This window comes from Streptomyces sp. NPDC090127 (genome assembly GCF_044746945.1).
Lineage (GTDB): Bacteria > Actinomycetota > Actinomycetes > Streptomycetales > Streptomycetaceae > Streptomyces.
Genome location: NZ_JBIVDE010000004.1, coordinates 400,123 through 457,291, shown reverse-complemented (window position 1 = coordinate 457,291; position 57,169 = coordinate 400,123). Strand labels below are relative to the sequence as shown.

50 protein-coding genes and 1 riboswitch (1 of these 51 cut by a window edge) are annotated in these 57,169 nt (G+C 71.8%); of the genes, 31 read left to right on the top strand and 19 right to left on the bottom strand.

Features of this window, described 5'->3' with window-relative positions; translation table 11 throughout:
- Together lpdA and ACIPPS_RS17645 are read right to left on the bottom strand one after the other, a co-directional pair.
- A protein-coding gene (gene lpdA, locus ACIPPS_RS17650) for a dihydrolipoyl dehydrogenase (protein ID WP_401432443.1) crosses the window boundary here: on the bottom strand, positions 1-1,037 show its 5' portion. The gene continues 352 nt to the left of window position 1, outside the view; 1,037 of the gene's 1,389 nt are visible here — the first part of the coding sequence; the start codon lies at positions 1,035-1,037; its stop codon lies beyond the left edge, outside the window.
- A 282-nt stretch (positions 1,038-1,319) separates the two neighbouring features.
- Positions 1,320-2,834: a leucyl aminopeptidase gene (locus ACIPPS_RS17645; protein ID WP_401432440.1), complete on the bottom strand. Its 1,515-nt coding sequence runs from the start codon at positions 2,832-2,834 to the stop codon at positions 1,320-1,322.
- Between the two features lie 326 nt (positions 2,835-3,160).
- Here ACIPPS_RS17645 and ACIPPS_RS17640 point away from each other — a divergent pair, with 326 nt between their 5' ends.
- From ACIPPS_RS17640 to ACIPPS_RS17625, 4 genes are read left to right on the top strand one after another with little or no spacing between them, the layout of a single operon-like run.
- A complete protein-coding gene (locus ACIPPS_RS17640; protein ID WP_401432437.1) occupies positions 3,161-5,188 on the top strand; it encodes a hypothetical protein in 2,028 nt (675 codons plus the stop codon).
- 35 nt (positions 5,189-5,223) lie between these two features.
- Positions 5,224-6,738, top strand: coding sequence for a GT4 family glycosyltransferase PelF (gene pelF, locus ACIPPS_RS17635; RefSeq protein WP_401432435.1), 1,515 nt, complete (start codon positions 5,224-5,226; stop codon positions 6,736-6,738).
- Positions 6,735-8,213, top strand: a complete 1,479-nt coding sequence (locus ACIPPS_RS17630; RefSeq protein WP_401432432.1) for a hypothetical protein — start codon at positions 6,735-6,737, stop codon at positions 8,211-8,213. Before pelF ends, ACIPPS_RS17630 begins: the two co-directional genes overlap by 4 nt.
- 9 nt (positions 8,214-8,222) lie before the next feature.
- Positions 8,223-8,852, top strand: coding sequence for a spherulation-specific family 4 protein (locus tag ACIPPS_RS17625; protein ID WP_401432430.1), 630 nt, complete (start codon positions 8,223-8,225; stop codon positions 8,850-8,852).
- A gap of 64 nt (positions 8,853-8,916) precedes the next feature.
- Here ACIPPS_RS17625 and ACIPPS_RS17620 read toward each other — a convergent pair whose 3' ends face one another.
- A complete protein-coding gene (locus tag ACIPPS_RS17620; protein WP_401433120.1) occupies positions 8,917-9,735 on the bottom strand; it encodes an adenosylcobinamide-GDP ribazoletransferase in 819 nt (272 codons plus the stop codon).
- Positions 9,736-9,760: 25 nt separating this feature from the next.
- Between ACIPPS_RS17620 and ACIPPS_RS17615 the strand changes: the two genes are divergently transcribed.
- The gene (locus tag ACIPPS_RS17615) at positions 9,761-10,570 is read left to right on the top strand and encodes a hypothetical protein (protein WP_401432427.1); all 810 of its coding nucleotides are present in this window, start codon (positions 9,761-9,763) and stop codon (positions 10,568-10,570) included.
- On the opposite strand, the gene ACIPPS_RS17610 is transcribed toward ACIPPS_RS17615, so the two are convergent.
- From ACIPPS_RS17610 to ACIPPS_RS17595, 4 genes are all read right to left on the bottom strand, one after another.
- Positions 10,468-11,220 (bottom strand): hypothetical protein, encoded by a 753-nt coding sequence (locus tag ACIPPS_RS17610; protein ID WP_401432424.1) that lies wholly within the window; start codon positions 11,218-11,220, stop codon positions 10,468-10,470. The two genes, ACIPPS_RS17615 and ACIPPS_RS17610, sit on opposite strands and share 103 nt — an antisense overlap.
- Positions 11,217-12,977 (bottom strand): phosphatidylglycerol lysyltransferase domain-containing protein, encoded by a 1,761-nt coding sequence (locus ACIPPS_RS17605; protein ID WP_401432421.1) that lies wholly within the window; start codon positions 12,975-12,977, stop codon positions 11,217-11,219. The genes ACIPPS_RS17610 and ACIPPS_RS17605 overlap by 4 nt, the downstream gene beginning before the upstream one ends.
- A 92-nt stretch (positions 12,978-13,069) precedes the next feature.
- Entirely contained in the window at positions 13,070-14,146 is a 1,077-nt protein-coding gene (cobT, locus tag ACIPPS_RS17600) for a nicotinate-nucleotide--dimethylbenzimidazole phosphoribosyltransferase (RefSeq protein ID WP_401432419.1), read from the bottom strand.
- Positions 14,147-14,191: 45 nt separating this feature from the next.
- On the bottom strand, positions 14,192-15,394 hold the full coding sequence (locus tag ACIPPS_RS17595; RefSeq protein ID WP_401432417.1) for a bifunctional adenosylcobinamide kinase/adenosylcobinamide-phosphate guanylyltransferase: 1,203 nt from the start codon (positions 15,392-15,394) through the stop codon (positions 14,192-14,194).
- A gap of 91 nt (positions 15,395-15,485) precedes the next feature.
- On the opposite strand from ACIPPS_RS17595, the gene ACIPPS_RS17590 reads away from it, so the two are divergent.
- Positions 15,486-15,695 (top strand): hypothetical protein, encoded by a 210-nt coding sequence (locus ACIPPS_RS17590; protein ID WP_362013438.1) that lies wholly within the window; start codon positions 15,486-15,488, stop codon positions 15,693-15,695.
- Positions 15,696-16,014: 319 nt separating this feature from the next.
- Here the strand turns inward: ACIPPS_RS17590 and ACIPPS_RS17585 are convergent, their stop codons facing one another.
- From ACIPPS_RS17585 to ACIPPS_RS17575, 3 genes are all read right to left on the bottom strand, one after another.
- Complete coding sequence (locus ACIPPS_RS17585; protein ID WP_401432414.1) at positions 16,015-17,073, bottom strand: S1C family serine protease; 1,059 nt, start codon at positions 17,071-17,073, stop codon at positions 16,015-16,017.
- Between the two features lie 77 nt (positions 17,074-17,150).
- Positions 17,151-17,885 (bottom strand): class I SAM-dependent methyltransferase, encoded by a 735-nt coding sequence (locus tag ACIPPS_RS17580; protein WP_401433118.1) that lies wholly within the window; start codon positions 17,883-17,885, stop codon positions 17,151-17,153.
- A gap of 80 nt (positions 17,886-17,965) precedes the next feature.
- Complete coding sequence (locus ACIPPS_RS17575) at positions 17,966-18,562, bottom strand: DUF3043 domain-containing protein (protein WP_401432412.1); 597 nt, start codon at positions 18,560-18,562, stop codon at positions 17,966-17,968.
- Between the two features lie 268 nt (positions 18,563-18,830).
- On the opposite strand from ACIPPS_RS17575, the gene ACIPPS_RS17570 reads away from it, so the two are divergent.
- The 5 genes from ACIPPS_RS17570 to ACIPPS_RS17550 all read left to right on the top strand — a co-directional run bounded on the left by ACIPPS_RS17570 (position 18,831) and on the right by ACIPPS_RS17550 (position 25,230).
- A complete protein-coding gene (locus tag ACIPPS_RS17570) occupies positions 18,831-19,628 on the top strand; it encodes a PspA/IM30 family protein (RefSeq protein WP_401432410.1) in 798 nt (265 codons plus the stop codon).
- A gap of 19 nt (positions 19,629-19,647) precedes the next feature.
- Positions 19,648-19,926 (top strand): hypothetical protein, encoded by a 279-nt coding sequence (locus ACIPPS_RS17565; protein WP_401432407.1) that lies wholly within the window; start codon positions 19,648-19,650, stop codon positions 19,924-19,926.
- Positions 19,927-20,016: 90 nt separating this feature from the next.
- Entirely contained in the window at positions 20,017-21,243 is a 1,227-nt protein-coding gene (locus ACIPPS_RS17560; RefSeq protein ID WP_401432404.1) for a sensor histidine kinase, read from the top strand.
- Positions 21,240-21,932, top strand: a complete 693-nt coding sequence (locus tag ACIPPS_RS17555; RefSeq protein WP_401432402.1) for a response regulator — start codon at positions 21,240-21,242, stop codon at positions 21,930-21,932. The genes ACIPPS_RS17560 and ACIPPS_RS17555 overlap by 4 nt, the downstream gene beginning before the upstream one ends.
- 148 nt (positions 21,933-22,080) lie before the next feature.
- Complete coding sequence (locus ACIPPS_RS17550) at positions 22,081-25,230, top strand: efflux RND transporter permease subunit (RefSeq protein WP_401432399.1); 3,150 nt, start codon at positions 22,081-22,083, stop codon at positions 25,228-25,230.
- 175 nt (positions 25,231-25,405) lie between these two features.
- On the opposite strand, the gene nadA is transcribed toward ACIPPS_RS17550, so the two are convergent.
- Positions 25,406-26,587, bottom strand: coding sequence for a quinolinate synthase NadA (gene nadA / locus ACIPPS_RS17545; protein ID WP_401432397.1), 1,182 nt, complete (start codon positions 26,585-26,587; stop codon positions 25,406-25,408).
- 281 nt (positions 26,588-26,868) lie between these two features.
- On the opposite strand from nadA, the gene ACIPPS_RS17540 reads away from it, so the two are divergent.
- Positions 26,869-27,225, top strand: a complete 357-nt coding sequence (locus ACIPPS_RS17540) for an iron-sulfur cluster assembly accessory protein (protein WP_362477333.1) — start codon at positions 26,869-26,871, stop codon at positions 27,223-27,225.
- 75 nt (positions 27,226-27,300) lie between these two features.
- Here the strand turns inward: ACIPPS_RS17540 and ACIPPS_RS17535 are convergent, their stop codons facing one another.
- Together ACIPPS_RS17535 and ACIPPS_RS17530 are read right to left on the bottom strand one after the other, a co-directional pair.
- Positions 27,301-28,866, bottom strand: a complete 1,566-nt coding sequence (locus ACIPPS_RS17535) for a hypothetical protein (protein WP_401432394.1) — start codon at positions 28,864-28,866, stop codon at positions 27,301-27,303.
- An 85-nt stretch (positions 28,867-28,951) separates the two neighbouring features.
- On the bottom strand, positions 28,952-29,158 hold the full coding sequence (locus ACIPPS_RS17530; protein ID WP_401432391.1) for a hypothetical protein: 207 nt from the start codon (positions 29,156-29,158) through the stop codon (positions 28,952-28,954).
- 177 nt (positions 29,159-29,335) lie between these two features.
- Here ACIPPS_RS17530 and ACIPPS_RS17525 point away from each other — a divergent pair, with 177 nt between their 5' ends.
- Positions 29,336-30,310, top strand: coding sequence for a carbohydrate kinase family protein (locus ACIPPS_RS17525; RefSeq protein ID WP_401432389.1), 975 nt, complete (start codon positions 29,336-29,338; stop codon positions 30,308-30,310).
- Between the two features lie 127 nt (positions 30,311-30,437).
- Here ACIPPS_RS17525 and ACIPPS_RS17520 read toward each other — a convergent pair whose 3' ends face one another.
- Complete coding sequence (locus tag ACIPPS_RS17520) at positions 30,438-31,826, bottom strand: cysteine desulfurase/sulfurtransferase TusA family protein (RefSeq protein WP_401432386.1); 1,389 nt, start codon at positions 31,824-31,826, stop codon at positions 30,438-30,440.
- A gap of 289 nt (positions 31,827-32,115) precedes the next feature.
- Here ACIPPS_RS17520 and coxB point away from each other — a divergent pair, with 289 nt between their 5' ends.
- The 4 genes from coxB to ACIPPS_RS17500 all read left to right on the top strand — a co-directional run bounded on the left by coxB (position 32,116) and on the right by ACIPPS_RS17500 (position 36,617).
- Entirely contained in the window at positions 32,116-33,111 is a 996-nt protein-coding gene (coxB, locus tag ACIPPS_RS17515; RefSeq protein WP_401432384.1) for a cytochrome c oxidase subunit II, read from the top strand.
- Entirely contained in the window at positions 33,108-34,844 is a 1,737-nt protein-coding gene (gene ctaD / locus ACIPPS_RS17510) for a cytochrome c oxidase subunit I (RefSeq protein WP_401432381.1), read from the top strand. The genes coxB and ctaD overlap by 4 nt, the downstream gene beginning before the upstream one ends.
- Positions 34,841-35,239 carry a cytochrome c oxidase subunit 4 gene (locus ACIPPS_RS17505; protein ID WP_401432379.1) on the top strand — a complete coding sequence of 133 codons (399 nt, stop codon included), beginning with the start codon at positions 34,841-34,843 and terminating at the stop codon, positions 35,237-35,239. The genes ctaD and ACIPPS_RS17505 overlap by 4 nt, the downstream gene beginning before the upstream one ends.
- Before the next feature lie 124 nt (positions 35,240-35,363).
- The gene (locus ACIPPS_RS17500; RefSeq protein ID WP_401432376.1) at positions 35,364-36,617 is read left to right on the top strand and encodes an Ig-like domain-containing protein; all 1,254 of its coding nucleotides are present in this window, start codon (positions 35,364-35,366) and stop codon (positions 36,615-36,617) included.
- 3 nt (positions 36,618-36,620) lie between these two features.
- Here ACIPPS_RS17500 and ACIPPS_RS17495 read toward each other — a convergent pair whose 3' ends face one another.
- Positions 36,621-37,022 (bottom strand): hypothetical protein, encoded by a 402-nt coding sequence (locus ACIPPS_RS17495; protein WP_401432373.1) that lies wholly within the window; start codon positions 37,020-37,022, stop codon positions 36,621-36,623.
- A gap of 177 nt (positions 37,023-37,199) precedes the next feature.
- On the opposite strand from ACIPPS_RS17495, the gene ACIPPS_RS17490 reads away from it, so the two are divergent.
- The 6 genes from ACIPPS_RS17490 to ACIPPS_RS17465 all read left to right on the top strand — a co-directional run bounded on the left by ACIPPS_RS17490 (position 37,200) and on the right by ACIPPS_RS17465 (position 44,342).
- A complete protein-coding gene (locus tag ACIPPS_RS17490) occupies positions 37,200-37,820 on the top strand; it encodes a heme-copper oxidase subunit III (protein ID WP_401432371.1) in 621 nt (206 codons plus the stop codon).
- Positions 37,821-37,887: 67 nt separating this feature from the next.
- Entirely contained in the window at positions 37,888-38,697 is an 810-nt protein-coding gene (locus ACIPPS_RS17485) for a c-type cytochrome (protein ID WP_401432368.1), read from the top strand.
- The gene (locus tag ACIPPS_RS17480; RefSeq protein ID WP_401432365.1) at positions 38,694-39,746 is read left to right on the top strand and encodes a Rieske 2Fe-2S domain-containing protein; all 1,053 of its coding nucleotides are present in this window, start codon (positions 38,694-38,696) and stop codon (positions 39,744-39,746) included. Before ACIPPS_RS17485 ends, ACIPPS_RS17480 begins: the two co-directional genes overlap by 4 nt.
- Positions 39,743-41,368 carry a cytochrome bc complex cytochrome b subunit gene (locus ACIPPS_RS17475; RefSeq protein ID WP_401432362.1) on the top strand — a complete coding sequence of 542 codons (1,626 nt, stop codon included), beginning with the start codon at positions 39,743-39,745 and terminating at the stop codon, positions 41,366-41,368. The genes ACIPPS_RS17480 and ACIPPS_RS17475 overlap by 4 nt, the downstream gene beginning before the upstream one ends.
- Before the next feature lie 119 nt (positions 41,369-41,487).
- The gene (gene trpD, locus ACIPPS_RS17470) at positions 41,488-42,552 is read left to right on the top strand and encodes an anthranilate phosphoribosyltransferase (protein WP_401432359.1); all 1,065 of its coding nucleotides are present in this window, start codon (positions 41,488-41,490) and stop codon (positions 42,550-42,552) included.
- Positions 42,553-42,628: 76 nt separating this feature from the next.
- A riboswitch (SAM riboswitch) is annotated at positions 42,629-42,745 on the top strand.
- 196 nt (positions 42,746-42,941) lie between these two features.
- Entirely contained in the window at positions 42,942-44,342 is a 1,401-nt protein-coding gene (locus ACIPPS_RS17465; protein WP_401432356.1) for an aminotransferase class V-fold PLP-dependent enzyme, read from the top strand.
- A 48-nt stretch (positions 44,343-44,390) separates the two neighbouring features.
- Here the strand turns inward: ACIPPS_RS17465 and ACIPPS_RS17460 are convergent, their stop codons facing one another.
- Together ACIPPS_RS17460 and ACIPPS_RS17455 are read right to left on the bottom strand one after the other, a co-directional pair.
- Positions 44,391-44,672, bottom strand: coding sequence for an Lrp/AsnC family transcriptional regulator (locus tag ACIPPS_RS17460; RefSeq protein ID WP_017238849.1), 282 nt, complete (start codon positions 44,670-44,672; stop codon positions 44,391-44,393).
- A complete protein-coding gene (locus ACIPPS_RS17455; RefSeq protein WP_401432353.1) occupies positions 44,669-45,421 on the bottom strand; it encodes a rhomboid family intramembrane serine protease in 753 nt (250 codons plus the stop codon). The genes ACIPPS_RS17460 and ACIPPS_RS17455 overlap by 4 nt, the downstream gene beginning before the upstream one ends.
- Before the next feature lie 155 nt (positions 45,422-45,576).
- Here ACIPPS_RS17455 and ACIPPS_RS17450 point away from each other — a divergent pair, with 155 nt between their 5' ends.
- The 5 genes from ACIPPS_RS17450 to ACIPPS_RS17430 all read left to right on the top strand — a co-directional run bounded on the left by ACIPPS_RS17450 (position 45,577) and on the right by ACIPPS_RS17430 (position 50,977).
- Positions 45,577-45,819 carry a hypothetical protein gene (locus ACIPPS_RS17450; RefSeq protein WP_260228851.1) on the top strand — a complete coding sequence of 81 codons (243 nt, stop codon included), beginning with the start codon at positions 45,577-45,579 and terminating at the stop codon, positions 45,817-45,819.
- 35 nt (positions 45,820-45,854) lie between these two features.
- The gene (locus ACIPPS_RS17445) at positions 45,855-47,219 is read left to right on the top strand and encodes an NYN domain-containing protein (protein ID WP_401432350.1); all 1,365 of its coding nucleotides are present in this window, start codon (positions 45,855-45,857) and stop codon (positions 47,217-47,219) included.
- Between the two features lie 256 nt (positions 47,220-47,475).
- A complete protein-coding gene (locus tag ACIPPS_RS17440) occupies positions 47,476-48,504 on the top strand; it encodes an NlpC/P60 family protein (RefSeq protein ID WP_401432347.1) in 1,029 nt (342 codons plus the stop codon).
- A gap of 195 nt (positions 48,505-48,699) precedes the next feature.
- A complete protein-coding gene (locus ACIPPS_RS17435; RefSeq protein ID WP_401432345.1) occupies positions 48,700-49,719 on the top strand; it encodes an NlpC/P60 family protein in 1,020 nt (339 codons plus the stop codon).
- 40 nt (positions 49,720-49,759) lie between these two features.
- A complete protein-coding gene (locus ACIPPS_RS17430) occupies positions 49,760-50,977 on the top strand; it encodes a hypothetical protein (RefSeq protein ID WP_401432342.1) in 1,218 nt (405 codons plus the stop codon).
- Between the two features lie 136 nt (positions 50,978-51,113).
- On the opposite strand, the gene ACIPPS_RS17425 is transcribed toward ACIPPS_RS17430, so the two are convergent.
- Positions 51,114-52,379 (bottom strand): glycosyltransferase 87 family protein, encoded by a 1,266-nt coding sequence (locus tag ACIPPS_RS17425; protein WP_401432339.1) that lies wholly within the window; start codon positions 52,377-52,379, stop codon positions 51,114-51,116.
- A gap of 96 nt (positions 52,380-52,475) precedes the next feature.
- Between ACIPPS_RS17425 and ACIPPS_RS17420 the strand changes: the two genes are divergently transcribed.
- On the top strand, positions 52,476-53,618 hold the full coding sequence (locus tag ACIPPS_RS17420; protein WP_401432337.1) for a glycosyltransferase family 4 protein: 1,143 nt from the start codon (positions 52,476-52,478) through the stop codon (positions 53,616-53,618).
- A 78-nt stretch (positions 53,619-53,696) separates the two neighbouring features.
- Here ACIPPS_RS17420 and ACIPPS_RS17415 read toward each other — a convergent pair whose 3' ends face one another.
- The gene (locus ACIPPS_RS17415) at positions 53,697-55,493 is read right to left on the bottom strand and encodes an AMP-dependent synthetase/ligase (protein WP_401432336.1); all 1,797 of its coding nucleotides are present in this window, start codon (positions 55,491-55,493) and stop codon (positions 53,697-53,699) included.
- 254 nt (positions 55,494-55,747) lie between these two features.
- Here ACIPPS_RS17415 and ACIPPS_RS17410 point away from each other — a divergent pair, with 254 nt between their 5' ends.
- The gene (locus ACIPPS_RS17410; protein ID WP_401432333.1) at positions 55,748-56,515 is read left to right on the top strand and encodes a metallophosphoesterase; all 768 of its coding nucleotides are present in this window, start codon (positions 55,748-55,750) and stop codon (positions 56,513-56,515) included.
- 91 nt (positions 56,516-56,606) lie between these two features.
- A complete protein-coding gene (locus ACIPPS_RS17405; protein WP_401432330.1) occupies positions 56,607-57,050 on the top strand; it encodes an SRPBCC family protein in 444 nt (147 codons plus the stop codon).
- The last annotated feature ends 119 nt before the right edge of the window (positions 57,051-57,169 follow it).

Genomic DNA, 57,169 nt, shown 5'->3' with positions numbered 1-57,169 from the left:
TACGTCACCCGGGGCACGCCGTCGTAGTCGATCGGAACGGTCTTCAGACCGGCCAGCCGCTCCGCGACCAGGATGCCCTCGGCGAATCCCACGTGCGCCAGCTGGAGGGTCGGGACCAGGTCGCCGACCGCCGAGATCGTCTCCACGTTGGTGCGCATGTACTCGTCGACGAGGACGTAGCCGCGGTCCATCGCGACGCCCTGCTCCTCGTAGCCGAGACCGGCCGAGACCGGGCCGCGGCCGATGGCGACGAGCAGGACCTCCGCCTCGAAGGTCTTGCCGTCGGCCAGCGTGACCTTGACACCGTTCTGGGTGTACTCGGCGGACTGGAAGAAGGTGCCGAGGTTGAACTTGATGCCGCGCTTGCGGAAGGCGCGCTCAAGAAGCTTGGAGCTGTTCTCGTCCTCGACCGGGACCAGGTGCTTCAGGCCCTCGATCACCGTCACGTCGGTGCCGAAGGACTTCCACGCGGAGGCGAACTCGACGCCGATGACACCGCCGCCGAGGATGATCGCCGACTCCGGGACGCGGTCCAGGGTCAGGGCGTGGTCCGAGGAGATGATCCGGTTGCCGTCGATCTCCAGACCGGGCAGCGACTTCGGCACGGAACCGGTGGCGAGGAGGACGTGACGACCCTCGACGCGACGGCCGTCCACGTCGACGGAGGTCGGGGAGGAGAGCCGGCCGTGGCCCTCGATGTACGTCACCTTGCGGGAGGCGACGAGACCCTGGAGACCCTTGTACAGGCCCGAGATCACGTCGTCCTTGTACTTGTGCACGGCCTTGATGTCGATGCCCTCGAAGGAGGCCTTGACACCGAACTGCTCCGCCTCGCGGGTCTGGTCGGCGACCTCGCCGGCGTGGAGCAGGGCCTTCGTGGGGATGCAGCCGTTGTGCAGGCAGGTGCCGCCGAGCTTGTTCTTCTCGATCAGTGCGACGTCCAGGCCCAGCTGCGCTCCGCGCAGCGCCGCGGCGTAACCGCCGCTACCGCCGCCGAGGATCACTAGGTCGAAAACGGTGCTGGCGTCGTTCGCCACGTCACGTCCTCCATGCATGTGCGCCGGTCGCCGGTCTCCGATGACCGGGCGGCGGCTGGTGTTCGGCCGCTTTATTTCGGCCCTGTGGTGGGGGCCCTGTCCTGCCGAGAACCCATCTTCGCACTTGTTGCCGGGAGGCGGGACGCGGGGCCGGTGTGTGAGACCGGGGGATCGCCCGTACGGACAGGTAACCGGGGCGTACGCACGTACGGATTTCGTTGCGGGCGAACGGCGGCGGCCCCGGGGATCCCGTCCCCGGGGCCGCCGCCGTTCACGCGACGGTCAGAGCTCGCCGTCGGCGGTCTTCTCCGCCAGCCTCACCAGCGTGCGGACCGCGGAGCCGGTGCCGCCCTTGGGGGTGTAGCCGTACGGCGCGCCCTCGTGGAAGGCCGGGCCGGCGATGTCGAGGTGGGCCCAGGTGATGCCCTCGCCGACGAACTCCTGGAGGAAGAGACCGGCGACCAGGCCGCCGCCCATCCGCTCGCCCATGTTGGCGATGTCGGCGGTCGGGGAGTCCATGCCCTTGCGCAGGTCCGCCGGGAGCGGCATCGGCCAGGACTGCTCGCCGACCTCCTCGGCGGTCTCGTGGATCGCCGTGCGGTAGTCGTCGTCGTTGGCCATGATGCCGAAGGTCCGGTTGCCCAGGGCGAGCACCATCGCGCCGGTCAGGGTCGCCACGTCGACGATCGCGTCCGGGTTCTCCTCCGAGGCCCGGGTCAGCGCGTCCGCCAGGACCAGCCGGCCCTCGGCGTCGGTGTTGAGGACCTCGACGGTCTTGCCGCTGTACATGCGCAGCACGTCGCCGGGGCGGGTGGCCGAGCCCGACGGCATGTTCTCGGCGAGCGCCAGCCAGCCGGTGACGTTGACGGCCAGACCGATCCGGGCGGCGGCGACGACGGCGGCGAACACGGCGGCCGCGCCGCTCATGTCGCACTTCATCGTCTCGTTGTGCCCGGCCGGCTTCAGGGAGATGCCGCCCGAGTCGTAGGTGATGCCCTTGCCGACCAGGGCGAGGGTCTTCTCCGCCTTCGGGTGCGTGTAGGCGACCCGGACCAGGCGGGGGCCGCGGACGGCGCCCTTGCCGACGCCGAGGATGCCGCCGTAGCCGCCCTTCTCCAGCGCCTTCTCGTCGAGCACCTGGACCTTGAGGCCGTGCTCCTTGCCGGCGGCGGTGACCACGGCGGCGAACGTCTCGGGGTAGAGGTCGTTCGGCGGCATGTTGATCAGGTCGCGCGCGCGGTTCATCTCCTCGGTGAGCGCCAGGGCGCGCTCGGCGGCGGCCTTGTGGGCCTTGTCGCGCGGCTTGGCGCCGAGCAGGACCACCTCGGCCAGCGGCTTCTTGGCGTCCTTGCCGTTCTTGGAGTCCTGGTACGCGGTGTAGGCGTACGCGCCGAGCAGCGCGCCCTCCGCGATCGCCTCGGCGTCCTCGGCGGAGGAGACGGGCAGCGCGAAGGCGGCCTTCTTGGCGCCGTGCAGGGTGCGGGCGGCGGTACCGGCGGCGCGGCGGAGCGTCTCGGCACGGTACGTCACACCGTCCTCGGGGGCGGAGCCCAGGCCGACGGCGAGCACGACGGGGGTCTTCAGGCCCGCGGGGGAGGGCAGCTTGGTGGCCTCACCCTCGGCACCCGCCGCACCCAGGGTCTCCAGGACGGCGGCCAGCCTGCCGTCGAACGCCTTGTCCACGGCCTCGGCGCCCGGGGCGACGACCAGGCCCTTGCCGGACTTCGCGACGCCGACGACGAGGGCGTCGGCACGCAGCGTCGCGGCTCCGGCTGTGCTGAGAGTGAGAGCAGTCACGGTGGTGAAATCTCGCTTCCATTGAGTTCTGTGGCGGTCGAGGGTTGGGCCGACCGTGCCCGCCGCATCGTATTTCGGCCCGGAGAGCGCCGAGAACGAGCCTACGCTCGCTGTTCGTGTTCGCTCACGGCGACGGTGATTCACTCATCCGTGGTGTCTCTTTCACGTTTACCCCTCAAGGTCGGAGAGTTCGTCCACACTCGGCCTCATTCGCGCAAGGGCGGCACCCGCCCCTTTGCATCATCCGCATCATCTCCACAGGTCCTCCGCATCGGGCGGGCCTGTCGAGGGGGGACACCACTCCGATGGACTCTGCCGGATCCCGCATGCCCCGAAACGCCAGGACCGCCGCCCTCGTCGCGGCCGCGCTCCTCGCCACCGTCGTCCCGTCGGCGGGAGCGAGCGCCGCCGCCCCGCCGGACCCGCGGGTCGACCTCACCGTCCTCGTCGTCGACGACGGCGGCAGCGCCGTGGAGGCGATCATCGCCGAGCTGCGCTCCACCGGCGTTCCGTACCGCCGGGTCGATCTGGCCGATTCGGGCCGGCCGGTCATCGACGCCGGCTTCCTCAGCGACACGGTCTCGGGCCGCCCCCGGGCCAAGTACCAGGGCGTCGTGCTGCCCCACGAGTCGGCCTTCGGACCGGACTCCGCCGAGCAGGCCGCGCTCACGGCGTACGAGCAGACCTTCCGGATCCCGCAGGTCGACGCCTACACCTGGGCCCACCCCGGCGTCGGGCTCGACTACACCAGTGAGGGCGGCTGGTCCGGCTCCCTCGACGGCTCCACCGCCACCGTCACCACGGCCGGCAAGGCCGGGCCCTTCCGCTACCTCGACGGGGCCGTGACCTTCGAGGACAACGACCCGACGATCTCCGAGAGCTACGGCTACGCGGGCCGCCCCCGGGAGGGCTTCACCAGCCTCCTCGACGTGCCCGCCGCGGGCGGCGGACGGGCCAGCCTGATCGGCGAGTACGCCCACGACGGGCGCCGGGAGCTCGTCGTCACCTTCGCCTACAACACGTACCAGCGGCAGTTCCGGGTGCTGGCGCGCGGCATCGTCGAGTGGCTCACCGAGGGCGTCCACCTCGGCCAGAGCCGCAACTACTTCTCCGTCCACGTCGACGACGTCTTCGCCCCCGACGCCCGCTGGGACGCCGCGCGCAACTGCACCCCCGGCGACTTCGACTGCCCCGGCGGCGACGGGGAGGCCGAGAACCCGATCCGGATGACCGCCGCCGACGCCACGTACGCCGCCACCTGGCAGAAGTCCGCCGGCTTCACCCTCGACATGGTCTACAACGGCGGTCAGGGCGAGCAGTGGAAGACCGAGAACGGCGGCACGGACCCGCTCGCCGCCCGGCTGATCGCCGACCGCGCCCAGTACCGCTGGATCAACCACACCTACACGCACCCCTTCCTCGGCTGCGTCCAGGACAACAGCACCGTCCCCTGGCAGTGCGCGAAGACGGCCGCCGGCGCGACCCTGTGGACCAGCCGGAGCACCATCTCCGGGCAGATCCGCGACAACCACAACTGGGCGATCGCCAAGGGCATCTCCGTCGACCGCACCGAACTCGTCACCGGCGAGCACTCCGGCCTCAGGACCGCGCCGCAGCAGCCGGCCGACAACCCCCATCTCTCCGGCGCGCTGGCGGACAACGGCGTCAAGTGGATCGCCAGCGACAACTCCCGCGAGCCCCAGCAGCGTGCCGTCGGCGCCGCGAAGACCGTCCCGCGCCACCCCATGAACGTGTACTACAACGTGGGCACCGCCGCCGAGATGGCCGACGAGTACAACTGGATCTACACCTCACGGGCCGACGGCGGCAGCGGGATCTGCGAGTCCAACCCGGCCTCCACCTGCCTGCCCGCCCCGCTCGACACCGCCACCGGGTACGCCGGCCACATCGTCCCCCAGGAGGCCCGCACGGCCCTCTCCCACGTGGTCGCCAACGACCCGCGGCCGCACTACGTGCACCAGTCCAACCTCGCCGAGGACCGCCTCCTCTACCCCGTCCTCGACCGGGTCCTCGCCGACTACCGGGGCCTGTACGCCGACAACGCCCCGCTGGTGAACCCCCGTCAGCGCGACGTCGGCGTCGAGCTGGAGCGCCGAGCCGCCTGGGACCGGGCGCTCGCGGCCGGCCAGGTCACCGCGTACCGCATCGGCACCGCGGTCACCGTCAAGGCGCCGTCCGGAGTGACCGCCCCGATCACCGCCCCCGAGGGCACGCGCAAGCAACTCCTGCTCGGTACGGCGGTGTTCGGCACGGCCTACGCGGGAGCCCGCTCGTCCTGGACCACCCCCGAGGTGCTCCAGTCCACGACCACGCTCAAGCTTCCGACGGCCTGACCCGACCACACCGTACGTTCTGGGGGGAAACGCACATGCCGAGCTGTGGCCGTCACGTCACCATGCTCACCGAAGGCACCTATCCGCACGTCCACGGGGGAGTCAGCACCTGGTGCGACCAACTCGTCCGGGGCATGCCCGAGGTCGACTTCCAGATCCTCGCCCTCACCGGCAACGGCCGCGAACCCGTGACCTGGGAGCTGCCGCCGAACATCTCCCGCCACACCGCCTTCCCGCTCTGGGGCTCCGCCCCGGAGCGGGGGCGGGCCCCACGGGGCCGGGAGCGCCGCCGCTTCACCGACACCTACGAGCGCTTCCTGCTCTCCATCCTCGACCCCGAGGCCGGCTGCGACTTCGGCGAGGGGCTCTACGCCCTCGCCGCCCTCGCCCGGCGCGGCGGGCTCACCGCCGCGCTGCGCTCCGAGGCCGTGCTGCGCTCCCTGATGTGGATCTGGACCATGCCGCATCTCCCGACCGCCGCCGCCCGGCCCACGATCCACGACGCGCTCACCGCCACCGACCTGCTCGAACACGCGCTGCGCCCGCTCGCCGCCCGGATAGCCGGCGACGGCGTCGCGCACGCCGTCTCCAGCGGCCTCGCGACGCTGCCGGCGCTCGCCGCCCAGCACTTCGAAGGGGTGCCCTTCCTGCTCACCGAACACGGCATCTACCTCCGCGAGCGCTACCTCGGCTACCGCACCGAGGCCCAGCGCCGGCCCGTCAAGGCCCTGATGCTCGGCTTCTACCGCGAGCTCAACACCCTCGGCTACCGCAAGGCCGACCTCATCACCCCGTGCAACCAGTACAACCGGCGTTGGGAGGAGCGCGGCGGCGCGCCCGCCGCCCGCATCCGGACGGTCTACAACGGGGTCGACCCGCAGGCCTTCCCCTACGCCGGACCGGAGCCGGAGGTGCCCACCCTCAGCTGGTGCGGCCGGGTCGACCCCATCAAGGACCTGGAGACGCTGATCCGGGCGTACGCCATCTCCCGCGCCGAACTCCCGGAGCTGAGGCTTCGGTTGTTCGGCCCGGTCCCGGCCGGCAACGAGGACTACCGGACCCGACTGGAGAAGCTCGCCGCCGAGCTCGGCGTGGCCGACGGCCTCACCTTCGAGGGGAGGATCTCCGACGTCGCCCGGGCCTACGCGGCCGGCAGCGTGGTGATGCTCTCCTCGATCAGCGAAGGGTTCCCGTTCTCCCTGATCGAGGCCATGTCGTGCGGCCGTGCCACGGTCTCCACCGACGTGGGCGGGGTGCGGGAGGCCGTCGGGGACACCGGGCTCGTCGTCCCGCCCCGCGAGCCCGCGGTGATGGCCGCGGCCGTCACCGCCCTCCTGCGGGACGGCGAGCGGCGGGCCGAACTGGGGCGCCGGGCCCGGCAGCGGGTCGTCGACCGGTTCACCCTGCACCGCTCGGTGGACGGCTTCCGCCGGATCTACCGGGAACTGGACGGCGGGCCCGTCCCGGCCGCGCCGGAGCCGGAGGACTGGACGGTGCTCCTCACCGACCCGTGGCGCCCGGAACTCGTGGGCGGAGGCTCCCTGTCATGAGCGGCTCCCTCTGGCTGAGGAACGGCACGATGCGGGACACCCTGCCGGTGATCCCGCGCCAGCGGGTGGCGGCCGGGTCCGCGGCCCTGGCCGTCGATCCGATCGACGAACTCGCCCACCGGATGGCCGGGTTGGCCGCCGACGCCGTGCATCCGGACGAGATCGCCGCGATCCTGGAGTCCGACGGGATGACGGACGACCACATCCGGCTCACCTACGGACGCGCCGACTCCTTCTCCCTCGCCGAGGACCTCTACGCGCGGGTGGAGCGGCGCGGGCCCGAGCCGGACGCCACGCCCGCCGGGCCCTGGCACCAGGGCCTCGCCGGCTGTCTGCTGCGCGGTCTCGTCTTCGCCCTGCCCGGGCTCGCGTACGTCCTGGGCGCCCCGCTCCTGGGGCGGGCGGGAACGGTTCCGCTACTCGCGGGGGCCGTGGCGGGCTGGGTCTGGAACCAGGCCCTGTCCCACCGCGCGTACACCTGGCTCGGGCTCGGCGACCGGGGGTCCGCCGTCCGCAGTCTGCGCCGCGGCGCCCCGGCGGGCGCGCTCCTCGGGGCGGCGGTCGCCCTCGCGGCCGCCGGCCCCGGCCAGTGGCCGGTCGTCGTCTTCGCCGCGGGCCAGTCGCTGTACCTGGCGGCCGCGACCGTGCTGCTCGTCCTCGGCCGCGAACGGGCCCTGCTCTGCGCGCTCGTCCCCCTGGCCGGGGCCGTACCCGCCTTCCACCACGACCTCCCCGACGCTCTGCGGGCCGGTCTCCCGGCCCTCTCCCTCGCGGCGGCCGTCACCTTCGCGGCGCAGGTGCTGCGCGGCGGAGGTCCCCGCGGCGGGGGCGCCGGACGCCCCGGCGCCGGCGTCACCCCGCGCGCGGCAGCGGGGCGGCGCCGGTCGTTCCGACGCCGCCCCGGGGAGCCGCGGCGGGCCCGGTCGGGGCCGCCGCTCATCGCCTCCGCCCCGTACGGACTCTTCGGGCTCGGCACCGGGCTGCTCGTGCTGTACGCGGGGGGCGGCGACGCGCTCGTGACCGGGGCGGGGCCCGTGGTGGCGCTCACCCTCTCCATGGGGCCCGCCGAATGGCTGCTGCACCGTTTCCGCCGCGAGAGCCTCGCCGGGCTGCGGAGCCTCACCAGCGCCCGGGCCTTCCGGTGGGCGGCGGCCGGGGCGCTCGCGCGCTGCCTCGGTGCCTACCTCGCCGTCCTCCTGGCCCTGGCCGTCGGCGGCGCCCTGCTGTGGCCCGGGGCGCCCGCGCCGGACGGCGCCGGCCTCGTCGGGCTGCTGCTCGTCGGGGTGGTGCTCTGGCTCGGCCTGCTCCTCCAGGCCTTCGGCGCGGTGCGCGGCGCCGCCGCCGTGTGCACACTCGCGGCGGCGGCCCAGACCCTCGCCCCGACCTCGGGGCCGCTGGTCGCCGCGGTGGCCGCCGCCGCGCTGGCCGTCCTCACCTGCGCCCTGCTCGTCCGTCCGACCGCCCACCGTGTCTGAGGAAGGTCCGTGACCCCCTCCCTCCTCGTGCCCTTCTACGAGCACCCCGCCGACCGCCCCGAGGCCTGGGAGGCCGTCGTCGAGGCGGCGCCCTCGCTGTACGGCGTCGTCCTCAACCCCGCGAACGGCGCGGGCTCGGCCCCCGACCCCGCCTTCGCCGCCGTCGCCGAACGGCTCCGGGCCGCCGGGGTCCGCGTCCTCGGCTACACCGACACCGCCTACGGCCGCCGCCCGCACGGCGAGGTCGTCGCCGAACTGCTGCGCCACCGCGACTGGTACGGGGTCGACGGGGCCTTCCTCGACCAGGTGCCGACCGCCCCCGAGGCGCTCGGCCACGTCCGCCGCATCGGCGTCGCCGCCCGCGCCGCCGGGGCCCGCACCCTGGTCCTCAACCACGGCGCCCACCCCGACCCCGGGTACGCCGAACTCGCCGACCTGCTGGTCACCTTCGAGGGCCCCTGGGACGCGTACCGCGGTCTCGAACTCCCGGCCGAGGACCACTACTGCCACCTGGTCTACGCGGCGCCCCACGACGCCCTGCCCGCCACCCGCGTCCACTGCGCGGTCCCGGGCACCGGCGCCCACCCGTGGGGCACCCTCCCGCACGGCCTGGAGGGGAGGCCACGGCCAGAGAACTGACGCAGGCCAGGAGCTGACAGAGGCCAGCAGCTGACGGAGGCCAGGAGCCGACGGAGGCCAGGGGCTAACGGAGGCCGAGGCCGAGGGTGAGGGTCACCAGCACCGCGGTGGCCGCGGTCTCCTCCAGCGCGCCGAAGACATCGCCCGTCACCCCGCCGAACCGCCGGACGCAGCGGCGCAGCAGCAGCGCCGCCGCCCCGAGCCCCGCGCCCGTCGCGAGGATCTGGCGCAGGGCGTCGTAGGGGGAGAAGAGCGTCCCCGTCGCCGCGCACGCCACCAGGACGGCCGCCGTGACCAGGACCGCCGCGCGCACCGGAACCGTCCCGGCGACCATCGCGCCCAGGCCCTCCGGGCGGGTCGCCGGGATGCCCTCCCGGGAGGCGTGGGTCAGGGCGAGGCGGGCGACGGTCGCGGCGAGGGCGGCGCCGACCGCGCCGTACGCCCAGCTCTCCTCGTACAGCCGGTGGAGGGCGGCGACCTGGGCGAGCAGCACGAAGAGCAGGGCGATGACACCGAACGGGCCGATGTCCGACTGCTTCATGATCCGTAGCGCGTCCTCGGCGGGCTTCGCGCTGCCGAGCCCGTCCGCCGTGTCCGCGAGCCCGTCCAGGTGCAGCCCGCGGGTCATCAGCGCCGGGACGGCGGCCGTGGCGACCGCCGCGAGCAGCGGCCCCGAGCCGAGCAGCAGCAGCACCCCGCCGAGCGCCGCCGCGCACAGGCCGACGACGAGACCGGCGAGCGGGGCCCAGAGCATGCCGGCGCGCGCCGCGTCCCGGTCCCAGCGGGTGATGCGGGCGGGCAGCACCGTGAGGGTGCCGAAGGCGAAACGCAGGCCGTCCATCCGGGCAGGGTAAGGCAGGGCTCGACGCGGTAAATTGCGCATCACGCACATATCGGAAGCAGGTGGCATGGGTCACTGGTTCTACCGCAACTTCGTCGAGCCGGGGAAGCTCCCGCTGCTCATCGCCCTGTTCTCCTTCGTCGTGACCTTCCTCGTCACGCGGATGATCGTGCGGATGATCCGGGCCGGGAAGGGCCCGTTCGGCAATGTGCAGTCCGCCGGAGGGCTGCACATCCACCATGTCGTCCCCGGCGTCGTCCTCACCGTCGTCGGCGGCTTCGGCGCGGTCGCCAGCGGCCGCGAGGGCGTCACCGCCTGCGTCTTCGCGGCGGTCTTCGGGATCGGCGCGGGCCTGGTCCTGGACGAGTTCGCGCTGATCCTGCATCTCGACGACGTCTACTGGAGCGACCAGGGCCGCAAGAGCGTCGAGGTGGTCGTCCTGACCGCCGCCCTCGTCATGCTGGTCCTCGGCGGCTTCTCGCCGCTCGGCGTCAACGAGCTGACGCCCGACGAGCGGCAGAACCGGGCCGGCCTCGTCCTCACGATGCTGGTGAACTTCCTCTTCGTCCTGATCACCCTGGTGAAGGGGAAGTTCCGGCTGGCGGTGCTCGGGACCCTGGTGCCGTTCGTCGCGATCATCGGGGCCGTACGGCTCGCCCGGCCCGGCTCCTGGTGGTCGAAACGTCTCTACCGCAGGCGTCACCGCGCCCGAGCCCGCTCCCGGCTGCGCACCTACCGGCACGACCGGCGCTGGGACCGGGTGCGCCGACGCGCTCAGGACGTGATCGGGGGCTTCCAGGAGCGCGTGCCGGGGCGCACTCCGGGCTCGGGATCCTCGGGACCCTCCGGACCCCCGGGGCCGGACGGCGGCGGCTGACGCCGCTCCCGCCAGGCCGTGACCGCGACGAGCACCAGCACGGCGGCGATCGCGGCGAGGTGCTCCTTGCCCGCGAGGTTGCTCTTGACCAGCACCTCCACCACCATCGCGACGACCACCAGCGCCCCGGTCCAGCGGGCGCGGTAGCGCCGGCAGACGTACACGGCGAGGCCGACCACCGCCGCCGACGGGCCGGTGTCGACGACCTGCGCGTCGGCGGGCGGCAGCCCCAGCGGGTTGTCGGGACCGAGCGCGATGCCCACGCGCGCGTACAGCGTCCCGGCGAGCGTCGCCAGATAGGCGATCACCAGCGTCCGCCACCGCCCGAGGCAGATCTCGGCGATGCCGAAGACCAGCAGGACCTGGGCGAGAGCGCCCCACACCGGCAGGTCGAGGGCGGGGACGAAGAGCGAGAGCGGGGTCCGTAGCAGCGCGAGCCAGAGCGGGTCCTCGGCGCGCACCGAGCCGATGTTCTGGACCGGCTGGTAGCCCCAGTCCTGGTTCTGCACCACCTGGAAGAGCGCCGTGAGGCAGACGGCGGCCAGCGTCATCGGGACCGCGCGCCACCTCCGCGTGACGAGCGCGGTCCGTACGGCGGTGTACAGCGGACCCCACTCGCGGCGCGCGAACCGCTTGAACGCGGATCTCACCGACGCCCCTCCAGATGCCTGCGGTGCATCCACTTCGGCAGCCCCGGGGCCTCCAGGAAGCCCTCGGCGCGGCCGGCGGCGAGGCCGATGCGGAGCAGGTCGGCGCTCTTCTCGAAGAGCATGAAGCGTGGCTCCCAGATCGGTCGGTACTTGGCGTTGGCACGGTAGAGCGACTCGATCTGCCACCAGCGGGAGAAGAAGCTGAGCAGGGAACGCCACATCCTCAGCACGGGTCCCGCCCCGAGCTTCGAGCCACGTTCGAAGACGGACCGGAACATGGCGAAGTTCAGCGAGACCTGCGTGATCCCGATCTCCTTGGCGCGCTGGAGGAGGTCGATGACCATGAACTCCATCAGGCCGTTCTCGGCGTCCCGGTCGCGCCGCATCAGGTCGAGCGAGAGCCCCTTCGGCCCCCACGGCACGAAGGAGAGCACCGCCCGCAGTTCGCCCCGCTCGTCGGTGCACTCCAGCATCGCGCACCGCCCGTCGCGCGGGTCGCCGAGCCGGCCGAGCGCCATCGAGAAGCCCCGCTCGGTGGCGCCGTCGCGCCAGTCGTCGGCCTTGCGCAGCAGCGCGTCCATCTCGTCGGCGGGGATGTCCTCGTGACGCCGGATCCGTACCTCGTACCCGGCCCGCTTGACCCGGTTGAAGGCCTGCCGGACCGTGCGCATGGCGCGGCCGTCCAGGGTGAACTCGTCGGTCTCCACGATCGCCTCGTCGCCCAGCTCCAGGGCGTCCAGGCCGTGCCGGGCGTAGACGGTGCCGGCCTCCTCGCTCGCGCCCATCACGGCCGGGATCCAGCCGTGCTCGCGGGCCTCCGCCAGCCACGGCTCGATCGCGCCGGGCCAGGCCTCGGGGTCGCCGATCGGGTCTCCGGAGGCCAGCGAGACCCCGCCGACGACCCGGTAGGCGACGGCGGCCTTCTGGCTGGGGGACCACACCACGCTCTTCTCGCGGCGCAGCGCGAAGTAGCCGAGCGAGTCGCGGTCTCCGTGCTTGTCGAGGAGCGTGCGCAGCCTGTCCTCGTCGTCCTCGGTCAGCGGGTCGACGGCCCGGCGGGAGCGGAAGGCGACATACAGCACGGCGATGATCAGCAGCGTGGACAGCACGTTGATGACGACGTCGACCCAGCCGGGGGTGGCGATCCCGTCGAAACGTGAGTCGTCGGCGGCCAGCGTGATCAGCCGCATCACGCCGTACCGCCAGCGCTCCAGGAAGGTGGAGGTGCCGGACGCGGTGTTGGTGACGGTGACCAGCACGGCGGCGAGCAGCGAGGCGACCAGCAGCCCGCCGACGGCGACGACGGCGGCCAGCACCGGGTTGGAGCGGTCGCCCTTCGCGTAGAACTCTTTGCGGCCGAGGACGAGCGCGAGGACGAACGCGGCGGTGAGGGCGAGCGAGATCCAGTTCTGGGCGTGCTGCCGGATCTCGGGGAAGAACATCGCGAAGGCGAAGAGCAGCAGGAAGAGCCCGCTGAGGACGATGTTGAGGATCCACGCGGCGCGTTTGCGGCGTCGCATGGTGATCGCCAGGAAGAGCGTGAAGACGCCCGAGGCGAAGCCGGCGGTCAGCATGTACGGAGTGAAGTAGTTGTCCGTGTTGTGCCGGCGCAGGTCCTGGCCGAGGGAGACCCACACGGCGCTCAGGAAGTTGATGAACGTGACGGCGCGCAGGTACCAGACGGCGAACGCGGCGCTGCGCCGCGAACGGACGGTGCCCCGGGGCGTTCCTTCGGTGGACAAACGGACCTCTCCCATGAAAAGCGATCATATGGGGCATCGCTCGCCATGGCGGGGCGCCGGAAGCGGCCGTCCGCGCGTGGCGGACCGCTTCCGACGCCGTGATCCGACTAGTTCTCCTCGGCCGGCGCGGTCTCCGGAATGGTCGGTTCCGGGCGCTCGGGCAGCTCGGCCGCCAGGGCGGCCGCGGCCTGGACGAGGGGAAGAGCGAGCAGTGCCCCGGTTCCCTCGCCCACAGTGACGCCGTGGTCGAGCAGAGGGTTGAGCGCCATCCGGTCCAGCGCCTTCGACTGGGCCGGCTCCCCGCTGACCTGACCCGCCAACCACCAGTCCGGCGCCCGGAACGCCGCCCGCTGAGCCACCAGCGCACAGGCCGCGCCCACCACACCGTCCAGGAGCACCGGCATCCGGCGCACCGCGCTCTGCAGCAGGAAGCCCGTCATCGCCGCCAGGTCCGCCCCGCCGACCGCGGCGAGCAGCGCCGGCTGGTCGCCGAGGACCGGCCGGGCACGCCGCAGCGCGTCCCGCACCGCCGCGCACTTGCGCATCCACGCCAGGTCGTCGATGCCCGCGCCGCCCCGGCCGGTGACCACCGAGGCGTCCGTCCCGCAGAGGGCCGCGATCAGCGTCGAGGCGGGCGTCGTACCGCCCACGCTCAGGTCGCCGAGCACGACGAGATCCGTGCCGGAGTCGGCCTCCTCGTCCGCGATCGCCATGCCGAGCCGGATCGCCGCCTCGGTCTCCTCGGCGGTCATCGCGTCCTCGATGTCGATCCGGCCGCTGCCGCGCCGCACCCGCTGCCGGACGACCTCGGCGGGCAGCAGCCCGGGCTCGCAGTCAAGACCGGCGTCCACCACCCGTACCGGGACGCGCGCGGCCCGCGCGAGCACCGCGACCGGGCTCTCCCCGTCGAGCACCGCACGGACCAGCTCGTACGCCGTACCGGCCGGGCGGCCGGACACCCCGAGCGAGGCCACCCCGTGGTCGCCCGCGAAGAGCACCACCTTCGGCTGCTCGATCGCCCGTACCTTGACCGACGCCTGCGCCGCCGAGAGCCACTCGCCGAGCTCGTCGAGCCGGCCGAGCGCACCGGGCGCGACGATCAGCCGCTCCCGGCGTTCCTCGGCGTCACGCCGCACCCCGCCGTCGGGGCGCTCGATCAGATCGGAGAAGTCGTCCAGGTTCAAGGCTCTTCCTCGTGACGTCGGCTGTGGCCAATGGGTGATCGCACCCTACCCGCGCAGCACCAACGCCTGTCCCGAGACGACAAGCAGCACCTGCTCGCACTCGTCCCCGAAGGCCGCGTTCAGCCGACCCAGCTCGTCCCGGAAACGCCGCCCCGCCGCCGTCGCCGGCACCACGCCCGACCCCACCTCGTTGGTCACCGCGACGACCGTACGGGGCGTCCCGCGCACCGCCGCCACCAGCGCCGCGACCCGCTCCCGCAGCGCGTCCCGGCCGCCGCCCTCCCACCGCTCGTCCTCCCAGGCCCCGACCCGGTCCATCGCGTCCGTCAGCCACAGCGACAGACAGTCGATCAGCAGCGCGGGGCCCTCGCCCTTGAGCAGCGGCACAAGATCGCAGGTCTCCTCCGTGCGCCAGGAGCCCGGCCGCCGGTCCCGGTGCAGCGCGATCCGCCGCGCCCACTCCTGGTCGCCCTGCCCGCTCCCGGCCGTCGCCACGTACAGCACCTCGGGAAACGTCTCCAGGCGCCGCTCGGCCTCCACCGACTTGCCCGAACGGGCCCCGCCCGTCACCAGCGTGCGGCGCGGCACGTCGGGCACGGCGTGGTACTCGCCCACGACCACGGTCGTGCCGTCCGCCACCGCGCGCGCCCCGGACGCCGCGAGCCGCCGCTCCAGCTCGCCCCCGCCCGGCACGTCGTGGTCGAGGTGCACGGCGACGACATCGGTGCTCGCCCCGACCGCCCCCGTCGCCCGCAGCCGGGCCAGCGCCTCCGGCCGGCCCGTCACGTCCATGACGACCATGTCGTACGGCGACCGGTGGTTCTCCGGCAGACCGGCGGGGGAGCCGCCCGGCGGCAGGTACAGCAGCCGCTCGCCCTCCGGCGACGTCACCTCGTACCCCGTACCGGGGGAGTCCATCGGCACCGCCCGCACCCGGTGCCCGCTGATCAGCGTCAACTCCCGGCCGTCCGGCACCCGTCCGGCGGGCGGCAGCCCGGCCGGCACCTCCACCGCGGGCCCGTCGTGCGGGTGCGTGAGCAGTACCTGCCGTACGCCGACCAGCGAGCGCCCGGCCCGGGCGGCGGCCAGCGCGGCGCCCGGCGTCAGGTCGAGCAGCAGCGCCTCGTCCACGAGCAGCGCGGTGGCGGCCCGTGCCTGGGCGCCACGGGCGGTCGCGCACACGGCGCAGGGGCATTCGGGGCGGGGGAGCCCGAGGGGGGCGCCGGTGCCGAGCAGAGTCAGTTCCACGCAATGATCCTCCCGCGACACCGCGAGGGGTGCGCGCCCGGCTACGCTGCGGGCAGGAAACCGATCATCCGGTGAGCCTCAGGAGGCGGACATGGCATGGACGTGGCGGTTCGAGAAGGCCGACGGCACGGAGACCGCTCCCTCGGTGGAACCGGAGGACTGGACGACCCAGGGCGACGCCGAGTCCTGGATCGGCGAGGTCTGGAAGGACCTGCTGGAGGGCGGCACGGAGCAGGCGTCGCTCTTCGAGGACGACACCAAGATCTACACGATGTCGCTCCGCGAGGCGGCGGAGAGCTAGAGCCCGGCCTCCCGGCGGCTCGTCACGGGTCCGGGGCCCTCGTGCGCGAGGCCCCGCACCTCCGCGCGTGGGTCCCGCACCTCCGCGCGCGGGTCCCGCGCCTCCGCGCGTGGGCCCCGCACCTCTGCACGTGGGCCCCGCACCTCCGCGCGAGGCCCGCCGTCCTCTGCGCGAGGGCCCCGCACCTCCGCGCGAGGGCCCCGCACCTCCGCGCGAGGCCCGCCGTCCTCTGCGCGAGGGCCCCGCACCCGTGCGCGAGCCCCGCACCCGTGCGCGAGCCCCGCACCCGTGCGCGAGGCCCCGCGACCGCGTCCCGGTCTCAGATCTCCCCGAGCGTGGCCTCCGCCTTCGCCTCGGTCCCGCCCCGCTCGTAGCCCACGCTCACCCGGTCGCCCGGCTTCATCGAGGCCAGCGCCTCCTGCAGCGTGGTGATCGTCGTGACGGCCGCGTCCCCGATCCGGACGATCACGTCGCCCGGCCTGATGCCCGCCTTGCCGGCCGCCCCGTTCGCCGGTGCCTCGACCACCGCGACCCCGGCCGGCTCGTAGGCGTCGTCGAGGACCGTCCGGCCGGTGATGTTCAGCGCCGCCCGCCCGGAGTCCGTCACCTTGCCGTCCTTGATGATCTGGTCGGCGACCGTCCGCACCATCGACGCCGGGATGGCGAAACCGATCCCCGGCGCCGCGCCCCCGCCGATCTCCGGGTCGGTGGCCGCCAGCGTCGGGATGCCGATGACCTGGCCGTCCAGGTTGACCAGCGCGCCCCCGCTGTTGCCCGGGTTGATCGCGGCCGACGTCTGCACCATGTTCCCGATGGTCGCTCCCGTACCGCCGCCGGTACGGCCCTCGCTGACCGTGCGGCCGGTCGCCGAGACGATGCCCTGGGTGACGCTGCCGGACAGGCCGAGCGGTGAGCCCATCGCCAGCACGATGTGGCCCATGTCGACGGTGGCCGAGTCGCCGAACGTCGCCGGCTTCAGCCCCTCGGGAACGGAGTCCAGCCTGACGACCGCGAGGTCCTGCTCGGGGTAGGTGGCGACCAGCTTCGCCGCCATCGGCTCCTTGCCCGTCGCGGCCGTGACCCGGAAGGTCTTCTCCTCGCCGACCACGTGCGCGTTGGTGACGATGTGGCCGTCGCCGTCGTAGACGACGCCCGAACCGAGGCTGGCGCCGGCGTCGATCTGGACGACCGACGGCAGGACGTCCTTGATCACGGACCGGTAGTCGTCCTGGAGGTCGTTCGGGGAGACCGGCGCCGCCGCCTGCGTCGAGGACTCCGGCCGCTGCGCGTCGCCGGAGGAGCAGCCGCCGGCGAGGGCCACCGCGCAGGCGCCGGCGGTCAGCGGGAGGAGAAGGCGTCGGGCACGGGAGAGATCCATGTCCGGAGTATCACGTTCGCCCGATCCGTGCGGCTCGGTGAAGGGGTCCGATCAGGGGGCGGACCCGGCCCGGGCTCTCAGCCCCGCACCCCGCACAGGTGCAGCAGCGCCGCCACCCTGCGGTACGGCTCCGTCCGCCCGGCCCGGTCCTCGGCGGCGAGCAGACGCTCCAGTTCCTCGGCGGCCGGCAGCCCCACCTCGCCCGGCACGCCGTCGGTGAAGACCCGCACGCCGTACCAGGCGTGCAGCGGCGCCGCGATCCCCGCCAGCGTCGACGTCAGCGCGTCGAGCCGGTCCGCCCGCACCTTCACCCCGTTGCCGTCGGTGTACGTGTCCGAGTCGAAGCCGGCCAGCGCGTCCGACCAGTCCCCCGCCAGCCCCGGCCGCATGGCCAGCGCGTCGGCGTTGCGTACGACCAGGGAGAGCAGACCGCCGGGCGCCAGCATCCGGGCGAGCCCGGCGAGCAGCGCGTCCGGCTGGTCCGCGTACATCAGCACGCCGTGGCAGAGCACGACGTCGAAGCTGCCCGGCAGGAAGTGCACGCCCGTCTCGCGGCCGTCCCCCTGCACCAGCCGGACCCGCTCACGGATCCCGGCCGGTTCGGTGGCCAGCGCCTCACGGGCCGCCTGGAGCAGGTCCGGATCGGACTCCAGACCGGTCACCGTGTGACCGGCCCTGGCCAGCCGCAGGGCCTGGGTGCCCTGCCCCATGCCCGCGTCCAGGATCCGCAGCCGCTGCCCCACCGGGTAGCGGCCGGCTATCTGCTCGTCGAGCTGGCGCGCCACGAGCTCCTGGCGGACGGTCTCGCGCAGGCCGCCGTACCCGCTCGGCCACGGGGAGGAGGCGGCGGCCAACGGGCCACCAGGTGTACCGGACTCGGAGCCGTCCGCGCTCAGGGCCGCTCTCCGCGCTTGACCTGCGGCTTCGGCAGCCGCAGTCGGCGCATCTGGAGCGTACGCATCAGGCCGTAGGCCACGGCTCCGCGCGTCGGCTCGTTCGGGAAGCGCTCGGCGAGCTGCTTCTTCAGACGGAGCCAGATGCCGATCGAGTCGATGACGATCATCACGATCACACCGAGCCAGAGCAGCAGGGAGACGTTCTGCAACACCGGGACGCGGACCATCGACAGCACGAGGATCACCACGGCCATCGGCAGGAAGAACTCCGCGATGGCGAAGCGCGAGTCGACGAAGTCGCGCACGAAGCGGCGGACCGGGCCCTTGTCGCGGGCCGGCAGATAGCGCTCGTCACCGCTCGCCAGCGCCTCGCGCTGCCGGGCCAGGTCGGAGCGGCGCGCCTCGCGCTGGCGCTTGGAGGCCTCCTTGCGGTCGGTCGGCACCGTCGCGGCGCGACGGCGCTGGGTCTGCGCGTCACTCCGCTTCGGGGTCGGGCGGCCCTTGGGGGCCTCGGGGTCGCGGGGCTGCTTGGAGAGGTCCGCCGTCACCTTGTCGGTGGGGGCCTTCTCTTCCTTGGAACGGCTACGGAACACAAACCCAGAGTACGTGGTGGGGGGTGTGGACCCCAGTGCGGGCGGGAACGATCTGGTATCGGACCGCGTCTGTGGAGGTACGCACGGACGACACGCACGGCTACCCCGAGGTCCATCTCCACCCAGGGCCGGAGAGAGCCCGCCCGTACTCGTCCTTGGGGAGGAGCACATCCGGCCCCGAACAGTGCGGTAATGGATACAGGGACCGTACTGTGGATCCTGTTGGAGAGCTTGAGCCGAGTCCGTCAGAAGGGGGCGCGCGAAGCCCATGAGCGGTGTCATGAAGCGTATGGGGATGATCTTCCGCGCGAAGGCAAACAAGGCCCTTGACCGGGCCGAGGATCCGCGCGAGACCCTTGATTACTCCTACCAGAAGCAGCTGGAGCTCCTGCAGAAGGTCCGGCGGGGCGTCGCCGACGTGGCGACCTCGCGCAAGCGGCTCGAACTGCAGCTGAACCAGCTCCAGGGCCAGTCGTCGAAGCTGGAGGACCAGGGCCGCAAGGCGCTGGCGCTCGGCCGCGAGGACCTGGCCCGCGAGGCGCTCTCCCGCCGCGCGGCCCTCCAGCAGCAGGTGAGCGACCTCGAGGTGCAGCACCAGACGCTGCAGGGCGAGGAGGAGAAGCTGACGCTGGCGGCCCAGCGGCTGCAGGCCAAGGTCGACGCCTTCCGTACGAAGAAGGAGACCATCAAGGCGACCTACACGGCCGCCCAGGCGCAGACCCGGATCGCCGAGTCGTTCTCCGGCATCTCCGAGGAGATGAGCGACGTCGGCGTCGCCATCCAGCGCGCCGAGGACAAGACGGCCCAGCTCCAGGCGCGGGCCGGCGCGATCGACGAGCTGCTCGCCTCCGGCGCGCTCGACGACCAGTCGGGCCTGGCCAAGGACGACATCCAGGCGGAGCTCGACCGGCTGTCCGGCGGCACGGACGTCGAGCTGGAGCTCCAGCGGATGAAGGCGGAGCTGGCCGGCGGCACCTCGGCCTCGAAGCAGGCCATCGAAGGCGGCAACGGCACGGCCGCCCCGCAGGACCAGCAGCAGTCCCAGCCCCGCTTCGACAAGCAGTAACGAGCCCGAAGGACGCGTCATGATCGTACGGATCATGGGGGAGGGCCAGTGGATGCTGGCCGACAGCCACCTCGTCGAGCTGAACACGCTCGACGACGAGCTGCTCAGGGAGATGGAGTCGGGGGACGAGGAGGGCTTCCGCCGGACCCTGTCCGGTCTCCTCGACGCGGTCCGCCGGATCGGTGAGCCCCTCCCCGACGACGCCCTGGAACCCTCCGAGCTGATCCTGCCGGCGCCGGACGCGACCCTCGACGAGGTCCGCGAGATGCTCTCCGACGACGGGCTGATCCCCGGCTGAGCCGCACTCTCCCACGCACCGGTGCCCCACCCCCCGCGCAGCACGAGGGGTGGGGCACCGGTGCATGGGCACCCCGTACCGTTGCCTGTCGTGACCACCCTCGACAGCGGCTTCCCACGGCTCCGGCAGTGGCTGCGGGCGCACCCCCTCGCCCTCGACGGGGCGCTCGCGTTCGGCGTGCTCGTCTGCATGATCACCGCCTCCTTCGCCGACCCCCACGGCAGCCCGAACGGGCCGACCTTCGGCGACCGCACCCCCGACGCCAGCAGCGTCGGCCTCATGGTGCTCGGCGCCGCCGCCCTCGTCCCGCGGCGGCGCGACCCGCTCGCCGTCCTGGCCTTCACCGGCGCCGTCACCCTCGTCGAGCTGATCGTCGACGACCGGCCCGCGCCCGTCGTGATGAGCGCCGTGATCGCCGTCTACACGGTCGCCGCCCGCACCGACCGGCCCACGACCTGGCGGGTCGGCCTCATCACCATGGCCGTGCTGACCGGCGCCTCGATGCTCTTCGGGCCCACCCCCTGGTACGCGCAGGAGAACCTGGGCGTCTTCGCCTGGACCGGCATGGCCGCGGCCGCCGGCGACGCCGTGCGCAGCCGCCGCGCCTTCGTCGACGCCATACGGGAGCGGGCCGAGCGCGCCGAGCGGACCCGGGAGGAGGAGGCCCGCCGCCGGGTCGCCGAGGAGCGGCTGCGGATCGCCCGCGATCTGCACGACGTCGTCGCCCACCACATCGCGCTCGTCAACGTCCAGGCCGGGGTCGCCGCCCACGTCATGGACAAGCGGCCCGACCAGGCCAAGGAGGCCCTCGGGCACGTCCGGGCCGCCAGCCGCTCCGCCCTCGACGAACTGCGCGCCACGGTCGGCCTGCTCCGCCAGTCCGACGACCCCGAGGCCCCCACCGAACCGGCGCCCGGCCTCGCCGTCCTCGACCCGCTGCTGGCCACCTTCCGCAACGCGGGCCTTCCCGTGGAGCTGGCCTGCGACGCCGACGGCACCCCCCTGCCGGCGGCCGTCGACCTCGCCGCGTACCGGATCATCCAGGAGGCGCTGACCAACGTGCGCAAGCACGCGGGGCCCGGCGCCAAGGCCGAGGTGAGCGTCGTCCGGGTCGGCCGCACCGTCGAGATCACCGTCCTCGACGACGGCGTCCCGCAGCCGACGCCGTCCGCCGACACCGGCGGACACGGGCTGCTCGGCATGCGCGAGCGCGTCACCGCCCTCGGCGGCACGCTGACCGCGGCACCCCGCTACGGCGGCGGTTTCCGGGTACAGGCGATACTGCCCGCAACGGCCCGTACGGGGGAGGACACATGACCATCCGGGTGCTGCTCGCCGACGACCAGGCACTGCTCCGCAGCGCCTTCAAGGTGCTCGTGAACTCCGAGCCGGACATGGAGGTGGTCGCCGAGGCCGCGGACGGGGCGGAGGCGGTCGCGCTCGCCCGCTCCACTCTGGCCGACGTCGTCCTGATGGACATCCGGATGCCCGGCACGGACGGCCTGGCCGCCACCCGGCTGATCACCGCGGACCCGGCGCTGTCCGGCGTACGGATCGTCATGCTGACCACCTTCGAGGTGGACGAGTACGTCGTGCAGTCGCTGCGCGCCGGGGCCTCCGGCTTCCTCGGCAAGGGCGCCGAACCCGACGAGCTCCTCAACGCCATCCGGATCGCCGCCGCCGGCGACGCCCTGCTGTCGCCCGTCGCGACCAAGGGGCTGATCGCCCGGTTCCTCGCGCAGGGCGGCAGCGCGGACCCGGAGGACGGCCAGGACGCCGCGACCTACTCCCAGCGGCTCGCCGCCCTCACCACCCGGGAGCGCGAGGTCCTCGTCCTCGTCGCCGGCGGGCACTCCAACGACGAGATCGCCGAACGCCTGGAGGTCAGCCCCCTCACGGTGAAGACGCACGTCAACCGGACCATGGCGAAACTCGGCGCCCGCGACCGCGCCCAGCTGGTGGTCACGGCCTACGAGTCGGGGCTGGTACGTCCAAGGGTGGAGTGAGGGAGTACCTCGGCGTACTCCAGACGCGGTATGCGCGGCATAAGGATTTGGGCCCGGGGGGCGAGGATCCCGCCCTTCCCATGGCTGATGGTGTAGGCGGGCACCCCTCACCGCCCGCCTGCCGAGCACGCCACAGAAGAGAGACCCCATGTCCTGGCTGTCCAGATTCAGCCTCGCGCAACGGGCCCTGATCGGGCTGATGTCCATCGTCGCCATCGTCTTCGGGGCGATAGCCATCCCGCAGCTGAAGCAGCAACTGCTGCCCTCGATCGAGCTCCCGATGGTCTCGGTGCTCGCTCCCTACCAGGGCGCGTCGCCCGACGTGGTCGAGAAGCAGGTCGTCGAGCCGCTCGAGAGCACCATCAAGGCCGTCGACGGCGTCCAGGGCATCACCTCCACCGCCTCCGAGGGCAACGCCGTCATCATGGCCACCTTCGACTTCGGGGACGAGGACACCAAGCAGCTCGTCGCCGACGTCCAGCAGGCCGTGAACCGGGCGCGCGTCGCGCTGCCCGACGGGGTCGACCCGCAGGTCGTCGCCGGTTCCACCGACGACATCCCGACCGTCGTCCTCGCCGTCACCTCCGACAAGGACCAGCAGGCGCTCGCCGACCAGCTGGAGCGCACGGTCGTCCCCGCCCTGGAGGACATCGACGGCGTCGGCCAGGTCTCCGTCGACGGCGTCCAGGACCTCCAGGTCTCGGTCACCCCCGACGCCGCCAGGCTCGCCGCGGCCGGCCTCGACGCCGGCAAGCTGGTCGAGGCGATCCGCTCCGGCGGCGGCACGGTCCCGGCCGGCTCGTTCTCCGAGGACGGCAAGAGCCGTACGGTCCAGGTCGGCGGCGGCTTCACCTCGCTCCAGCAGCTCCAGGAGTTGCGCGTCAAGCCCGCGAAGGGCAAGGCGGTGCGCCTCGCCGACGTGGCCGAGGTGAAGCAGGAGGAGGCCGCCCGGGCCTCCATCACCCGTACCAACGGCAAGCCCAGCCTCGCCGTGATGGCCACCATGGACAACGACGGCAGCGCCGTCGCCATCTCCGACGCGGTCAAGGAGAAGCTGCCCGACCTCCGCGAGGACCTCGGCGCGGGCGCCGAGCTGACCGTCGTCTCCGACCAGGGTCCGGCCGTCTCCAAGTCGATCTCCGGTCTGACCACGGAGGGCGCGCTCGGCCTCGTCATGGCCGTCCTGGTGATCCTGGTCTTCCTCGCCTCGATCCGCTCCACGCTGGTCACCGCGGTCTCCATCCCGCTCTCGGTCGTCCTGGCCCTGATCGTGCTGTGGACCCGTGACCTCTCGCTCAACATGCTGACCCTGGGCGCCCTCACCATCGCCATCGGCCGGGTCGTGGACGACTCGATCGTGGTCCTGGAGAACATCAAGCGGCACCTCGGCTACGGCGAGGAGCGCGAGGCCGCGATCATCACCGCGGTCCGCGAGGTCGCCGGCGCCGTGACCTCCTCCACGCTCACCACGGTCGCGGTCTTCCTGCCGATCGGTCTGGTCGGCGGCATGGTCGGCGAGCTGTTCGGCTCGTTCAGCCTCACGGTCACCGCGGCCCTGCTGGCCTCGCTCCTCGTCTCCCTGACGGTGGTCCCGGTCCTCTCGTACTGGTTCCTGCGCGCCCCCAAGGGGACGTCCGGGGACCCGGAGGAGGCCCGGCGCCGCGCGGAGGAGAAGGAGAGCAGGAGCCGTCTCCAGCGCCTGTACGTCCCGGTCCTGCGGTTCGCGACCCGGCGCCGTCTCACCAGCGTGGCGATCGCGGTCGTCGTGCTGCTCGGCACCTTCGGCATGGCCCCGCTCCTGAAGACCAACTTCTTCGACCAGGGCGAGCAGGAGGTCCTGAGCATCAAGCAGGAACTGGCTCCGGGCACCAGCCTCGCGGCGGCCGACGCGGCCGCGCGGAAGGTCGAGCAGGTCATCGCCTCCACCGACGGGGTGAAGGACTACCAGGTCACCGTCGGCTCCTCGGGCTTCATGGCCGCCTTCGGCGGGGGCACGGGCGCCAACCAGGCCTCGTACCAGCTGACCCTGGAGGACTCGGCGTCGTACGAGAAGACCCGGGACGCGCTCGACGCGGCGCTCGGCACGCTCGACGGCATCGGCGACACGACGATCGCGGCCGGCGACGGCTTCGGCAGCCAGGACCTGAGCGTGGTCGTCAAGGCGTCCGACGCGGACACCCTGAAGAAGGCCTCCGAGGCGGTGAAGGCCGAGGTCGCCACGCTCGACGACGTCACCGACGTCCAGAGCGACCTGTCCCAGTCCGTGCCGCGGATCTCCGTCAAGGCGAACGCGAAGGCGGCGGAGCTCGGCTTCGACGACACCACGCTCGGCATGGCCGTCGCCCAGGCGGTCCGGGGCACCCCGGCGGGCAAGGCGATCCTGAACGACACCGAGCGGGACATCGTCCTGACCTCGGCGAAGCCGGCCACCACGATGGCGAGCCTGAAGGCGCTGCCGTTCGGACCGGTCAAGCTCGCCGACATCGCCGAGGTCGAGCTCGTCCCCGGCCCGGTCGCCATGACCCGGATCGACGGGGCGCGCGCGGCGACGATCACGGCCAAGCCGACCGGTGACAACACCGGTGCGGTGAGTGTCGAGCTCCAGACGAAGATCGACGCGCTCGACCTGCCGGAGGGCGCGACGGCCTCCATCGGCGGTCTCTCCGAGGACCAGTCCGACGCGCAGACCAACCTGGCGCTGGCGATGCTCGCGGCGATCGCGATCGTCTTCATGCTCCTGGTCGCGACCTTCAGGTCGCTCGTCCAGCCGCTGATCCTGCTGGTGTCGATCCCGTTCGCGGCGACCGGCGCGATCGGTCTGCTCCTGATCACCGGTACGGCGATGGGCGTGCCGGCGATGATCGGCATGCTGATGCTGATCGGCATCGTCGTCACCAACGCGATCGTGCTGATCGACTTGATCAACCAGTACCGTGCGCAGGGCCTCGGCGTCGTCGAGGCGGTCGTCGAGGGCGGCCGTCACCGACTCCGCCCGATCCTGATGACGGCCCTGGCGACGATCTTCGCGCTGCTGCCGATGGCGCTCGGTGTCACCGGCGAGGGAGGCTTCATCGCCCAGCCGCTGGCCGTGGTGGTGATCGGCGGTCTGATCACGTCGACGCTGCTGACGCTGCTGCTGGTGCCGACGCTCTACGCGATGGTGGAGCTCCGCAAGGAGCGCCGCGCGAAGAAGAAGGCGGCGAAGAAGGCGAAGAAGCGGGACGGCTCGCTGGACAACCCGGAGCAGCCGGACACGTCCCCCGCGGACGCGACGTTCCTGGACGCGCTGGACGTCTGACGCGTCCGGCCACGACGACCGGAGGCCCGGTCCGGCACCGAGGGGTGCAGGACCGGGCCTCCGGCGTCCCGCGCCGCAGGACCGGGCCTCCGGCGTCCCGCGCCGCCCAGGAACGCCGAAGGGCGCCCCGCGCGAGTGCGGGGCGCCCTCCGGGCCGTTCGGGCCGGCTCGGTGCCTACGGCAGCGCCAGCATGCGCTCCAGGGCCAGCTTGGCGAAGCTCTCGGTCTCCGTGTCGACCTGGATCCGGTTGACCAGCTTGCCCTCCGCCAGCGACTCCAGCGCCCACACCAGGTGCGGCAGGTCGATCCGGTTCATCGTCGAGCAGAAGCAGACCGTCTTGTCGAGGAAGACGACCTCCTTGTCCGGGTGCGCGTTGGCCACGCGGCGGACCAGGTTCAGCTCCGTGCCGATCGCCCACTTCGAGCCGGCCGGGGCCGCCTCCAGGGTCTTGATGATGTACTCCGTCGAGCCGACGTAGTCCGCCGCCGCCACGACCTCGTGCTTGCACTCCGGGTGGACCAGCACGTTCACGCCCGGGATCCGCGCGCGCACGTCCTCGACGGAGTCCAGCGAGAACCGGCCGTGCACCGAGCAGTGCCCGCGCCACAGGATCATCTTGGCGTTCCGCAGCTCCTCGACGGTCAGACCGCCGTTCGGCTTGTGCGGGTTGTACAGGACGCAGTCGTCCAGGGACATGCCCATCTCGCGCACGGCCGTGTTCCGGCCCAGGTGCTGGTCGGGCAGGAAGAGGACCTTCTCGCCCTGCTCGAAGGCCCAGTCCAGGGCGCGCTTGGCGTTGGACGAGGTGCAGATCGTGCCCCCGTGCTTGCCGGTGAAGGCCTTGATGTCGGCCGAGGAGTTCATGTACGAGACGGGGACGACCTGCTCGGCTATGCCGGCCTCGGTCAGCACGTCCCAGCACTCGGCGACCTGCTCGGCGGTGGCCATGTCGGCCATCGAGCAGCCGGCCGCGAGGTCCGGCAGCACGACCTTCTGGTCGTCCGTGGTGAGGATGTCGGCCGACTCGGCCATGAAGTGCACGCCGCAGAAGACGATGTACTCGGCCTCCGGGCGTGCCGCCGCGTCACGGGCGAGCTTGAAGGAGTCGCCGGTGACATCGGCGAACTGGATGACCTCGTCGCGCTGGTAGTGGTGGCCGAGGACGAAGACCTTGTCCCCGAGCTTCTCCTTGGCGGCGCGGGCGCGCTCCACCAGGTCGGGGTCGGAGGGCGACGGAAGGTCGCCGGGACACTCCACGCCGCGCTCGCTCTTCGGGTCGGCCTCGCGCCCGAGCAGCAGCAGGGCGAGCGGCGTCGGCTGGACGTCCAGGGGCTGGGCGGTGGTCACGTCACGCACCCTTTCTACTATCTGCGGCAGCGCTTCTCGTCTAAATGACGCTATCTATCATAACCGCTTCACGTCAGTTTGACGATGGCCATAGTGTCGATGTGACGAATTCGGGGTCCACGGATCGGTGCTTGCCCCTTCCCCCTCCATGAGCGTCGTTGCTTCGCGGGCGGGTGTGCGAGCATGAAAGGGATAAAGACGTAGAGCCGAGCCTCGCCCGGAATGAATCCGGGGCCCCGCCGGTTGCAACCGTCGGCAAGCAGTCTCCGTACAACCCGGGAGAGAAGCAGATGTCCGTATCGGACGAGAAGACCACTGTCAGCGACGGCATCCTCCTGTCTGACGCCGCCGCGGGTAAGGTCAGGGCCCTGCTCGACCAGGAAGGCCGCGACGACCTCGCGCTGCGCGTCGCCGTACAGCCCGGCGGCTGCTCCGGCCTGCGCTACCAGCTCTTCTTCGACGAGCGCTCGCTCGACGGCGACGTCGTCAAGGACTTCGACGGCGTCAAGGTCGTCACCGACCGCATGAGCGCCCCGTACCTGGGCGGCGCCTCCATCGACTTCGTCGACACCATCGAGAAGCAGGGCTTCACGATCGACAACCCGAACGCCACGGGCTCCTGCGCCTGCGGCGACTCGTTCAGCTAGGCCTCAGCCGTACGTACGAAGGCGGCCGCCCGGATTCCGGGCGGTCGCCTTCGTACGTCTCGGACCCGGGGCCGGTCACTTCCTCGGTACGGGCTCCCCGCTCGCCGCGTCCACGACCGCCCGGCCGCCGAGCGGCTGCTCCAGAACCACCGTGCGGGTCACCTCCACGGCGATGGCGATGCACGCCCGGTCCGGGGCGGTCGGCTTCTCCGTCACCCGCACGCTCACCTGGCCGGCGCTCTCCGTGGCCGTCGCCGTGTACGTGCTGCACACCCCGCCCCAGAAGGTCACCGACAGCTTGGCGCCGGCGCCGTCCACCCGGTACGACTCGATCTGCCGCGCGGGCGCGGTGCCCTCACCCGGATCCGGCGTCGGGGTCGGCGTGGGCGTGGGCTTCGCCGGGGGCACCAGGTGCTCCGGCGCCACAGCCGTCCGGACGACCGTGTGCGGCTTCGCCCCGGCCTCCGCCTCCACCTGGAACAGCCACGAGGGGACGAGCGCCCGCGCACCGTCCACGTACTGCGCCGCGAGCCCGAAGACCGCGCCCGTGACGGCCTGCTCGCGCGGCGGCTCCTGCGGCTCGCAGGTCACCGTCGGGGCGACGGTCGCCGGCGTGTCCCTGCCCGGCGTGCCCGCCGCGGGCGGGACCTCGGCCGGGGCGTCCGCCGCGGGCGGCACGTCGGCCGGCGTGTCCGCCTTCGGGCCGTCGGCCTCCGGGGTGTCCGCCTTCGGGTCGTCCGCCGCCGGCGGGGCCCCGGCCGGCGGGTCCGTCGCACAGTCGCCGATGCCGATCGAGCCCGGAACGGCCGACCTGTTCAGCTCCTCCAGGGCCTTCCCGGCGCTGATCACCGGATAGTCGGCGCCCTTCGCCGGCTCCTTCAGCTGCCCGCTGCCCGCGACCAGCTCGCCGCCGGGACCTACATGGATCCCGGTCGACCAGCCGTACGTCGGCAGGCCGCCCACGACCGGGTCGGCGTTGACCACCCGTACCGACCCCATCAGCTGGCTCGTGTCCACCTTCGCGTCGTCCTGGCCCGCCGCCTTCAGGACCGGAGCGGCCGCCGCCCGCGCCGCGGCCTCGCTCACCGGACCGCCCCGCGGCGGCTTCGCCTCGCCCGGGGGCGGGCAGGCCTTGCCCTTCAGGCAGGTGTCGCCGACCGGACCACCGTCGTACCGCGTGAACGTCCAGCTGCCCGGGGCCTCGGCGGAGACGTCCAGCCGCAGCCCCGAGCCGTCCTTCTCCGGCGCGATCTTCCAGACCTCGCCCTCCAGCCTCGGCGTGCCCGCGATGCCCAGGGCCTTCGCCAGCCGGGTCACCTCCGCCGAGGTGACCCGGCCCTCAGGCCGGTGGACTGCGGCCGAGGAGGGCCCTTGGGGGAGGGGGCCCTTGGCCTTGTAGACGGCTCCGCCGCCGTTCGGGTCGGGCTCGCCCGGTGCGATCCCGGGCCCGCCGTCACCGCTTGCGCCCTTGCCCTCGCCGCTGCCCGTGGTGTCCAGGGCCAGCGGCGGGGGAGCGGCGGCGGTGCTGTCCGAGGAGCCGGCCAGGTAGACCCCGCCGCCCCCGGCCAGCAGCACGCCCGCCGCGACCGAGGCCACGAGCAGCGGCCGGTGCCGCATCCGCCGGTTCTCCGTACCGCTCACCGCATCGCTCCTTCGTCCCGGCCCGGGGAACAGCTCCCCGGAAGACATCAGTGGGACGGAACGGGCGAGCGGGTGGTTCCGTCCCTCAGACGCCGTATTCCGAGGTGGCGTCGATCAGCCGTGCCGATGCGGGCGGCACGACGACGCCGTGGATGCGCGCGGGGGAGACCGGAGTGGGCGCGTCGGCCGCCGGTACCACCCAGTGCGGGGCCATCCGCGCGCCGGCGCCGCGCAGCTGGGCCAGGCCGAACTCGGACTCCTGAGGCTCCCGAGGAGCGGGTTGCGTGGACATACGCGCACCGTACGCACGCCATGGCCCCGGGGAAAAGGCCTACTCTGGGGTAGTTTCCACTGATCGGCAGGGCTCCTCCCAGCCGGTAGCGTGAACTGTCGCCCTCCCGGCGCCCATCACCCTTGTACGAGCGCTTCGCGCGCACCCATCCATCCCGTCCCGCAGGAGCGCCCAGCCGTGCGTATCGCAGTCACCGGCTCCATCGCCACCGACCACCTCATGACCTTCCCCGGCCGGTTCGCAGACCAGCTCGTAGCGGACCAGTTGCACACGGTCTCCCTCTCCTTCCTCGTCGACAACCTCGACATCCGGCGGGGAGGCGTCGGCCCGAACATCTGCTTCGGCATGGGCCAGCTCGGCGGCAACCCGATCCTCGTGGGTGCGGCCGGTTACGACTTCGACGAGTACCGCGCCTGGCTGGACCGGCACGGCGTCGACACCGGCTCCGTGCGGATCTCCGAGGTCCTGCACACCGCCCGCTTCGTCTGCACCACGGACAAGGACCACAACCAGATCGGCTCCTTCTACACGGGCGCGATGAGCGAGGCCCGGCAGATCGAGCTGAAGGCCGTCGCCGACCGCGTGGGCGGCCTCGACCTCGTCCTGATCGGCGCCGACGACCCCGAGGCGATGCTGCGCCACACGGAGGAGTGCAAGACGCGGTCCATCCCGTTCGCGGCGGACTTCTCCCAGCAGATCGCGCGGATGGCGGGCGACGAGATCCGCACGCTCCTGGACGGCGCCACGTACCTCTTCTCCAACGAGTACGAGAAGGGCCTGATCGAGTCCAAGACCGGCTGGACCGACGAGGAGATCCTCGGCCGGGTCGGCCACCGCGTCACCACCCTCGGCTCGCGCGGTGTCCGCATCGAGCGGGCGGGCGAGGAGAGCATCGAGGTCGGCTGCGCGGAGGAGGAGGCCAAGGTCGACCCGACCGGCGTCGGCGACGCCTTCCGCGCCGGCTTCCTGACCGGCCTGTCGTGGGGCGTCAGCCTGGAGCGCGCGGCCCAGGTCGGCTGCATGCTCGCCACGCTGGTGATCGAGACCCTGGGCACCCAGGAGTACACGCTGCGCCGCGCCAACTTCATGGAGCGCTTCACCAAGGCGTACGGCGACGAGGCCGCCGCCGAGGTCCAGGCGCACCTGGCCTGACGCGCCGGGGCCCCGCCGCCCGCCCGCCGGGCGCGGGGCCCCCGGGTTGCGTCTCGCGGGTCCGGGCGGTGCGCCGGTGCGCCCCGTCGATCCGGGCGTGGAGCCACGGATCCGGGCGGGGCGCCCGCTACGCCACCCGGCGCACCACGTACGCCACCCCGCCCCCCGGGGACAGTTCCTCGCCCACGTACTCCTGGCCGCGCATCTCGCACCAGGCCGGGATGTCCAGGCGGGCCGCCTCGTCGTCGGCGAGCACCGTGACCGTGCCGCCGACGGGCACGTCCCCGATCACCTTCGCCAGCTCGATCACCGGGATCGGGCAGCGCCGCCCCAGCGCGTCCACCACCAGCGAGCCGGACGGGCCCGGCTCCGCGGCCACCGTCTCCGGCGCGCCGAGCCGCTGCCGTACCGCCGCGACCACCCCCGGCAGCACGGCCAGGAAGCGGTCGACGTCCTCCTCCGCGGTGCCCGCCGGCAGCGAGACCCGGACGTTGCCCTCGCTCAGCACGCCCATGGCCCGCAGCACATGGCTGGGCGTCAGGGTCGAACTCGTACACGACGAACCGGACGAAACGGAGAAACCCTCCCGGTCCAGCTCGTGCAGCAAGGTCTCTCCGTCGACATAGAGACAGGAGAAGGTGACGAGATGGGGGAGTCGGCGCACCGGATCGCCCACCACCTCCACGTCCGGCACCAGCTGCGGCACCCGCGCCCTGATCCGGTCCACCAGCGCCCGCAGCCGCGCCCCCTCGGCCTCCGCCTCCGCCCGCACCGCCCGCAGGGAGGCGGCCGCGGCCACGATCGCCGGCAGGTTCTCGAACCCGGCCGCCCGCCCCGACTCCCGCTCGTCCGCCGGACCTTGAGGGGCGAAACGGACACCCTTGCGGACCGCGAGCAGCCCCACGCCCGACGGCCCTCCCCACTTGTGCGCGCTCGCCGCGAGCAACGACCAGGCCCCCTCGACGGGCCCCCAGCCCAGCGACTGTGCCGCGTCCACCAGGAGCGGCACCCCCGCCGCCCGGCAGGCCTCGGCGACCTCCGCCACCGGCTGCGCGGTCCCCACCTCGTGGTTGGCGGACTGCAGGCAGGCCAGCGCCGTCCCCGGCTCCGACGCCGCCGCCCCGAAGGCCGAGGCCACCACCGCCCCGGATCGGCCCACCGGCACCACCGCCAGCGAACCGCCGGCCGCCGCGTGCGCCTCGCCGGCGTGCAGAACGGCGGAGTGCTCGACCGCCGAGGCCACCAACCGGGTCCCGACACGCCGACGCCCCGCGAGCGCGCCGGAAATTCCGGAATGCACCGCGCGCGTCCCCGAAGGAGTGAACGCCAGCTCGTCGGCGCGGCAGCCCACGGCCTCCGCGGCGGCCTCCCGGGCCGCGTCGAGCAGCATCCTGGCCCGCCGCCCCTCGCGGTAGAGCCGGGCCGGGTCGGCCCAGCCCTCGTCCAGGGAGGCAAGCAGCGCCTGGCGGGCGACGGGGTGGAGCGGGGCGGAGGAGGCGGCGTCGAAGTAGGGCACCGGACCACGCTAGCCCCCGCTCCGTAATCCCCCGTCAGATGCCCCGCTCACACGGCCGATCGCCGCACGTCCGGGGGGTCGCGACCGCCCGGCGGAACCCCGGGCTCCACCCCTTCGGGGAGTCGGACGGCGCGTTGGGCACCCTCCCCGCGCGACCCCAAATAGCGTCCAGTAGGGTTTGGTCCGCATAAACATCCAAACCCCTGCCCGCGGCCGGGGCGGCGACCGACCAGAGAGACGGACGGCCGTGGCCGACCAGCGCGGGCCGAGACTCTCGGGAAGGCGCTACGTGAGTCCCAACGGCTCCGACCTCCCCCGCAGCCAAGGCGCGGGTGGTACCCCCACGTCTCGGCGCCCGATGCGGCGGAAGCTGCCGCAGGTGCTGACTGCGGGCCTGATCCTGGCGACAGCCACCGGCTGCTCGTACAACTGGGAAGACTTCCCCCGCCTTGGAATGCCCACCCCGGTCACGGAAGAGGCGCCTCGGATCCTCTCCCTCTGGCAGGGCTCGTGGGCGGCCGCGCTCGTCACGGGCGTGCTGGTCTGGGGGCTGATCCTGTGGTCCGTCATCTTCCACCGGCGCAGCCGCACCAAGGTCGAGGTTCCTCCGCAGACGCGGTACAACATGCCCATCGAGGCGCTGTACACCGTCACCCCGCTCATCATCGTTTCGGTGCTCTTCTACTTCACCGCACGCGATGAGTCGAAGCTCCTCTCGCTCGCCGACAAGCCGGCCCACACCATCAACGTGGTCGGCTACCAGTGGAGCTGGGGCTTCAACTACATCGAGAACGTGCCCGGGGTGACGGGTGACGCGCAGACGGCCCCGAACCTCGACGCCATTCCGGACAAGTTCCAGGACGACTTCCCGGCCAACGCCGGCGGCGTCTACGACGCCGGTATCCCCGGTGACCGGAACCCGCAGAACGGCAACCCGGGTCCGACCCTGTGGCTGCCGAAGGGCGAGAAGGTCCGGTTCGTCCTGACCTCCCGTGACGTCATCCACTCCTTCTGGGTGGTCCCCTTCCTGATGAAGCAGGACGTCATCCCGGGTCACACCAACTCCTTCGAGGTGACTCCGACCCAGGAGGGCACCTTCATGGGCAAGTGCGCCGAGCTCTGCGGCGTCGACCACTCCCGGATGCTCTTCAACGTCAAGGTGGTCTCTCCGGAGCGCTACCAGCAGCACCTGAAGGAGCTGGCGGAGAAGGGGCAGACCGGCTACATCCCGTCGGGCATTGAGCAGACGGACCCGGCCAGGAATGCGGAGAAGAACCAACTGTGAGCATCCTCAACGAACCCCAGGGTGCGGCCGCGGCTGAGGACTCGTACGAGAACGAGCTTCCGGTACGCCGCAAGCAGCCCGGCAATGTCGTGGTGAAGTGGCTGACCACCACCGACCACAAGACGATCGGCACGCTCTACCTGGTCACGTCGTTCGTCTTCTTCTGCATCGGCGGACTCATGGCGCTCTTCATGCGCGCCGAGCTGGCCCGTCCGGGTACGCAGATCATGTCGAACGAGCAGTTCAACCAGGCGTTCACGATGCACGGCACGATCATGCTGCTGATGTTCGCGACGCCGCTGTTCGCCGGATTCGCGAACTGGATCATGCCGCTGCAGATCGGCGCGCCCGACGTGGCGTTCCCGCGGCTGAACATGTTCGCGTACTGGCTGTACCTCTTCGGCTCGATCATCGCGGTGGCCGGCTTCCTCACCCCGCAGGGTGCGGCCGACTTCGGCTGGTTCGCCTACTCCCCGCTGTCGGACGCCGTCCGCTCGCCGGGTGTCGGCGCCGACATGTGGATCATGGGTCTGGCCTTCTCCGGCTTCGGCACGATCCTCGGTTCGGTCAACTTCATCACCACGATCATCTGCATGCGCGCCCCCGGCATGACGATGTTCCGTATGCCGATCTTCACCTGGAACGTGCTGCTGACCGGTGTCCTGGTCCTGCTCGCCTTCCCGGTCCTGGCGGCCGCGCTGTTCGCCCTGGAGGCGGACCGCAAGTTCGGTGCCCACGTGTTCGACGCGGCCAACGGCGGCGCCTTGCTCTGGCAACACCTCTTCTGGTTCTTCGGACACCCAGAGGTGTACATCATCGCCCTGCCGTTCTTCGGCATCGTCTCCGAAGTGATCCCGGTCTTCAGCCGCAAGCCGATGTTCGGCTACATCGGTCTGGTGGCCGCGACCATCGCGATCGCCGGTCTCTCCGTGACCGTGTGGGCCCACCACATGTACGTCACCGGTGGTGTGCTCCTACCGTTCTTCTCCTTCATGACGTTCCTCATCGCCGTACCGACGGGCGTGAAGTTCTTCAACTGGATCGGAACGATGTGGAAGGGCTCGTTGTCCTTCGAGACACCGATGCTCTGGACGATCGGCTTCCTGGTCACCTTCACCTTCGGTGGTCTGACCGGCGTCATCCTGGCCTCGCCGCCGATGGACTTCCACGTCTCGGACTCGTACTTCGTCGTCGCGCACTTCCACTACGTCGTCTTCGGCACCGTGGTCTTCGCGATGTTCGCCGGCTTCCACTTCTGGTGGCCGAAGTTCACCGGCAAGATGCTGGACGAGCGGCTCGGCAAGATCACCTTCTGGACGCTCTTCATCGGCTTCCACGGCACGTTCCTGGTGCAGCACTGGCTGGGTGCCGAGGGCATGCCGCGTCGTTACGCGGACTACCTCGACGCCGACGGCTTCACCGCGCTGAACACGATCTCGACGATCTCCTCGTTCCTGCTCGGCATGTCGATCCTGCCGTTCTTCTACAACGTGTGGAAGACCGCCAAGTACGGCAAGAAGATCGAGGTCGACGACCCGTGGGGCTACGGCCGTTCGCTGGAGTGGGCGACCTCCTGCCCGCCCCCGCGGCACAACTTCCTCACCCTGCCGCGGATCCGTTCCGAATCCCCGGCGTTCGACCTGCACCACCCTGAGATCGCCGCTCTCGACCAGCTCGAGAACAAGCCGCACGAGGCCGAGGCCCTCACCGGCAGCAAGGAGGCCGGCAAGTGAAGATCCAGGGCAAGATGTTCATCTGGCTGAGCGTCTTCATCCTCGCCATGGCGATCCTCTATGGCGTGTGGTCGAAGGAGCCGGTCGGCACCACGGCGCTCTTCCTGGCCTTCGGCCTCGCCATCATGATCGGCTACTACCTGGCCTTCACGGCCCGGCGGGTCGACGCGATGGCGCAGGACGACAAGGAGGCCGACGTCGCGGACGAGGCCGGCGAGGTGGGCTTCTTCGCCCCCCACAGCTGGCAGCCGCTCTCGCTGGCCGTCGGTGGCGCGCTCGCCTTCCTCGCCGTCGCGATGGGCTGGTGGATCCTGTACTTCTCGGCTCCGCTGATCCTGGTCGGTCTGTTCGGCTGGGTGTTCGAGTTCTACCGCGGTGAGAGCCAGAACCAGTAACACCGCCCGCTCCACCCCGTCACACCCCCGAGGGGCCCGGACACTTCGTCACCACGAAGTGTCCGGGCCCCTCGTTTGCAGTACTCGACGCGCTGGGCGGGGGGAATGTTCTTACGGTGATGTCATGAACGACACGCCGCGCATTCGGACTGTTCTGAGCTGCACCCTGCTGGCCGTCACCGTCACCGCGGGCGCGGGCGCCTGCTCGGGCACCGACGGCCACCCGCTGTCGACGAAGCCGTACGACGCGGCGGAGCAGGTCTCCTTCAGCGCCCCGGCGGACGGCAGGAAGGCCGATCCGAACAAGGCGCTGGAGATCACGGCCAAGGGCGCCGAGGGCCGCATCACGGACGTGACGGTCGTCGACGCGACCGGGCACCACCTGGCCGGCGAACTGACCGCGGACGGCCGCCTGTGGCGCTCCACGGGCTCCCTGATGGCCGGCGCCCGCTACACCGTCAGGGTGTCCGTGGAGGACGACGACGGAGCTCCCGGCACCCGTACGTTCACGTTCGAGACCGCCCCCGCCAAGCGGGCCCTGACAGTGGAGTTCGGCCCGGAGGCGGGCAAGTACGGCGTCGGGCAGCCCATCACGGCCGACCTCAGTCTCCCCGTCAAGGACCGCGAGGCCCGCGCGGTCGTCGAACGGGCCCTGAAGGTGCGCTCCTCGCCGGCCGTCGAGGGCTCCTGGCACTGGGTGGACGACAAGAAGCTGCACTTCCGTCCGAAGGAGTACTGGCCCACCGGCGCGGCGATCACGGCCAGCGCCAACCTCGCGGGCGTCAAGGTCGGCGACAAGCTCTACGGCGGCGAGTCGAAGCCGCTCACGCTGACCATCGGCGACCGGATCGAGGCGGTCGCGGACGCGGGCTCGTTCTCCATGACCGTGCGGCGCAACGGAGAAGTGATCAAGACCATGCCGGTGACCACCGGCAAACCGGGCTTCTCCACCCGAAACGGCATCAAGGTCGTGCTCGGCAAGGAGTACTACGTCCGGATGCGCGGCACCAGCGTGGGCATCGCGGAGGGCAGCTCGGAATCGTACGACCTGCCCGTCTACTACGCGACCCGGGTCACCTGGAGCGGTGAGTACGTCCACGCCGCGCCCTGGTCCGTGGGCTCGCAGGGGTTCGCGAACGTCAGCCACGGCTGTGTCGGCATGTCGACGGGCAACGCGGCCTGGTTCTTCGAGACCGTCCGCCCGGGCGACATCGTGAAGACCGTCAACAGCATCGGCGACACGATGGACCCATTCGGCAACGGCTTCGGCGACTGGAACCTGTCCTGGGACAAGTGGCGCCAGGGCAGCGCCCTGGTGGCCGACACCAAGAGCGCCGCCCATCAGCCGGACCCCAGCCGCCTGCGGCCCCTCGTCTAGCCGTTACGCGTCGATGGACAGGCGCGTGCGCAGGAGGCCCGCCAGGGACGCCGCGAACTCGACCGGTTCCACCGGAAGGGTGACGGCGGCGTCCGCGCGGCTCCAGGTGGCCAGCCACGCGTCCTGCGGGCGGCCGATCAGGAGCAGCACCGGCGGGCAGCGGAAGACCTCGTCCTTGATCTGCCGGCAGACGCCCATGCCGCCCGCCGGCACGGCCTCGCCGTCCAGGACGCAGGCGTCGATCCCGCCCTCCTCCAGCCGCCTGAGGACGGCCGGGAGTGTCGCGCACTCGATGAACTCGACCGGCGGAACGTCGGCCGCGGGCCTGCGACCCGCCGCCAGGCGCACCTGCTCCCGCGTGTGGGCGTTGTCGCTGTAGACCAGGACCGTGGCGCTCGACTGCATCGTTCCTCCGTGAAGGTCATCAACCGATGCGCGGGATGCTACTCCGTCCCACACCCCGTCAACACCGGTACGACACCGGTCGAGAGGCTGCCGCGATGGGCCGTTCGGGCTGGACACACCCCCCTGACACTCCGAACGGCACCCCCCGGAGTGAGGGCGGGATAAGCGACCGACATAATGTCGGTCGTGGCGACAGTAACGACAGTAGAAACCGGGCACGCGCACCCGTCGGTCAATCGACCGAACCTCACCAGCGTCGGAACCATCATCTGGCTGAGTTCCGAGCTGATGTTCTTCGCGGCCCTCTTCGCGATGTACTTCACCCTGCGATCGGTGACGGGAGCCGCGTTCTGGACGGAAAAGGCGTCGTCCTTGAACTTCCCGTTCTCGGCGACCAACACCACGATCCTGGTGCTCTCCTCCCTCACCTGCCAGCTCGGCGTCTTCGCCGCCGAGCGGGGCGACGTGAAGAAGCTCCGGACGTGGTTCATCATCACGTTCGTGATGGGTGCGATCTTCATCGGCGGCCAGGTCTTCGAGTACACCGAGCTGGTCAAGCACGAGGGGCTCTCGCTCTCGTCGGACCCGTACGGCTCGGTGTTCTACCTGACCACCGGCTTCCACGGCCTGCACGTGACGGGCGGTCTCATCGCCTTCCTGCTGGTCCTGGGCCGGACGTACGCCGCCAAGAGATTCACTCATGAGCAGGCAACCGCCGCCATCGTCGTGTCCTACTACTGGCACTTCGTCGATGTCGTCTGGATCGGCCTCTTCGCCACGATCTACATGATCAAGTAATCGGGTCCCGGGACCCGAGCACATCCAGCAAGCACCGACGCAGAAGATCCTGACACCGGGGTAATCCGTGAAAAAGCTCTCCGCACGACGACGCCATCCGCTGGCGGCGGTCGTCGTCCTACTCCTCGCGCTGGCGGCCACCGGGGGGCTGTACGCCGCGTTCGCGCCCGCGGGCACGGCGAAGGCCGATGAAACCGCCCAGTCCCTCGCCATCGAGGAGGGCAAGAAGCTCTACGCCGTCGGCTGCGGCAGCTGCCACGGAACCGGCGGTCAGGGCACCACTGACGGCCCGTCCCTGGTCGGCGTCGGTTCGGCGGCCGTGGACTTCCAGGTCGGCACGGGCCGGATGCCGGCCCAGCAGCCGGGCGCCCAGGTGCCGAAGAAGAAGGTCATCTACTCGCAGGCTGAGATCGATCAGCTCGCGGCGTACATCTCCTCTCTCGGCGCCGGCCCGATCACGCCGACCGAGAAGCAGTACAGCCCCGACGGCGCCGACATCGCCCGTGGTGGCGACCTGTTCCGCTCCAACTGCGCCCAGTGCCACAACTTCACCGGTGAGGGCGGCGCGCTGACGCACGGCAAGTACGCCCCCAGCCTCGAAGGCGTGAGCCCGAAGCACCTGTACGAGGCCATGCAGACCGGCCCGCAGAACATGCCCTCCTTCCCGGACACGACCATGCCGGAGCAGGAGAAGAAGGACATCATCGCGTACGTCCAGGCCGTCAACGGCGAAAAGGCCGACAGCCCCGGCGGGCTCTCGCTCGGCGGCCTCGGCCCGGTCAGCGAGGGTCTGTTCGCATGGGTCTTCGGCCTGGGTGCGCTGATCGCAGTTGCCGTCTGGGTCGCGGCCCACACCGCTAAGGCCAAGAAGTCATGAGTAGCCAAGAGATTCCAGAAGAGAACCTGCCCGCTGAGCAGGACACCGCGCACGGCGCGGTGAAGGTCCTCGACGACCCGTTCGCGGACCCGGGGCTCCCGCCCCACAAGCCGCGCATCCAGGACATCGACGAGCGGGCCGCCCGGCGGTCCGAGCGTGCGGTCGCCTTCATGTTCACGCTGTCGATGCTGGCCACCGTCGCCTTCATCGCCTCGTACGTGATCTTCCCGGTCGACAAGATCGTCTACATCTGGCCGTTCGGCCGGGTGAGCGCGCTCAACTTCGCCCTGGGTCTGACCCTCGGTGCCGCGCTCTTCTTCATCGGCGCGGGTGCGGTCCACTGGGCCCGCACCCTGATGTCCGACGTGGAGATCGCCGACGAGCGTCACCCGATCCAGGCGTCGCCGGAGACCAAGGCGAAGGTCATGTCGGACTTCGCGGCCGGTGCCGCCGAGTCCGGGATGGGCCGCCGGAAGCTGATCCGGAACACGATGTTCGGCGCGCTGTCGCTCGTACCGCTCTCCGGCATCGTGCTGCTGCGTGACATGGGCCCGCTGCCCGAGAAGAAGCTCCGGTCCACCCTGTGGGCCAACGGCAAGCAGCTCATCAACATGAACACGCACGAGCCGCTGCGTCCCGAGGACGTCGCCGTCGGTTCGCTGACCTTCGCGATGCCCGAGGGCCTCTCGGAGCACGACCACCACTTCCAGACCGAGATCGCCAAGGCCGCCCTGATGATCGTCCGGATCCAGCCGGAGGACATCAAGGACAAGCGCGAGCTCGAGTGGTCGCACGAGGGCATCGTCGCCTTCTCGAAGATCTGCACCCACGTGGGCTGCCCGATCTCGCTGTACGAGCAGCAGACGCACCACGTGCTCTGCCCGTGCCACCAGTCCACCTTCGACCTCTCCGACGGCGCCCGCGTCATCTTCGGCCCGGCCGGTCACGCCCTCCCGCAGCTGCGGATCGGTGTGAACGACAAGGGCAACCTGGAGGCGCTCGGCGACTTCGACGAGCCCGTCGGCCCTGCCTTCTGGGAGCGCGGATGAGCACTGTGACCGATACGAAGAAGAAGGCACCCGCCGGTGAGCGGGTGGCCGACTGGGCCGACGGCCGTCTCGGGATCTACTCCCTGGCCAAGGCCAACATGCGGAAGATCTTCCCGGACCACTGGTCCTTCATGCTGGGTGAGATCTGCCTCTACAGCTTCCTCATCATCATCCTGACCGGTGTCTACCTGACGCTGTTCTTCCACCCGTCGATGAACGAGGTGGAGTACGCCGGCAGCTACGTCCCGCTCCAGGGCCAGCTGATGTCCGAGGCGTTCAACTCGACCATGCACATCTCCTTCGATGTGCGCGGTGGTCTGCTCATCCGGCAGATCCACCACTGGGCGGCGCTGATCTTCCTCGCCGGTATGTTCGTGCACATGATGCGCGTGTTCTTCACCGGCGCCTTCCGCAAGCCGCGTGAGATCAACTGGCTGTTCGGCTTCCTGCTGTTCTTCCTGGGCATGTTCACCGGCTTCACCGGTTACTCGCTCCCGGACGACCTGCTCTCCGGCACCGGTGTCCGCTTCATGCAGGGCGCGATCCTGTCCGTGCCGATCATCGGCACGTACCTGTCGATGTTCCTGTTCGGTGGGGAGTTCCCCGGCGGCGACTTCGTGGCCCGGTTCTACTCGGCGCACGTGCTGCTGCTGCCCGGCATCATGCTCGGTCTGGTGGTCGCCCACCTGATCCTGGTCTTCTACCACAAGCACACGCAGTTCGAGGGCCCCGGCCGTACGAACAAGAACGTCGTGGGCATGCCGCTGCTGCCGGTCTACATGGCCAAGGCCGGAGGCTTCTTCTTCCTGGTCTTCGGTGTCATCGCGATCATCGCGGCGATCGCCTCGATCAACCCGATCTGGGCGCTCGGTCCGTACCGTCCGGACCAGGTGTCCACCGGCGCCCAGCCCGACTGGTACATGGGCTTCGCCGAGGGTCTGATCCGTGTCATGCCGGGCTGGGAGATCAACCTCTGGGGCCACACGCTCGTCCTGGGCGTGATGATCCCGCTGGCGATCTTCCCGCTGGTCCTCGCGGCCATCGCGGTCTACCCGTTCATCGAGTCCTGGATCACGGGCGACAAGCGCGAGCACCACATCGCGCAGCGCCCGCGCAACGCTCCGACGCGCACCGCCTTCGGTGTCGCCTGGATCACCGCGTACATGATCATGCTCATCGGTGGTGGAAACGACCTCTGGGCCACCCACTTCCACCTGTCGATCAACTCGATCACCTGGTTCGTCCGGATCTTCTTCTTCGTCGGACCGGTCATCGCGTTCGTCGTCACCAAGCGGATCTGCCTCGGCCTCCAGCGCCGGGACAAGGACAAGGTGCTGCACGGGCGCGAGTCCGGCATCATCAAGCGCCTGCCGCACGGTGAGTTCGTCGAGATCCACCAGCCGCTCAGCCAGGGTGAGCTGTACAAGCTCACGGCGCACGAGCAGAACAAGCCGGCCGAGCTCGGCCCGCTGGTCGACGAGAACGGTGTGGAGCGCAAGGTCGGCGCTCTGGAGAAGCTCCGCGTCAGGCTCAACAAGAGCTACTACGGCGAGGACAACCAGATCGCCAAGCCGACCGCCGAGGAGTACAAGGAGATCACCAGCGGCCACGGCCACCACTGATCACCTGACCCAGGTCGCCACGGCGAGGGCCCCGTCCATTCGATGGACGGGGCCCTTTGCCGTCCCCGGGGCTCGATAGGGTGGGTCCCGTATCCGTCACGTGATGACCAGGAGCTGCCATGAGCGCTGCGACCCCCGCTGGAGGACCTCTGTCGGCGGGCCGCTCCTGGCCCGTCGTCCTGGACGGCCTGCTGACCGGCCGCGACCAGAGCGCGGAGGACACCGCCTGGGCGATGGACCGGATCCTGCGGGGCGAGGCCACCGACGCCCAGATCGCCGGGTTCGTCGTGGCGCTGCGCGCCAAGGGCGAGACGGTCGAGGAGATCACCGGTCTCGTCCGCACCATGTACGAGCACGCCAACACGATCGAGGTGCCCGGCGCCACCGTCGACATCGTGGGGACCGGCGGAGACGGCGCCAAGACCGTCAACATCTCCACCATGTCGGCGATCGTGGTCGCCGGCACGGGCGCCAAGGTCGTCAAGCACGGCAACCGGGCCGCGTCCTCCGCCTCCGGCGCCTCGGACGTCCTGGAGAAGCTGGGCGTCAACCTGGAGCTGACCCCGCAGCGGGTCACCGAGGTCGCCCACGAGGCCGGGATCACCTTCTGCTTCGCCGTGAAGTTCCACCCGGCGCTGCGCCATGTGGCGATGGCCCGCAAGGAACTGGGCATCCGCACGGTCTTCAACTTCCTCGGACCGCTCACCAACCCGGCCCGGGTCAGGGCCCAGGCGACCGGTGTCGCGGACGCCCGGATGGCCCCGATCGTCGCGGGCGTGCTCGCCGAGCGCGGCTCCTCCGCGCTCGTCTTCCGCGGCGACGACGGCCTGGACGAGCTGACGACCACGGCCACCTCGCGCGTCTGGGTGGTGCGGGGCGGGCAGGTCCGTGAGGAGACCTTCGACCCGAGGGACGTCGGCATCGACATCGTCCCGGTGGAGGCGCTGCGCGGCGCCGACGCCTCGTACAACGCGGACGTGGCGCGCCGGCTGCTCGCGGGCGAGACCGGTCCCGTACGGGACGCGGTCCTGCTGAACTCCGCCGCGGCGCTCGTGGCGCTGCACCCGGGGGAGACCACCCTGGTGGAGCAGTTGCGCGAGGGCATCGCGAAGGCGGCGGAGTCCATCGACTCCGGGTCCGCGCGGCGGGCCCTGGAGCGCTGGGTCGCCGCCAGCAACGCGTAACCGTGACGTGCGACCCCGTTCCGGCATGCGGAACGGGGTTGCGCGCCGACGATCAGCTGGCATACGTTCTGAACCAGGTCATGAGTGACAGCTACGAAGCCCCGGCTTGCTGTCCGGCAACCCTCCGTCCGTGGCGGGGTGCCCCGGGTGAAGACCAGGCCGTGGACAGCAAGGTCCGCGGCAAGCGCGGACCCCTGCACGCGTCACATGTGTGCGGCCCTGGGGTCCTGGTCCTCAAGGGAGCAGTCTCGTGAGCAAGCGAATGCGTTAGGGCTTCGAAGCCCCTTCTTCGTACCCTTCCCCTTTTTCTCGTGTGCCTCCGCACCGACGCATCCGTGCGCCGGTGGCGTCGAGGCGCCGAATTCGCCTGCCTTGTACGGGAGTTCGTCATGTCTGTCACCGCTGTCGCCGCCGACCAGTCCCTCTGCGCTCCGCTCCCGGTTCTCGGGCGGGACGTCACCGTGCCGCTCGTGACCGGGGGCGAGGTCAGCTACGCCGCGCTCGACTACGCCGCCAGCGCGCCGGCCCTGCAGCGGGTGTGGGACGACGTCGCCGCGTACGCCCCGTACTACGGCAGCGTCCACCGGGGCGCCGGGTACCTCTCGCAGCTCTCCACCGACCTGTTCGAGAACAGCCGCGTCACCGTCGCCGAGTTCCTCGACTGTCGCGAGGGCGACCAGGTCGTCTTCACCCGCTCCACCACCGACTCGCTCAACCTGCTCGCCGCCGCACTGCCCGCCGATTGCGAGGTCTTCGTCTTCGAGACCGAGCACCACGCCTCCCTTCTGCCGTGGCAGGACGCCCGCGTCACCTACCTCAACGCCCCCCGTACGCCCGCCGAGGCCGTCGCCACCCTGGAGCGCGCCCTCGCCGACCGCGACCCTTCGGCGAGCTCTCGGCTTCGCTCGAAGGGGCACCCCAACCGCCCCGCCCTCGTCTGCGTGACCGGCGCGTCGAACGTCACCGGGGAGCTGTGGCCGGTCAAGGAGCTGGCCGCGGCGGCGCACGCCCACGGCGCCCGGATCGTCCTCGACGCCGCCCAGCTCGCGCCGCACCACCCCGTCTCCGTAAAGGAGTTGGACGTGGACTGGGTCGCGTTCTCCGGGCACAAGCTGTACGCCCCGTTCGGCTCGGGCGTCCTCGCGGGCCGCGCCGACTGGCTCCAGGACGCCGAGCCGTACCTCGCCGGTGGCGGCGCGTCCAAGAAGGTCGCCCGCCGCGCCGACGGCGGTGTGGACGTCGAGTGGCACACCACGGCCGCCCGCCACGAGGCCGGTTCGCCGAACGTGATCGGTGTCTACTCCATCGCCTCCGCCTGCAAGGCGCTCACCGAGGCCGGGTTCGACCAGTTCGTCGCCCGCGAGCAGCGGCTGATCGCGACCGTGCGGGAGGGCCTGGCGGAGGTGCCCGAGGTCAGGGTGCTCTCGCTCTTCGGCGACGACGCGCCCCGCGTCGGAGTCATCTCCTTCGTCGTCGAGGGCTGGAACAGCTCGCACTTCGCCGCCGCGCTCTCCGCCGAGTACGGCATCGGCGTCCGTGACGGCCTCTTCTGCGCCCACCCGCTGGTCCGCACCCTGCTCGGCAGCGACCCGCAGACCCAGGGCGAGTGCGGCGCGCCCGAGGCCGCGCCCGGCGAGAAGTCCCTCAACGCGATCCGGGTCAGCTTCGGCGCCGGTACACCGGACGAGCACGTGGAGCGCTTCGTGCGGGCCGTGAAGGAGCTCGTGCGGGACGGAGCCCAGTGGAAGTACCGCACCGAGGACGGCCGCTGCGTGCCGGACCGCGGCTGAGTACCCACTCGTACGGGTGAAGGGGGCCTCCCGTCGGGGCCCCCTTCGTCAGGACTCCAGGCCGATCGCGAAGGCCGCTTCCAGGTCGTGCTGCGAGTACGTACGGAACGCCACGTGCGTGTCCGTCGCCTCGACCCCGGGGATCTTGCTGATCCGGCCGGGGATCACGTCCGCCAGGTCGTCGTGCCGGGGCACGCGGACCATGGCGATCAGGTCGTACGTACCGGTCACCGAGAAGACCTCGCTGACGCTGTCGAGCGCGGCGATCGACTCCGCGATCTCGGGGATGCGGTCCACGCTGGTCTTGATGAGCACGATCGCGGTGATCACGGCTGGCTTTCTCCCTCGGTCGCCGCGGCTGGGGGCTTCACTGTATCCCCACCCCGGTAGCGGCCCCAGGCGTAGAGGAAGCCGACGGCGAAGCCCACCACATGGGCCAGATACGCCACGCCCGGCCCCGCGCCCGCCGCGCGGGCCGCGAGCCACTGGAGCACGAACCAGAAGACCAGCACGATCCACGCGGGGAAGCGCAGCGGCAGGAAGAGCAGGAACGGGAAGAGGCTGGTCACCCGCGCGCGCGGGAACAGGTACAGGAACGCGCCGAGGACGCCCGAGATCGCCCCCGAGGCTCCCACCAGCGTCTGCTCGCTACTCGCGTGCGCCGCCGCGTAGCCCAGCAGCGCCAGATAGCCGCAGGCCAGGTAGAAGAGGCCGAAGGCGAGCTGGCCCATCCGCTCCTCGGTCATCGCGCCGAAGACGTAGAGAAAGAGCATGTTGCCCAGCAGGTGCAGCCAGCTGCCGTGGACGAAGAGCGCGGTCAGCGGGGTGAGCAGGGTGCGCGGCGGGCCGCCGCCCATCAGCTCGGCCGGGACGACGCCCCAGCGGTGGAAGTACGCGCTCTGCGCCGCGAGGGCCGCGTCCCCGGTCCCGTAGACCGGATTGAGGCCCGACACGGGGCTGATCACGAAGACCAGGCAGCAGGCCCCGATCAGGGCGTACGTCACCGTGGGGCCGGTCCGGGCGCCCCGCCAGGTGGAGAGGGCCGTCCGCCGCCAGTCGATCCGCCGCCTGTCGATCATGGACAGATCATGGCGTAACGGGGTCGACCTGGACAGAGTGCCTCGCCGCGACATGGGGTACGCGCAAGGCCGTAGGGTTACGCGTTGTACCTCCGCAGTTCGACGGCGCACCGCGGCACCCGCACCCGCATCACGCAATGAAAGAGGACGGCACGATGACGACGGTTCCCCTGCCGACCGCCGAGACCCGCTGGCGCTGCACTCTCTGCGGCAACCTGACCCGGTTCGACGTGACCCGCTCCTCCAAGGTCGTCGAGTACGTCCATCTGGATCTCGCGGGTGAGCCGAAGGTCGAGGAGCGCGAGGTGGTCAGTGAGACCATCGAGTCGGTCCGCTGCCGCTGGTGCAACGCGGTGGACCAGATCGAACTGGTGGACAGGCCCGGCACCGCTTCCTGACGGAGGCGGCGCCCACGACGATGGGGTGACGCAACGTGGAGGAGCCCGCGCGCGGTGGAGAACCGGCCGGCGCGGCAGGTGACGCTGCCGAGGCGCTCGACCGCCCGCTGCCTGACGGTGTCCGGCGGAAGGTCGTCGCGCTGGTCTCGGACGCCTTCGGCGGGCTGACCGTCGCCGAGCTTCCGGCGCCCCTGCGGCAGTACGCCCGCTTCACCCCCAGCCGGCGGGCCAAGTTCGCCGGCAACGCCATGGCCGCCGCCTTGGAGAGCGATCCGCTGTTCCGGCAGCGGATCGGCGAGCGCTTCAAGGAGGCGCAGCCCGAGCTGGCCGGGGCCGTCGAGACCGGCGCCCCGCCCGCCGCCGCCGACCCCGTCGACGTGGCCGCGGCCGCCTATGTGCTGCGCCCGACCGGCTGGGTCAAGCTGGTCGCCGCCGCCGGCGAGGAGGCCCTGCGGGCGGACGCCGAGCGGGCCGACGAGGCCGGCCGGCGCGAGTTGGAACGCCTTCGCGAGGAGGTCGCCGCCGCCAGGGAGCGCGGGCGCGCGGAGACCGAGGAGCTGCGCCACGATCTGGAGGCGGCGCGCCGGGAAGCCGAATCGCTTCATCGCAAGCTGCGCAGCGCCCAGAGCGATGTGAAGCGCGGCGAGGCTGCCCTCCGTAGGACCCATGCCGAGATCGACACGGTCAGGGCCGAGGCTGCGGCGCGGGTGTCGGCCGCCGAGAGCGAGTCCCGCCGGCTCAAGGCCCGGCTCGGTGAGGTCGAGGCCGCCCTGGAGGCCAGTCGCCGGGCCGCCCGCGAGGGGCGCTCGGTGGAGGACATGCGGCTGCGGCTGCTGCTCGACACCGTGCTCGACGCGGCCCAGGGGCTCCGCCGCGAACTGGCCCTGCCGCCCGTCTCCGTCCACCCGGCCGACACCGTCGACGCGGTGGAGCCCGGCCGGATGTCGCCGAAGGACATCGCGGCCCGCGCGCTCTCCGAGACCGACCCGGCCCTCCTCGACCAGCTCCTCGCCCTGCCCCAGGCCCATCTGGTCGTGGACGGCTACAACGTCACCAAGACGGGCTACCCGACGATGCCGCTGGAGAAGCAGCGGCTGCGGCTCCTCGGTGGGCTCTCCGCGCTCGCGGCCCGCTCGGGGGCCGAGGTCACCTGTGTCTTCGACGGCGCAGAGCTGGCGGCGCCGGTCCTCCTCGCGCCGCCGCGCGGGGTCCGGGTGCTCTTCTCCAAGCCGGGCGTCACGGCCGACGAGTTGATCCGTCAGCTGGTGCGCGCCGAGCCCGCGGGCCGCCCCGTCGTGGTCGTCTCGACCGACCGCGAGGTCGCCGACGGCGTCGCCAAGTCCGGTGCGCGGCCCGTCGCGTCCGCCTTGTTGCTCAAGCGGCTTTCGCGTGCGTTGTGACGGATCGTAACTCCTGGCCTCAATGCCCGAATTCTGGAGGGCGTACGGTCAAGTGTCCATTACTGCCCGTGTGAAGCGTGGAAATAATGTGCCCTGTGAGCGAGATTTTGCTCATGAGGATTTGAACTGATCACAAGATGGTCACTAGGGTCAGGCCTCGAACCTTCGCGCGGTTGATCATCCATCGGGGATATCAGCGGAGGAACCGCCTGACGCAGTTCGGTTGGGCGGCTCGAGGAAGAAGGAGCTCGCCTTCGTGGCGTCCCACCGTCGACCCAAGCAGCCGAGCCGCACCCGTGTGACCGTGCTCACCGTCACCGCCGCCGCTGCCGTTGCGCTCACCGCCCAGACCGGCGCCCAGGCGGCTCCCAAGCCGAAGATCGACGAAGTCAAGTCGAAGGTCGACAAGCTCAACCACGAGGCCGAGGAGGCCACCGAGCAGTACAACCTGGCGGACGAGCGCCGGGGCAAGCTGCAGGAGGAGATCAGCACCCTCCAGGACAAGGTGGCGCGCGGTCAGCAGGAGCTCAACACCCTGCGGAACAGCATCGGTTCGGTCGCGAGCGCGCAGTACCGCTCCGGTGGCATCGACCCGGCCCTCCAGCTCTTCCTCTCCTCCGACCCGGACACCTACCTCGACAAGGCGTCCGCGATCGACCAGCTCGGCGCCAAGCAGGCCGACGTGCTCCAGTCGATCCAGGCCAAGCAGCGGACGCTCGCCCAGCAGCGCGCCGAGGCGACGACGAAGCTCGGCGACCTCGAGTCCGTCCGCAAGACCCTCGGCGAGAAGAAGAAGAGCTACCAGGGCAAGCTGGCCGAGGCCCGCAAGCTGCTCAACACCCTCACCGCCGCCGAGCGCGCCAAGATCCAGCAGGAGGAGCAGCGCGCCAGCCGCGCCGCGGGCGACCGCGTCGACCTCGGCAACGAGGTCCCGGCCTCGGCGCGTGGCCAGGCCGCGCTCAGCGCCGCCGCCACCCAGATCGGCAAGCCGTACGTCTCCGGCGCCGAGGGCCCCAACTCCTACGACTGCTCGGGCCTGACGCAGTGGGCCTACCGCCAGGCCGGCGTGAAGCTCACCCGCACCACGTACACCCAGCAGAACGACGGCGTGAAGATCGGCCGCAGCCAGCTCAAGCCGGGCGACCTGGTCTTCTTCAACGGCCTTTCGCACGTGGGTCTGTACGCGGGCAACGGCACGATCCTGCACGCCCCCAAGCCGGGCGCCTCGGTCCGCTACGAGTCCATGAGCTACATGGGCACCTTCCAGTTCGGCGTGCGCATCTGACGCGCGCAACACCCGCGACCTGACGCCCAATCGGGTGGATTGTCGCCTCCTTCGCTGACGTGACGCCCCGCCGGTGACCTTGTGGTCTCCGGCGGGGCGTCACTTTGCGTGCCCGGGAGGTTCGTTGGACGGGGAGTGATCACCGGCTACTGTCTGCCGCGCCAGTCTGGGTAAGAGCCGAACGGAGCGCGATACGTGGCGTCCCACCGACGACCTGCCAGGGTCACCGTCCTGACCGCCGCGGCGGCCACCGCCGCGACGGCCTTCGGCGCCGTCCCCGCCAACGCCGACCCGATCGGCGCACCGGAGGCCCCGCGCGCCGCGGTCGACCGGCTCTTCGAGGAGGCCGAACAGGCCACCGAGGGCTACAACAAGGCCGACGAACGCGCGGACGAGCTGCGCAGGACGGTCGCCCAGGTGCGGGACAGCGTGGCGCGCGGCCAGGAGCGCATCAACCGCATGCGGGGCGCGCTCGGTTCGGTCGCCGGCGCCCAGTACCGCTCCGGCGGGATCGACCCGGCCCTGGCGCTGCTGCTCTCCGCCGACCCGGACTCGTACCTCGACCGGGCCTCCGTCCTGGACCGGGTCGCCGCCCGGCAGGGCGTCGCGCTCGGCCAGCTCCAGCACGAGCAGCGCCGGCTGAACCAGGAGCGGACCGAGGCGACCCGGCTCCTCGCCGAGCTGGAGCGCAGCCGCACCCAGGTCGCCCAGCACAAGCGCACGGTCGAGCGGAAGCTCGCCGAGGCCCGCCGGGTGCTCCAGTCGCTGACGGCCGAGGAACGCGCGGACTTCGAGGGCCGGGCCTCCCGCTCCGGCCGCGAGGGACTCGCCGAGGAGGCGCCGCCCCTCGCCGACCTCGGCCCGGCCTCCTCGCGGGCCGCCGCCGCGGTGATGGCCGCCCGCAGCGCCATCGGCAGCCCGTACGTGTGGGGCGCGACCGGACCGTCCGCCTTCGACTGCTCGGGGCTGATGGTCTGGTCGTACCGGCAGGCCGGGATCAGCCTGCCCCGGACTTCGGCCGCCCAGCGGGCCGCCGGCCGGCAGGTGCCGCTCTCGCAGGCGCAGCCCGGCGACCTCGTGACGTACCGCGGCGACGCCAGCCACGTCGGGATCTACGCGGGCGACGGCCAGGTCATCCACGCCCCCTATCCCGGGGCGCGGGTGCGCTACGACCCCGTGGGGATGATGTCCCACGTGACGGTGACGCGGGTCTGACCGGACGCCCCTTCGCCCGTATGCCCGTACGATCGGGTGCGTGGCAGGTCAGGGGCGTGGAGCGGGGCGGCGGGCGGCGGCCTGTCTGCTGACGGCGCTGCTCACCCTCGTCGGGTGCGCGGCCCCGGAGTCGGCCGACCCCGCGCCCGAGCAGATCCGCACGCTCCTCGACCGGCACGCGCGGGCGCTGCTCGACCGGGACGAGGCGGCCTACGCGGTGGCGCTCGACCCCGCGTTCGCGCCCGCCGCCATCAAGGAGTTCGACCGGCTCGCGGAGGTGCCGTTCGCCTCCTGGGAGTACCACCTGACGGACGTCGACCGGCAGGTCGGCGACCGGGCGCGGGTCCGCGCCCAGCTGAGCTACCGGATCGACGGCTACGACCCCGCACCCGTCACCACCGAACGCGTCCTGGACCTGGCCGAGCGGGACGGCCGCTGGTATGTGACCGGCGACCGGCCCGCCGAGGGCGCCACCACCCAGCAGCTGTGGCAGCAGGGCGACGTGGAGGCGGTCCAGGGGGCGCGCAGCCTCGTCCTCGGGGTCGGCCAGTCCGAGGCGCGCCTGAAGGAGATCGCGGCGCAGGCCGACCGGGCGGTGCCCGCGGTCTCGGCGGCCTGGCCCGAGGACTGGGCGGGCCGCGTGGTCGTCCTCGTCCCGGCCTCGGTGGACGCCATGGGCGGGCTCCTCGGGGCGCCCGCCTCCTCGTACCGGGGGATAGCGGCCGTCACGACCGGCGAGGTCGGCGGCGGCCCGGACGCGCCCGCGGACCGGGTGATCGTCAACCCCGACGCGTACGGCGTGCTCGGCGACTTCGGGCAGCAGATCGTCCTCACCCACGAGACCACCCATGTCGCGACCCGCTCCACCACGTCCGGCGCCACCCCGGTCTGGCTCTCCGAGGGCCTCGCCGACTGGGTGGCGTACCGCGACACGGGCCGCACGGCCGCCCAGGCGGCTCCGGAACTGCGCCGCGCGGTCCGGGAAGGCGACCTCCCCGCGGGTCTCCCGGACGACAAGGCCTTCGCCTTCGGGGGCGACGCCGAGGCCCTGGCCCGCGCGTACGAGGGCGGCTGGCTCGCGTGCGCGCTGATCGCCGAGCGCTGGGGCGAGCCGGCGCTCCGCGCCTTCTACCGCACGGTGGGCGAGCACCCGCAGCGCGAGGGCGCGGTGGAGAAGGCCTTCGCCGAGGTCCTCGGGACCACCCCGGAGGCCTTCACCGCGGACTGGCGGGAGTACCTGCGGGAACGCCTGGGCTAGACCGCGGCGACGGGGCCTGGACGGGGCCTCGGCGGGTTCTCGTCGGGCGGTTGGTGGGTGGTCGGCGGGTGGGCGGCCGGGCTCCCGGCGAGGCTCCCGGCGCGTCCCCGCCCCCGCCCGGCGCGCCGGGCTGTCGTCAGCCGACCGGCAGGCGGGGGGCGCGTTCGCGTGTCTGCTGGGCAGGGATCGTCGCCGGGGCGAGGCGGGGCCCGGTGACCGTGCGGCGCCACAGGACGCGGCAGGCCGACACCGACGCGGCGACCAGCAGACCGTTGCGGACCAGCAGCAGTGCCACGCCCAGCGGATCGCTGTCCGTCACGTGCGAGAACCAGACCGGGAACTCCAGCTGCGTCACCGCCGTCGCCCACAGCACCAGGTGCGCGGGGCGGCGCATCCCGCTCGTCCGGTACGCCATGCAGACGGCGGCCAGGCCCACCAGCCAGATCATGTACTGCGGGCTTATCACCCGGCTCGTGGTGGTGAACAGCAGCACCGCCACGAACGCCGCGTCCGCCGGCGTCGACGTCGAGAACGAGCGGGCCCGGATCCGCCACACCAGCAGCCAGCCGAAGGCGGCGATCGTCAGGGCCATGGCCGCCGTGGAGACCGTCGAGACGTACGGTCCGAGGAACTCGATCGAGCCGTAGTTCATCCGCACCTCGCCCTCCCAGCCCAGGTGCCGGGCCACATGGAAGACCAGCGCGCCCAGCGACTCGACCTCCGTGCCCCGGTCGGCCTGGAAGTCCAGGAACGCCAGCGCCCCCGGCGCCGCCAGCACGCACAGCAGGAGCAGACCCGCCGCGGCGCCCGCCGCCGTCGGCCACGAGCGGAAGGTCGCACGACCGCGCGGCGTGCCCGCGAGCACCAGCGCGGGCCAGACCTTCAGCATCGCCCCGAAGCCCGCCAGGGCGCCGAGCACCCGCGGCCGCCCCACCCCGGCGAGCAGCGCGGCCACCGCGACGGCGGTGACCATCAGGTCGTACCGGGCGTACGCGGTCGGGCCCAGCAGCGGGACGCCCGCGATCCAGATCCAGGCGCCGCGCGTGCCGCGGCCGGGCCGCCGGCCCGTGTACCGCAGCAGTCCGTAGACGAGCGCGTCGCAGAGGAAGGCGAGGACGAAGAAGGCGGCGGCGTAGTCCAGGAACGGCAGCACCGCGGGGGAGAGCACCGCGACGGCGGCCAGTGGCGGGTACTGCCAGGTCACGTCGTGCAGCGGGTACGTGCCGGTGCTCAGCACCTCGGACCAGCCCCGATAGATCACGTCGATGTCGCTGGTGACGTCCGGCCCGGGAACCGTGAGGACCTTGAAGACGCACAGGAGCAGAACGATCCGGGTGAGCGCCCAGACCAGGTCGGGAGACCGTCGCACGCGCTCGGCAGCCGTACCCAGTACGCCCGTCATTCCTACCTCGTCCCATCCAGTCGGTCGGTCTGTTCGGTCCGCGCGGGCGGAGGGGTGTTGCCGGGCGGGGGGTGCCGTCACGTAGATTCGGCGACGATGCACAAGACCCTGATCGTAACCAACGACTTCCCGCCCCGACCCGGCGGAATCCAGGCCTTCCTGCACAACATGGCGCTGCGCCTCGATCCCGAGCGGGTCGTGGTCTACGCCTCCACCTGGAAGCGGAGCCGCGAGGGGATCGAGGCGACCGCCGCGTTCGACGCGGAGCAGCCTTTCACGGTGGTGCGGGACCGCACCACCATGCTGCTGCCCACCCCCCGGGTCACCGCGCGGGCCACCGCGCTGCTGCGCGAGCACGGCTGCGAGTCGGTCTGGTTCGGGGCTGCGGCGCCCCTCGGGCTGATGGGCCCCGCGCTGCGCCGGGCCGGCGCACGGCGGCTCGTCGCGACGACGCACGGGCACGAGGCGGGGTGGGCGCAGCTGCCCGGCTCGCGGCAGCTGCTGCGCCGGATCGGCGAGGGCACGGACACCCTCACGTACCTGGGCGAGTACACCCGCTCGCGGATCGCGGGCGCGCTGACCCCGGCCGCCGCCGGGCGCATGACGCAGCTCCCGCCGGGCGTGGACGAGAAGACCTTCCACCCGGCCTCGGGCGGCGAGGCGGTACGGGAACGGCTCGGGCTCAGCGACCGCCCCGTGGTCGTGTGCGTCTCGCGGCTCGTCCCGCGCAAGGGCCAGGACACGCTGATCCGGGCGCTGCCGGAGATCGTGCGCCGGGTGCCGGACACGGTGCTGCTGATCGTCGGGGGCGGTCCGTACGAGAAGGACCTGCGCGGCCTCGCGGCGACGACCGGCGTGTCCGATTCCGTACGTTTCACGGGAGCGGTGCCGTGGGAGGAGCTGCCGGCCCACTACGGCGCCGGTGACGTCTTCGCGATGCCCTGCCGTACCCGTCGGGGCGGCCTGGACGTCGAGGGCCTCGGGATCGTCTACCTGGAGGCCTCGGCCACCGGCCTCCCGGTCGTCGCGGGCGACTCGGGCGGTGCGCCGGACGCGGTCCTGGACGGCGAGACCGGCTATGTGGTGCGCGGCGACGCCCCCGCGGAGTCGGCGGACCGCATCGCGACCCTGCTCCTCGACCCGGAGCTGCGGCGGCGCATGGGCGCCCGGGGGCGTGCGTGGGTCGAGGACCGCTGGCGCTGGGACCTCCTGGCGGAGCGCCTGAAGGAACTGCTCTAGGCGGCAGCCGGTCCGGACGCGGGAAGGGCCCCGCGGTGCGCGTGCACCGAGGGGCCCTTCTTCCGCCGTAGGTCCGCGTCAGGCGCGGTAGATCGACTCGATCTCGTCGGCGAAGTCCTTCGCCACCACGTTCCGCTTCAGCTTCAGCGACGGGGTGATGTGGCCCGCCTCCTCCGTGAACTGCGCGGACAGGATGCGGAACTTCCGGACCGACTCGGCCTTCGACACCGCCGCGTTGCCGTCGTCCACCGCCCGCTGGACCTCCGCGAGCAGCTCCGCGTCGTCACGCAGCGAGACCGCCGTCGAGTCGGCCGGCTTGCCGTGGTCGGCGGCCCAGCGACCGAGGAACTCCTCGTCCAGGGTGACCAGCGCGCCGACGAACGGCCGCCCGTCGCCGACGACCATGCACTCCGCGACCAGCGCGTGCGCCCTGATCCGGTCCTCGATGACCGCCGGAGCGACGTTCTTGCCGCCCGCCGTCACCAGGATCTCCTTCTTCCGGCCGGTGATCGCGAGGTAGCCGTCCTCGTCGAGGGTGCCGATGTCGCCGGTGTGGAACCAGCCGTCCGCCAGCGCCTCGGCGGTGGCCGTCTCGTTCTGCCAGTAGCCCGAGAAGATGTGCTCGCCGTGCAGCAGCACCTCGCCGTCGTCGGCGATCCGCACCACCGAACCCGGCAGCGGCTGCCCGACCGTGCCGATCTTCTGCCGGTCCCACGGGTTGAACGCGGTCGCCGCGCACGACTCCGTCAGGCCGTACCCCTCCAGGACCGTGAAGCCGATCCCGCGGAAGAAGTGGCCGAGCCGCTCGCCCAGCGGCGCGCCGCCCGAGATCGCGTACTCGCCGCGCCCGCCGAGCACCGCGCGGAGCTTGGAGAAGACGAGCTTGTCGAAGACCTTGTGCTTGATCCTCAGGCCCAGCGACGGGCCCTGCGGCGTGCCGATCGCGCGGCTGTACGCGATCGCCGTGTGCGCGGCCTTGTCGAAGATCTTGCCCTTGCCGTCCGCCTGGGCCTTCGCCCGCGCCGAGTTGTAGACCTTCTCGAAGACGCGCGGCACACCCAGGATCAGCGTCGGCCGGAAGGCCGCCAGCTCGTCCGTGAGGTTCTTGATGTCCGGTACGCAGCCCAGCTTGATCGGCGCCATCACGGAGGCGACCTCGACCAGGCGCCCGAAGACGTGCGCGGCCGGCAGGAAGAGCAGGACCGAGCACTCGCCGGTCCGGAAGAGCGGCTTCAGCCGCTCCACCACGTTGCCGCACTCCGCGAAGAAGGCCCGGTGCGTCAGCACACAGCCCTTGGGGCGGCCGGTGGTGCCCGAGGTGTAGACGATCGTCGCCGGGTCGTCGGCGTGCGCGGACGACATCCGCTCGTCGAGCAGCTCGTCGGAGACCTCCGCGCCGGTGGCGGTGAGCTCGGCCACCGCGTCGGCCTCGATCTGCCGGACGCCCTTCAGGGCCGGCAGGTTCGCCCGTACCGACTCCACCGACGCCGCGTGCGCCGCGGACTCGACCAGGGCGAGCGAGGCGCCCGAGTCGCCGAGGATCCACTGGATCTGCTCCGGCGAGCTGGTCTCGTAGACCGGCACGGTGACCGCGCCCGCGCTCCAGATCGCGAAGTCGAGGAGCACCCACTCGTACCGCGTCCTGGACAGCAGGGCCACCCGGTCGCCGGGTTCCACGCCCGCCGCGATCAGCCCCTTCGCGGCCCCGCGCACCTCGGCGAGGAACTGCGCGGCCGTGACGTCCGTCCAGGCACCGGCGACCTTCCGTCCCATCACGGCGACATCTGGGTGCTGAGTGGCGTTGCGGCGGATGAGATCCGTCAGATTGCCGTCCGTGGGGACCTCGTACAGGGCCGGAAGGCTGAACTCGCGCAAGACTGCTGCTCCTCATCGGGCGCCGGCGCCACGGCTCTGTGTGATGCACCGGTGCGGTCCAAGATCGGGCAGGTGCTCAGTGGGGTGAGCACGACTGGACTGCCCGGACGTTACCCATCAGTACTGGGTTCCCGATAGGGGGTCCTGGTCAGATGTTCCGTGCGTCACACAGCTGTGGCGGTGCTCCGCGCACAGTAGTCCACAGCTTTCCAGACTCGGAAGTAACCGCAGGTCCGACGCCCTACGCTGACGACATGAGGATCAACGTGGTCAGCGACGTACACGGGAACAGCGGGGCCCTCGCGAAGGCGGGTCAGGGGGCGGACGCCCTCGTCTGCCTGGGCGACCTGGTGCTCTTCCTCGACTACGCCGACCACAGCCGCGGCATCTTCCCCGACCTCTTCGGCGTCGAGAACGCGGACCTCATCGTCGCACTGCGCACCGCCCGCCGCTTCGACGAGGCCCGTGACCTGGGGCGGCGGCTCTGGTCCGAGCTCGCCGTCGACCGCGACGCGGCCATCGAGGGCGCGGTGCGCCGCCAGTACGAAGAGCTCTTCGCGGCCTTCCCGACCCCGACGTACGCGACCTACGGCAACGTGGACATCCCCGGCCTGTGGCACGAGTACGCCCGCCCCGGGACCACGGTCCTGGACGGCGAGCGCGTCGAGATAGGCGGTCTGGTCTTCGGCTTCGTGGGCGGCGGACTGCGGACGCCGATGCGCACGCCGTACGAGATCTCCGACGAGGAGTACGCGGCGAAGGTCGAGGCGCTCGGCGAGGTCGACGTGCTGTGCAGCCACATCCCGCCGGACGTCCCGGAGCTGACGTACGACACCGTCGCGCGGCGATTCGAGCGCGGCAGCCGGGCCCTGCTCGACGCGATCCGGCGCACCCGGCCCCGGTACGCGCTCTTCGGTCACGTCCACCAGCCGCTGGCCCGGCGCATGCGGGTCGCCGGCACGGAGTGCGTGAACGTGGGCCACTTCGCGGCGACCGGGCGGCCGTGGACGCTGGAGTGGTGACGGACGGCCGCTGACGGCGCGATAGCCTTCGGTCGGCACGGTTCGTGCCGCCGAGACTTCCGCCGGACCGCACAGTGGAGGAGCCACCGCGATGGCCGAACACACCAGCTCGAGCATCACCATCGAGGCGGCGCCGGTCGACGTCATGAGCGTCATCGCCGACTTCGCGCGCTACCCCGAGTGGACGGGCGAGGTGAAGGAGGCCGAGGTCCTGGAAAAGGACACGGCCGGCCGCGCGGAGAGGGTCCGGCTGCTGCTCGACGCGGGCGCGATCAAGGACGACCACACGCTGGCGTACACCTGGACCGGCGACGACGAGGTCTCCTGGACGCTGGTCAAGTCCCAGATGCTCCGCGCGCTCGACGGCTCGTACCGGCTGGCCCCGGCGGGCGACGGCACGCGCACCGAGGTGACGTACCAGCTGACCGTCGACGTCAAGATCCCGATGCTCGGCATGATCAAGCGCAAGGCCGAGAAGGTCATCATCGACCGCGCCCTCGCCGGCCTGAAGAAGCGCGTGGAGTCGGGCGAGTAGCTCCCGGGACGCTCCTCCGGGGGCTCTGCCTCTCCCCGGGGCGCTGCTGGGCCGCCGCGTTCTCCCGGGGCCGCCTCCTCCTCCCCGGGCCGCCGCGTTCTCCCGGGCCCGCCTTCTCC

What these genes read in the sequence shown, in the direction of transcription:
- pelF (WP_401432435.1), top strand. Translation starts at nt 5,224, where the DNA reads ATGCCGAGCTGTGGCCGTCACGTCACCATGCTCACCGAAGGCACCTAT.
- ACIPPS_RS17605 (WP_401432421.1), bottom strand. Translation starts at nt 12,977, where the DNA reads ATGGGAGAGGTCCGTTTGTCCACCGAAGGAACGCCCCGGGGCACCGTC.
- ACIPPS_RS17585 (WP_401432414.1), bottom strand. Translation starts at nt 17,073, where the DNA reads ATGGATCTCTCCCGTGCCCGACGCCTTCTCCTCCCGCTGACCGCCGGC.
- ACIPPS_RS17500 (WP_401432376.1), top strand. Translation starts at nt 35,364, where the DNA reads ATGAACGACACGCCGCGCATTCGGACTGTTCTGAGCTGCACCCTGCTG.
- ACIPPS_RS17475 (WP_401432362.1), top strand. Translation starts at nt 39,743, where the DNA reads ATGAGCACTGTGACCGATACGAAGAAGAAGGCACCCGCCGGTGAGCGG.
- ACIPPS_RS17565 (WP_401432407.1), top strand. Translation starts at nt 19,648, where the DNA reads ATGATCGTACGGATCATGGGGGAGGGCCAGTGGATGCTGGCCGACAGC.
- trpD (WP_401432359.1), top strand. Translation starts at nt 41,488, where the DNA reads ATGAGCGCTGCGACCCCCGCTGGAGGACCTCTGTCGGCGGGCCGCTCC.
- ACIPPS_RS17480 (WP_401432365.1), top strand. Translation starts at nt 38,694, where the DNA reads ATGAGTAGCCAAGAGATTCCAGAAGAGAACCTGCCCGCTGAGCAGGAC.
- ACIPPS_RS17590 (WP_362013438.1), top strand. Translation starts at nt 15,486, where the DNA reads ATGGCATGGACGTGGCGGTTCGAGAAGGCCGACGGCACGGAGACCGCT.
- ACIPPS_RS17620 (WP_401433120.1), bottom strand. Translation starts at nt 9,735, where the DNA reads ATGCGCAATTTACCGCGTCGAGCCCTGCCTTACCCTGCCCGGATGGAC.
- ACIPPS_RS17555 (WP_401432402.1), top strand. Translation starts at nt 21,240, where the DNA reads ATGACCATCCGGGTGCTGCTCGCCGACGACCAGGCACTGCTCCGCAGC.
- ACIPPS_RS17630 (WP_401432432.1), top strand. Translation starts at nt 6,735, where the DNA reads ATGAGCGGCTCCCTCTGGCTGAGGAACGGCACGATGCGGGACACCCTG.
- ACIPPS_RS17490 (WP_401432371.1), top strand. Translation starts at nt 37,200, where the DNA reads ATGTCGGTCGTGGCGACAGTAACGACAGTAGAAACCGGGCACGCGCAC.
- ACIPPS_RS17640 (WP_401432437.1), top strand. Translation starts at nt 3,161, where the DNA reads ATGCCCCGAAACGCCAGGACCGCCGCCCTCGTCGCGGCCGCGCTCCTC.
- ACIPPS_RS17425 (WP_401432339.1), bottom strand. Translation starts at nt 52,379, where the DNA reads ATGACGGGCGTACTGGGTACGGCTGCCGAGCGCGTGCGACGGTCTCCC.
- ACIPPS_RS17450 (WP_260228851.1), top strand. Translation starts at nt 45,577, where the DNA reads ATGACGACGGTTCCCCTGCCGACCGCCGAGACCCGCTGGCGCTGCACT.
- ACIPPS_RS17615 (WP_401432427.1), top strand. Translation starts at nt 9,761, where the DNA reads ATGGGTCACTGGTTCTACCGCAACTTCGTCGAGCCGGGGAAGCTCCCG.
- ACIPPS_RS17405 (WP_401432330.1), top strand. Translation starts at nt 56,607, where the DNA reads ATGGCCGAACACACCAGCTCGAGCATCACCATCGAGGCGGCGCCGGTC.
- ACIPPS_RS17455 (WP_401432353.1), bottom strand. Translation starts at nt 45,421, where the DNA reads ATGATCGACAGGCGGCGGATCGACTGGCGGCGGACGGCCCTCTCCACC.
- ACIPPS_RS17550 (WP_401432399.1), top strand. Translation starts at nt 22,081, where the DNA reads ATGTCCTGGCTGTCCAGATTCAGCCTCGCGCAACGGGCCCTGATCGGG.
- ACIPPS_RS17410 (WP_401432333.1), top strand. Translation starts at nt 55,748, where the DNA reads ATGAGGATCAACGTGGTCAGCGACGTACACGGGAACAGCGGGGCCCTC.
- ACIPPS_RS17530 (WP_401432391.1), bottom strand. Translation starts at nt 29,158, where the DNA reads ATGTCCACGCAACCCGCTCCTCGGGAGCCTCAGGAGTCCGAGTTCGGC.
- ACIPPS_RS17495 (WP_401432373.1), bottom strand. Translation starts at nt 37,022, where the DNA reads ATGCAGTCGAGCGCCACGGTCCTGGTCTACAGCGACAACGCCCACACG.
- ACIPPS_RS17570 (WP_401432410.1), top strand. Translation starts at nt 18,831, where the DNA reads ATGAGCGGTGTCATGAAGCGTATGGGGATGATCTTCCGCGCGAAGGCA.
- ACIPPS_RS17420 (WP_401432337.1), top strand. Translation starts at nt 52,476, where the DNA reads ATGCACAAGACCCTGATCGTAACCAACGACTTCCCGCCCCGACCCGGC.
- ACIPPS_RS17465 (WP_401432356.1), top strand. Translation starts at nt 42,942, where the DNA reads ATGTCTGTCACCGCTGTCGCCGCCGACCAGTCCCTCTGCGCTCCGCTC.
- ACIPPS_RS17540 (WP_362477333.1), top strand. Translation starts at nt 26,869, where the DNA reads ATGTCCGTATCGGACGAGAAGACCACTGTCAGCGACGGCATCCTCCTG.